Annotated in this window: 53 protein-coding genes and 1 tRNA gene (2 of these 54 running past the window's edge); 20 read left to right on the top strand and 34 right to left on the bottom strand. The window is 70.5% G+C overall.

Annotation, left to right across the window (positions count from 1 at the left end; translation table 11 throughout):
* The 7 genes from DEJ14_RS01095 to DEJ14_RS01065 form a co-directional block, all read right to left on the bottom strand.
* Positions 1-949, bottom strand: the 5' portion of a protein-coding gene (locus tag DEJ14_RS01095) for an ABC transporter permease (protein WP_111086468.1). Its footprint begins 113 nt before the window's first position; only the first 949 of its 1,062 coding nucleotides appear in the window; its start codon is at positions 947-949; its stop codon lies beyond the left edge, outside the window.
* Between the two features lie 113 nt (positions 950-1,062).
* Complete coding sequence (locus DEJ14_RS01090) at positions 1,063-2,643, bottom strand: ABC transporter substrate-binding protein (protein ID WP_181437633.1); 1,581 nt, start codon at positions 2,641-2,643, stop codon at positions 1,063-1,065.
* Positions 2,644-2,753: 110 nt separating this feature from the next.
* On the bottom strand, positions 2,754-4,082 hold the full coding sequence (locus tag DEJ14_RS01085; RefSeq protein WP_146249820.1) for an amidohydrolase: 1,329 nt from the start codon (positions 4,080-4,082) through the stop codon (positions 2,754-2,756).
* A 55-nt stretch (positions 4,083-4,137) separates the two neighbouring features.
* Positions 4,138-4,743 carry a cysteine hydrolase family protein gene (locus DEJ14_RS01080; protein WP_111086471.1) on the bottom strand — a complete coding sequence of 202 codons (606 nt, stop codon included), beginning with the start codon at positions 4,741-4,743 and terminating at the stop codon, positions 4,138-4,140.
* 113 nt (positions 4,744-4,856) lie between these two features.
* Positions 4,857-5,399: a cytidine/deoxycytidylate deaminase family protein gene (locus tag DEJ14_RS01075; protein WP_220036455.1), complete on the bottom strand. Its 543-nt coding sequence runs from the start codon at positions 5,397-5,399 to the stop codon at positions 4,857-4,859.
* On the bottom strand, positions 5,396-6,205 hold the full coding sequence (locus tag DEJ14_RS01070) for an amidohydrolase family protein (protein ID WP_207901098.1): 810 nt from the start codon (positions 6,203-6,205) through the stop codon (positions 5,396-5,398). The genes DEJ14_RS01075 and DEJ14_RS01070 overlap by 4 nt, the downstream gene beginning before the upstream one ends.
* Positions 6,206-6,298: 93 nt before the next feature.
* The gene (locus DEJ14_RS01065) at positions 6,299-6,799 is read right to left on the bottom strand and encodes a hypothetical protein (RefSeq protein WP_111086474.1); all 501 of its coding nucleotides are present in this window, start codon (positions 6,797-6,799) and stop codon (positions 6,299-6,301) included.
* A 110-nt stretch (positions 6,800-6,909) separates the two neighbouring features.
* On the opposite strand from DEJ14_RS01065, the gene DEJ14_RS01060 reads away from it, so the two are divergent.
* A complete protein-coding gene (locus DEJ14_RS01060) occupies positions 6,910-7,605 on the top strand; it encodes a GntR family transcriptional regulator (RefSeq protein WP_200849186.1) in 696 nt (231 codons plus the stop codon).
* 102 nt (positions 7,606-7,707) lie between these two features.
* Here DEJ14_RS01060 and DEJ14_RS01055 read toward each other — a convergent pair whose 3' ends face one another.
* From DEJ14_RS01055 to DEJ14_RS01035, 5 genes are read right to left on the bottom strand one after another with little or no spacing between them, the layout of a single operon-like run.
* The gene (locus DEJ14_RS01055) at positions 7,708-9,141 is read right to left on the bottom strand and encodes an amidase (RefSeq protein WP_111086475.1); all 1,434 of its coding nucleotides are present in this window, start codon (positions 9,139-9,141) and stop codon (positions 7,708-7,710) included.
* A complete protein-coding gene (locus DEJ14_RS01050; protein WP_111086476.1) occupies positions 9,141-11,156 on the bottom strand; it encodes a primary-amine oxidase in 2,016 nt (671 codons plus the stop codon). Before DEJ14_RS01050 ends, DEJ14_RS01055 begins: the two co-directional genes overlap by 1 nt.
* Before the next feature lie 28 nt (positions 11,157-11,184).
* On the bottom strand, positions 11,185-12,741 hold the full coding sequence (locus tag DEJ14_RS01045; RefSeq protein ID WP_111086477.1) for a gamma-glutamyltransferase: 1,557 nt from the start codon (positions 12,739-12,741) through the stop codon (positions 11,185-11,187).
* Positions 12,738-13,832 (bottom strand): FAD-dependent oxidoreductase, encoded by a 1,095-nt coding sequence (locus tag DEJ14_RS01040; RefSeq protein ID WP_111086478.1) that lies wholly within the window; start codon positions 13,830-13,832, stop codon positions 12,738-12,740. Before DEJ14_RS01040 ends, DEJ14_RS01045 begins: the two co-directional genes overlap by 4 nt.
* Entirely contained in the window at positions 13,829-15,070 is a 1,242-nt protein-coding gene (locus DEJ14_RS01035; protein WP_111086479.1) for an aminotransferase class V-fold PLP-dependent enzyme, read from the bottom strand. Before DEJ14_RS01035 ends, DEJ14_RS01040 begins: the two co-directional genes overlap by 4 nt.
* 100 nt (positions 15,071-15,170) lie before the next feature.
* Between DEJ14_RS01035 and DEJ14_RS01030 the strand changes: the two genes are divergently transcribed.
* Both DEJ14_RS01030 and DEJ14_RS01025 read left to right on the top strand, forming a co-directional pair.
* Positions 15,171-15,677, top strand: a complete 507-nt coding sequence (locus tag DEJ14_RS01030; RefSeq protein WP_111086480.1) for a RidA family protein — start codon at positions 15,171-15,173, stop codon at positions 15,675-15,677.
* On the top strand, positions 15,674-16,876 hold the full coding sequence (locus DEJ14_RS01025) for an MFS transporter (RefSeq protein ID WP_159572869.1): 1,203 nt from the start codon (positions 15,674-15,676) through the stop codon (positions 16,874-16,876). The genes DEJ14_RS01030 and DEJ14_RS01025 overlap by 4 nt, the downstream gene beginning before the upstream one ends.
* Here the strand turns inward: DEJ14_RS01025 and DEJ14_RS01020 are convergent.
* Together DEJ14_RS01020 and DEJ14_RS01015 are read right to left on the bottom strand one after the other, a co-directional pair.
* Entirely contained in the window at positions 16,863-18,317 is a 1,455-nt protein-coding gene (locus DEJ14_RS01020) for an aldehyde dehydrogenase family protein (RefSeq protein ID WP_111086482.1), read from the bottom strand. The genes DEJ14_RS01025 and DEJ14_RS01020 overlap by 14 nt on opposite strands.
* A 46-nt stretch (positions 18,318-18,363) precedes the next feature.
* On the bottom strand, positions 18,364-19,383 hold the full coding sequence (locus DEJ14_RS01015) for a phosphotriesterase family protein (RefSeq protein ID WP_111086483.1): 1,020 nt from the start codon (positions 19,381-19,383) through the stop codon (positions 18,364-18,366).
* Positions 19,384-19,607: 224 nt separating this feature from the next.
* On the opposite strand from DEJ14_RS01015, the gene DEJ14_RS01010 reads away from it, so the two are divergent.
* The 10 genes from DEJ14_RS01010 (at position 19,608) to DEJ14_RS00965 (ending at position 31,750) form a co-directional block, all read left to right on the top strand.
* Positions 19,608-21,242, top strand: coding sequence for an APC family permease (locus DEJ14_RS01010; protein WP_111086484.1), 1,635 nt, complete (start codon positions 19,608-19,610; stop codon positions 21,240-21,242).
* Positions 21,243-21,255: 13 nt separating this feature from the next.
* A complete protein-coding gene (locus DEJ14_RS01005) occupies positions 21,256-22,095 on the top strand; it encodes an urea amidolyase associated protein UAAP1 (protein ID WP_111086485.1) in 840 nt (279 codons plus the stop codon).
* Positions 22,095-22,799, top strand: a complete 705-nt coding sequence (locus DEJ14_RS01000; protein ID WP_111086486.1) for an urea amidolyase associated protein UAAP2 — start codon at positions 22,095-22,097, stop codon at positions 22,797-22,799. The genes DEJ14_RS01005 and DEJ14_RS01000 overlap by 1 nt, the downstream gene beginning before the upstream one ends.
* A 26-nt stretch (positions 22,800-22,825) precedes the next feature.
* The gene (gene uca / locus DEJ14_RS00995) at positions 22,826-26,491 is read left to right on the top strand and encodes an urea carboxylase (RefSeq protein WP_111086499.1); all 3,666 of its coding nucleotides are present in this window, start codon (positions 22,826-22,828) and stop codon (positions 26,489-26,491) included.
* Positions 26,488-28,269: an allophanate hydrolase gene (gene atzF, locus DEJ14_RS00990; RefSeq protein WP_111086487.1), complete on the top strand. Its 1,782-nt coding sequence runs from the start codon at positions 26,488-26,490 to the stop codon at positions 28,267-28,269. The genes uca and atzF overlap by 4 nt, the downstream gene beginning before the upstream one ends.
* Before the next feature lie 23 nt (positions 28,270-28,292).
* Complete coding sequence (locus DEJ14_RS00985; protein WP_111086488.1) at positions 28,293-28,985, top strand: TetR/AcrR family transcriptional regulator; 693 nt, start codon at positions 28,293-28,295, stop codon at positions 28,983-28,985.
* 45 nt (positions 28,986-29,030) lie between these two features.
* Positions 29,031-29,639 carry a biotin transporter BioY gene (locus DEJ14_RS00980; protein ID WP_111086489.1) on the top strand — a complete coding sequence of 203 codons (609 nt, stop codon included), beginning with the start codon at positions 29,031-29,033 and terminating at the stop codon, positions 29,637-29,639.
* A 71-nt stretch (positions 29,640-29,710) separates the two neighbouring features.
* Positions 29,711-30,160, top strand: coding sequence for a hypothetical protein (locus DEJ14_RS00975; RefSeq protein WP_111086490.1), 450 nt, complete (start codon positions 29,711-29,713; stop codon positions 30,158-30,160).
* Positions 30,160-30,579, top strand: coding sequence for a DoxX family protein (locus DEJ14_RS00970; protein ID WP_111086491.1), 420 nt, complete (start codon positions 30,160-30,162; stop codon positions 30,577-30,579). Before DEJ14_RS00975 ends, DEJ14_RS00970 begins: the two co-directional genes overlap by 1 nt.
* Before the next feature lie 562 nt (positions 30,580-31,141).
* The gene (locus DEJ14_RS00965; protein ID WP_146249821.1) at positions 31,142-31,750 is read left to right on the top strand and encodes a DUF8453 domain-containing protein; all 609 of its coding nucleotides are present in this window, start codon (positions 31,142-31,144) and stop codon (positions 31,748-31,750) included.
* Between the two features lie 282 nt (positions 31,751-32,032).
* Here DEJ14_RS00965 and DEJ14_RS00960 read toward each other — a convergent pair whose 3' ends face one another.
* Entirely contained in the window at positions 32,033-33,070 is a 1,038-nt protein-coding gene (locus tag DEJ14_RS00960) for a hypothetical protein (protein ID WP_146249822.1), read from the bottom strand.
* Between the two features lie 671 nt (positions 33,071-33,741).
* On the opposite strand from DEJ14_RS00960, the gene DEJ14_RS00955 reads away from it, so the two are divergent.
* The gene (locus DEJ14_RS00955; protein ID WP_284179978.1) at positions 33,742-34,764 is read left to right on the top strand and encodes an IS481 family transposase; all 1,023 of its coding nucleotides are present in this window, start codon (positions 33,742-33,744) and stop codon (positions 34,762-34,764) included.
* On the opposite strand, the gene DEJ14_RS00950 is transcribed toward DEJ14_RS00955, so the two are convergent.
* Entirely contained in the window at positions 34,745-35,011 is a 267-nt protein-coding gene (locus tag DEJ14_RS00950) for a hypothetical protein (RefSeq protein ID WP_146249859.1), read from the bottom strand. The two genes, DEJ14_RS00955 and DEJ14_RS00950, sit on opposite strands and share 20 nt — an antisense overlap.
* Before the next feature lie 1,100 nt (positions 35,012-36,111).
* Here DEJ14_RS00950 and DEJ14_RS00945 point away from each other — a divergent pair.
* Entirely contained in the window at positions 36,112-36,279 is a 168-nt protein-coding gene (locus tag DEJ14_RS00945; RefSeq protein ID WP_181437674.1) for a hypothetical protein, read from the top strand.
* 129 nt (positions 36,280-36,408) lie between these two features.
* Here DEJ14_RS00945 and DEJ14_RS00940 read toward each other — a convergent pair whose 3' ends face one another.
* Positions 36,409-37,254 carry a hypothetical protein gene (locus DEJ14_RS00940; protein ID WP_146249858.1) on the bottom strand — a complete coding sequence of 282 codons (846 nt, stop codon included), beginning with the start codon at positions 37,252-37,254 and terminating at the stop codon, positions 36,409-36,411.
* Positions 37,255-38,248: 994 nt separating this feature from the next.
* Positions 38,249-38,338 (bottom strand) — tRNA-Ser (locus DEJ14_RS00935).
* Positions 38,339-38,481: 143 nt separating this feature from the next.
* Between DEJ14_RS00935 and DEJ14_RS00930 the strand changes: the two genes are divergently transcribed.
* On the top strand, positions 38,482-39,447 hold the full coding sequence (locus tag DEJ14_RS00930) for an SGNH/GDSL hydrolase family protein (protein ID WP_111086951.1): 966 nt from the start codon (positions 38,482-38,484) through the stop codon (positions 39,445-39,447).
* 10 nt (positions 39,448-39,457) lie between these two features.
* Positions 39,458-40,819, top strand: a complete 1,362-nt coding sequence (gene radA / locus DEJ14_RS00925; protein WP_181437673.1) for a DNA repair protein RadA — start codon at positions 39,458-39,460, stop codon at positions 40,817-40,819.
* 4 nt (positions 40,820-40,823) lie between these two features.
* Here radA and DEJ14_RS00920 read toward each other — a convergent pair whose 3' ends face one another.
* On the bottom strand, positions 40,824-41,207 hold the full coding sequence (locus tag DEJ14_RS00920; RefSeq protein ID WP_111086950.1) for an SseB family protein: 384 nt from the start codon (positions 41,205-41,207) through the stop codon (positions 40,824-40,826).
* A gap of 281 nt (positions 41,208-41,488) precedes the next feature.
* Here DEJ14_RS00920 and cspE point away from each other — a divergent pair, with 281 nt between their 5' ends.
* A complete protein-coding gene (cspE, locus tag DEJ14_RS00915) occupies positions 41,489-41,698 on the top strand; it encodes a transcription antiterminator/RNA stability regulator CspE (protein WP_017887662.1) in 210 nt (69 codons plus the stop codon).
* Between the two features lie 131 nt (positions 41,699-41,829).
* Here the strand turns inward: cspE and DEJ14_RS00910 are convergent, their stop codons facing one another.
* Both DEJ14_RS00910 and DEJ14_RS00905 read right to left on the bottom strand, forming a co-directional pair.
* The gene (locus tag DEJ14_RS00910) at positions 41,830-42,498 is read right to left on the bottom strand and encodes a hypothetical protein (protein ID WP_146249857.1); all 669 of its coding nucleotides are present in this window, start codon (positions 42,496-42,498) and stop codon (positions 41,830-41,832) included.
* Between the two features lie 64 nt (positions 42,499-42,562).
* Positions 42,563-43,105, bottom strand: coding sequence for an amino-acid N-acetyltransferase (locus tag DEJ14_RS00905; protein ID WP_181437672.1), 543 nt, complete (start codon positions 43,103-43,105; stop codon positions 42,563-42,565).
* Between the two features lie 98 nt (positions 43,106-43,203).
* Between DEJ14_RS00905 and DEJ14_RS00900 the strand changes: the two genes are divergently transcribed.
* Positions 43,204-43,656 carry an SRPBCC family protein gene (locus DEJ14_RS00900; RefSeq protein ID WP_111086947.1) on the top strand — a complete coding sequence of 151 codons (453 nt, stop codon included), beginning with the start codon at positions 43,204-43,206 and terminating at the stop codon, positions 43,654-43,656.
* Positions 43,657-43,740: 84 nt separating this feature from the next.
* On the opposite strand, the gene DEJ14_RS00895 is transcribed toward DEJ14_RS00900, so the two are convergent.
* Both DEJ14_RS00895 and DEJ14_RS00890 read right to left on the bottom strand, forming a co-directional pair.
* Complete coding sequence (locus DEJ14_RS00895) at positions 43,741-46,260, bottom strand: ATP-dependent Clp protease ATP-binding subunit (protein WP_111086946.1); 2,520 nt, start codon at positions 46,258-46,260, stop codon at positions 43,741-43,743.
* A 222-nt stretch (positions 46,261-46,482) separates the two neighbouring features.
* Entirely contained in the window at positions 46,483-46,959 is a 477-nt protein-coding gene (locus tag DEJ14_RS00890; RefSeq protein WP_181437671.1) for a Clp protease N-terminal domain-containing protein, read from the bottom strand.
* A 70-nt stretch (positions 46,960-47,029) separates the two neighbouring features.
* Between DEJ14_RS00890 and DEJ14_RS00885 the strand changes: the two genes are divergently transcribed.
* A complete protein-coding gene (locus DEJ14_RS00885; protein WP_111086944.1) occupies positions 47,030-47,962 on the top strand; it encodes an NAD(+)/NADH kinase in 933 nt (310 codons plus the stop codon).
* Positions 47,963-48,112: 150 nt separating this feature from the next.
* On the opposite strand, the gene DEJ14_RS00880 is transcribed toward DEJ14_RS00885, so the two are convergent.
* From DEJ14_RS00880 to folP, 11 genes are all read right to left on the bottom strand, one after another.
* Positions 48,113-49,171 (bottom strand): sigma-70 family RNA polymerase sigma factor, encoded by a 1,059-nt coding sequence (locus DEJ14_RS00880; protein WP_111086943.1) that lies wholly within the window; start codon positions 49,169-49,171, stop codon positions 48,113-48,115.
* Positions 49,172-49,549: 378 nt separating this feature from the next.
* A complete protein-coding gene (locus DEJ14_RS00875) occupies positions 49,550-49,681 on the bottom strand; it encodes a hypothetical protein (RefSeq protein ID WP_258373406.1) in 132 nt (43 codons plus the stop codon).
* Between the two features lie 148 nt (positions 49,682-49,829).
* Positions 49,830-50,033, bottom strand: coding sequence for a hypothetical protein (locus tag DEJ14_RS00870; protein WP_111086942.1), 204 nt, complete (start codon positions 50,031-50,033; stop codon positions 49,830-49,832).
* A 29-nt stretch (positions 50,034-50,062) separates the two neighbouring features.
* A complete protein-coding gene (gene lysS, locus DEJ14_RS00865) occupies positions 50,063-51,589 on the bottom strand; it encodes a lysine--tRNA ligase (protein WP_111086941.1) in 1,527 nt (508 codons plus the stop codon).
* Positions 51,590-51,806: 217 nt separating this feature from the next.
* Positions 51,807-52,499 (bottom strand): Rossmann-like and DUF2520 domain-containing protein, encoded by a 693-nt coding sequence (locus DEJ14_RS00860; RefSeq protein ID WP_181437670.1) that lies wholly within the window; start codon positions 52,497-52,499, stop codon positions 51,807-51,809.
* Entirely contained in the window at positions 52,496-54,253 is a 1,758-nt protein-coding gene (locus DEJ14_RS00855; protein ID WP_111086939.1) for a PH domain-containing protein, read from the bottom strand. The genes DEJ14_RS00860 and DEJ14_RS00855 overlap by 4 nt, the downstream gene beginning before the upstream one ends.
* A 9-nt stretch (positions 54,254-54,262) precedes the next feature.
* Entirely contained in the window at positions 54,263-54,784 is a 522-nt protein-coding gene (locus tag DEJ14_RS00850) for a PH domain-containing protein (RefSeq protein WP_111086938.1), read from the bottom strand.
* A gap of 58 nt (positions 54,785-54,842) precedes the next feature.
* The gene (locus tag DEJ14_RS00845) at positions 54,843-55,331 is read right to left on the bottom strand and encodes a DUF3180 domain-containing protein (protein WP_111086937.1); all 489 of its coding nucleotides are present in this window, start codon (positions 55,329-55,331) and stop codon (positions 54,843-54,845) included.
* Positions 55,328-55,885: a 2-amino-4-hydroxy-6-hydroxymethyldihydropteridine diphosphokinase gene (gene folK, locus DEJ14_RS00840; protein WP_111086936.1), complete on the bottom strand. Its 558-nt coding sequence runs from the start codon at positions 55,883-55,885 to the stop codon at positions 55,328-55,330. The genes DEJ14_RS00845 and folK overlap by 4 nt, the downstream gene beginning before the upstream one ends.
* Positions 55,882-56,271 (bottom strand): dihydroneopterin aldolase, encoded by a 390-nt coding sequence (gene folB / locus DEJ14_RS00835; protein ID WP_111086935.1) that lies wholly within the window; start codon positions 56,269-56,271, stop codon positions 55,882-55,884. Before folB ends, folK begins: the two co-directional genes overlap by 4 nt.
* Positions 56,268-56,721, bottom strand: partial view of a dihydropteroate synthase gene (folP, locus tag DEJ14_RS00830; RefSeq protein WP_181437669.1) — the 3' portion only. Its footprint extends 413 nt past the window's final position; only the last 454 of its 867 coding nucleotides appear in the window; its start codon lies off the right edge, out of view; its stop codon occupies positions 56,268-56,270. The genes folB and folP overlap by 4 nt, the downstream gene beginning before the upstream one ends.

The following is a 56,721-nucleotide window of genomic DNA, read 5'->3' as shown; positions in this document are numbered from 1 at the left end:
CGGGGTAGTCCTTGTCCACCGCGATCGCCTGCACGATGACGCCGCCCAGGCCCGGCCACGCGAAGACCGCCTCGGTGATGAGTGCCGAGCCGAGCAGGGCCGTCAGGATGATCCCGGACAGCGTCAGTGCGGTGGTGAGCAGGTTCGGCAGCATGTGCTTGGCGTAGATCGACAGCGCCGGCAGCCGCCACCCGCGGGCGGTGCGCATGTAGTCCTGCTCGAGGATGACGGCGGTCTCACGGCGGACGATACGGGCCACCGAGCACGTGCCGCCCACGGTGAGCGAGGCGATCGGCAGGACCGCCGCCGCGCCGAAGTCGTAGGCCGGCGAGTACGCGGGCGGCAGCACGTGCAGCAGGACCGCGAAGACGACGACGAACCCGGTGGCGAGCACGTACGTGGGGATCGACGAGATCAGGCCGGTGACCGCCGAGAACGAGACGTCGAGCCACCGGTGCCGGTCGCCGCGGGTGAGGACGCCGACGGTCATGCCGAGTGCGAGTCCGAGGACGAGCAGCAGCAGGACCGCGGCGATCGTGATCGTCAGCGTGTACGGCACGGCCGTCATGACGATGTCCATCGCCGGCGCGCGGTACTTGTACGAGTCACCGAAGTCGCCCTGCACGACGCCGGCGACGTAGTGCCACAGCTGGACGGGGATCGGCTGGTCGAGACCGAGTTGGTGCCGGACGAGCTCGACCTGGGCGAGCGTCGCGGTGTCGCCGGCGATGGCCGTTGCCGGGTCGCCGGGGATGAGCTGCACGATGAGGAACGTCACGAGGACGAGCAGCGCCAGGTTGATGACGAGTCCGACGGCACGGCGGAGCAGGAAGCGGCGCCATGCGCCACCGAGGCTCGCGGCCCGGGGTGCGGCGGCGGTCGGGGTTCCCGGAGACCCGGGGGTGCCCGGACCGGGCACGGGGAGATGGTCGACGGTGGTGGTGCTCATCGCGGGTCCTCCTGGTGCTCCGGTCCGGGCTGGGTGGTGCGGTGGTGCGCGTTGCGCGTTGCGCGTTGCGCGTTGCGCGTTGCGCGTTGCGTGGCGCTCGTTCGGTCAGGCGATCAGGAGACGATCCGCATCGCGGAGACGTCCCAGTAGCCCGAGAACACGTGGGTCTCGAAGCCCTTGCGGGCGACGTACCGGTGCGTGTCCGTGATGAGCGGGGTCATGTCGACACGCTTGAGGATCGACTTCTGCGCGGTGGCGAAGTCCTCGCACTGCTGGTCGGCGTCCGACGTGGCCATCGCCGCCTGGTAGGCCGCGAGTCCCTCGGGGTTGTCGCTCGAGGACACGTTCGTGCCGCCCTCGGCGTAGGTCGGTCCGACGTAGCGCGCGATCGAGGTGTTGATCAGCCCGGTCTGCGCGTCCTCGGCCGCCACGGCGACGTCCCAGGTCTTGGGCTCGGTGCGCATCTGCTTGGTCCAGTCGGCAGGGTCCGGTGCCGAGACCTTCACGGTCGCACCGGCGTTCCGCAGCGACTCCGCCAGGAAGTCGGCGGCGGGGTCCCAGTTCGACATGATGAGCAGGCGGATCGTCTTGCCCGTGAGCTCCTTCGTCGCGGCCTTCGCGTCGTAGGACTGCACGAGCGACGAGTCGTCCACCGCGCAGCGGTAGCTCGCCGCGTTCACCGTGTTCTGCTCGACCCCGAGTCCGTCGAGACCGGCGTTGTTGAACCCCTTCGTGTCGATCGCCTGGGCGACCGCGGCACGGAGCGGCTGGTCGTCGGCGAACACCGAGCCGGAGCCCTCTGCCTCGTTGAACACGAGGTTGTAGGCCGAGCTGGCGAACTTCACGGTGGAGTAGTCGTCGCCGCTGAAGCGCTCGGCGTTCGAGTCGTAGAAGCGTGCGACGTCGACACCGCCGGACTGCAGCAGGTTGGCGCTCGTGTTCGAGTCGCCCTGCACGGTCAGGTTGATCGTCTTGGCCGGCTCACCGGTGACGGTCTTCCACGCCGGCCAGGCGTCGTAGTCGGACCGCAGCGCGTAGGAGACGCTCTTGCCGGCCGAGGACTTCGCGAGCGTGTACGGGCCGGACCAGGCGCCGTCGACGGTGCCGGCCGCGAGGCCCTTCGTGTCGGCGAGACCGGCCGGGCAGATGATCCCGGTACCGGGGCGGGTCAGGCCGCCGAGCAGCTGCGAGTACGGCTCGCTGAGCGAGATCGTCAGCGTGCCGGCGGCGTCGTCGGCGGTGAACTTCGGGTCACCCGAGCCGAAGGCCTGGTTCTTCCAGGTCTGCGCACCCGAGTCGTCGAGGCCGACCAGGTACTCGAAGGACTTCTCGACGACCGTCGGCGTGATCTCGGTGCCGTCGGAGCACGTGGCGCCGTCGCGGATCGTGAACTCGTACTTCGACGCCGACTCGGCGTCCCACTTCGTCGCGAGCCCGCCGATGTAGCCGCCGTCGTCGCCCTCGCCCTGCCGGAGCAGGGTGTCGAAGCCGAGTCGTGCGACCTCGACGTCCGAGCTGGCCGAGGCCTTCGCGGGGTCGAAGGTGGCCGGGGCGTACCAGAGCTCTGCGTTGATCGTGTCGGTGCTCGACGAGCTGTCGCCGCCGTCAGCGGAGCCGGACGCGGTGCACGCGCTCAGGGAGAGTCCGACGGCGGTCGCCAACGCGACGCCGACGAGGATGCGCTTCCTCACCATGGTGCTGTCCTCCAGTGGGATTCGGGGTGATGCCAGGGAGTCAGTCCCAGGGTCGGGTCCAACTTGGATCCAATTTAGAACAATCCGCATCCAACTATGTTTCGAGTGGATTACATCTGCCCGGGACGAACCGCGGCGTCGAAGACCGTCACGTCGCCGACGTCGGTGCGCAGGACCCGCGCCGCGGCGAACTCGTCGACCGTGCACGCAGCCGGGTCCACATCGAGCAGCACCCAGTCCGCCAGGGCGCCGGCGCGCAGCACGCCGCGGCGATCCTCGGCGAAGGACGCGTGTGCGGCACCGCGCGTGTAGGCCTCGACCGCCTCGAGCACCGAGAGTGCCTGTGCCGGGCCGATCGGCTCGTCGAGGCCGCGCATCCGACGGCCCGCGGCGACGGGGACCACCTCACGCGGGTCGAAGGGGAAGTACGGCGCGTCCGAGCCCATGGCGACCGTGGCACCGGCGTCGGCCCAGGTCCGCATCGGGTTGACCTCGTCGACACGGCTGCCGAGCCGGCGCTGCAGCCCGGCGGCGTTCTTCCAGGCGATCGAGGGCTGCAGCGACGCCACGACACCGAGGCGTGCCGCACGGTCGGCGCTCGCGACGCTCGGCTCGAGGTACGCGTGGATGAGCTGGCAGCGGAGTCCGGCGACCGATCGTCCCGTGTCCCGTTCCGCTGCCTCGAGCCCGTCGAGCACCTCGGCGACCGCACGACTGCCCACCGCGTGGACGCCGAGTCCCCACCCCGCGGCCACGCACGACGCTGCAAGGCGTGCGAAGTCAGCCGCCGAGATCCGCTGCACGCCGTGGTCGTCGCCGGTCCAGGGCCGTTCGAGCAGCGCCTGCCCCTTCATGCCCTCGCCGTCGTAGTAGACCTTGACCGGGCCGAGCCGGAGGCGGTCGTCGCCGTCACCGGTCACGCCGTCGATCGAGTCGAGCACCGCCAGGGCCGCATCGACGTCGGGGACCGCTGCACTGCCGAGCTCGGGGTAGGGCATCGCGACCACGCGCAGGGTCAGGAGTCCCTGCCGGTGCGCCTCCCGGTACCCCTCGAGCTCGGGCAGCGTGACGGCCGGGTCGACGACACCGGTGAACCCCATCGCGTGCAGCAGCGGCTGGATGCGGCGGATCGCGGCGAGCCGGTCCCCGAGTGTCGGCGGTGCGTCCCCGATCCAGTCCGGGGCGTCCGGGTCCGCGTCGCCGTCGGCGAGCATCGCGGCCGAGAACGTCGCTGCGTCGGCGTCGCCGTCCACGAGCTGCAGCGCTTTGAGTCCGGCGCGCTGCGCGTGCGCGTGGGCGTCGGTGAGCCCCGGCAGGACGGTGCCCTCGACGTGGTCCTCGGCCGTGCCCTCCGGAGCCGCCGCCCGCACGTCGTCGAGCGTCCCGATGGCCGCGATCCGGTCGCCGACCACGAGCAGGGCCTCGGCAGTCGCTTGCACCGGGTCCATCGTCCGGACGTGCCCGACGACGATCCGCGCGGACCGCCCGGCCGCCTCACACACCGACGGGCTCCCGCTCGTCGAGCCAGGTGCGCACGTCCGCGGCGGTCACGAGGGCGTCCCGCTGCAGGTACCCGATCGCCTCCAGTGCCGCGTCGTGCGCGCGTTCGCTCGACCCGGCGACGCAGTCGGTCAGGACCCGGACGGCGTAGTCGTGCTGGTGGGCGTCGGCCGCCGTGTAGTGGATGCAGACGTCGGTGAGTCCGCCGACGAGCAGGACGGTGCCGGCCTTGTACGCCTTGAGCACGATCTCGAGCTCGGTGCCGAAGAACGCCGAGTAGCGCCGCTTGCGGATGACGAACTCCTCGGGCCGAGGGTCGATCCACGAGGCCAGCTCGGTCTGCTCCTCGCCCTCGATGCAGTGCGGACCCTCGGCGCCGTCGAGCTCACGGCCGATGTCGACGAGGTCCGGCTTGTGGACCTCCTGGATGAAGACGACGGGCACACCCGAGGAGCGGCAGTGCTCGATGAGGTCACGCACTCGCGGTGCGCGCTCGGCACGGCCACCCATCACGGGGATGCCGGGCGTGGGCATCGTCGAGGCGGCTCCGCCCTGGATGTCGACGACGATCAGGACGGGGTTGCCGGAGACGGCGAGCATGCTGGTGGTTCCTTCCGGGACGGATCGTGCAGCGGGTGGGGACCGGTGCGCGCCGTCGCCGTCATCCTCTGACGGGATCCGACACCGCACGGGTCCGGGGTGTTTCGGGGGCGTTAAACCTCAGGTGTCGCCGAACCGAACGGCGTCGCCGAGCCGGACAGCGTCGCCGAACCGAACGGCGTCGCCGCCGCTCCAGCCGCCGCCCGCGCGCTCCGCCGCCGCCGGAAGGGAAGCAGCTCGGCGACCCCGACCGGCCCGAACCCGTCCCCGACCGCGACCCACACCCGGGCGTCGGGCGCGTGGTCACCGAGCAGCTCCGCGCAGACCCCGCACGGCTCGATCAGGTGCATCGTCCCGCCCGGCCTGCGGAGCACACCCACGACCGACACCACCGGCGACCCGGCGACGACGGCCGCACTCAGCGCAGCGGACTCGGCGCAGACCGACGCGCGACCGGCCGATGCCTCGACGTGCAGCCCGGTGACCACACTGCCGTCGGCGAGCCGGAGTGCTGCGGCGACCTCGTGCACCCCCGTGCGGTACCGCCGGTCGAGCACGTCGGTCGCGATCCGGAGCAGCTCCTGGTCCGCGGCGCCCATCCCGGACGGCGGGCCGGCGAGCACCGGTCGGTCAGACGCGGGCGAGCCGCTGCTCACGACCAGCCCAGGATCCGCGCCATGTTGCCACCCTCGACCAGGGCCCGGTCGGCCTCGTCCGGGATCGCCTTCGCGATCTTCATGCGCTCGAGGTCGAAGTCGCTGCCCGGCCACTCCGATCCGAGCAGGATCTTCTCCGCGCCGAGGCGCGCGTACGCCCGCTTGACGTCGGACATCAGGGTGGCCGAGGTCTCGAGGTAGACGTGCGGGTTCCGCTCGGCGACGATGATCGCCTCGGGCACGTTCCACACCGCACCCATGTGGGCGATGATCGTCGGCACCGTCGGGAAGTTCTTCGCGATCTCCTCGATGGAGAACGGTGCACAGAACGCGTCGTCGAGTGCGTTGATCAGCACGGGCAGGCCGAGCTCGGCGCAGACCTCGAACAGCGGGTCGAGCAGGCCGTGGTCCGCGACGTGGTAGCCGTGCAGGCTGGGGTGCAGCTTCAGGCCGACCAGCCCGCCCTCGGCGAAGCGACGGATCTCGTCGGTCGCGTTCTCCCACTGCGGCATGACCTGGCCGAAGCCGAACAGCCGGTCCGGGTGCGCGGCGACCAGGTCCATCAGGAAGTCGTTCTCGATCCCCTGCGCGAGCGAGCAGACCATGGCGCGGTCGACCCCCGCGGCGTCCATGCGGTCGAGGATCCGGTTCGCGTCGAACGGCGTGTACGCCGGCGGCTCCTCGCCCGGGCGCACGCCGCTCAGGTAGTCACTGCGGCCGCGGCGGTCCTGGGTGGTGTTGTAGGCGTCGATGATCATCGTGGGCGTCTCCTCGTCGGCGGCTCGTGGGGCGGAACTCCCGCACATGTGATCCGATACTGCCAGAATTGGATCCAATTTGGTAGCGCTGGGTTGTGAGTACCCCCGCCTGGAGGCGCGACGCACCCCCGCCGCGCCGGCTCAGTGCACGACGACCATCGCGCCCATGGCCAGCACGCTCACCAGTGACGCCGCCCGGCGCACGGACTCGACCCGCGGCACCCGGCCGCCGACGACGTTCCACAGCACCACACCGGCGTGCACCGCGACCGCCACCCCGACCGGCAGCAGCACCGCACCGTGGGAGTGCCCCGCGCCGGCACCAGCACCGGCATGGCCACCTGCGAGCAGCACGAACACCGCGCCGAGCAGCATCCCGAGCGCGTGCAGGTGGTCGCCACCGGGCCGACTCCGGCGACGCCACCGGTCCACCGCAGCCGTGCCCATCGCGCAGCCACCGAGCAGGAGTGCCCAGAACGGCGCCGGCACCACGTGGAGTGCCGGCACGTGGACGTCGAGCATCGCGACGAGCATCACCGCCTCGGCGACGAGTGCGACCGGCCCGACCCGTCGCCCGCCAGCGATGCCGAGCCCGAGCGCACCGACGGCTGCGACGAGCATGACGACGAGCAACACGGACATGATTGGATCCAATCACGAGCGAGTCGGATACGGCAACGGGATCCAACACCTGGCAGGATTGGATCCGCAGCGGGGGTTCGCTGTGACGACGTACCGAGGGAGACCACGACGTGACCACCAGCGACGGCAATGCACTCGTCGACGACCTCGCCGCCCGGATCCGCGCGAAGATCATGTCCGGCGAGATCCCCATCGGCGCACCGCTCCGCCAGGCCGACCTCGCGGCGCAGTTCGGCATCAGCCGCACCCCGGTCCGCGAAGCGCTCCGGCAGCTGCAGACCGGCGGCCTCATCGAGGTCGTGCCGAACCGTGGCGCCGTGGTCCGGGTGCCGGTGCCGTGGGAGGTCCGCGAGGCGTACGAGGTCCGCGCCGAGCTCGAGTCGCTCGCAGCCCGTCGCGCCGTCGACCGGCTCGACGACGCCACGATCGCGCAGCTCCGCTCGGTGAACCAGGCGATGTACGAGCGCTCCCTGGCGGCGGCCGAGGGCGAGCAGCCGAAGCAGCGCGAGGGCAGCGACAACGACCAGTTCCACGGGCTCATCTACCAGGCCTCCGGCAACACCCGGTTGACCCGGATGCTCGTCGAGATCAACGACGCCTTCCCCCGGAACGTCTCGGCCCTGGTGCTCCGCGAGAACTCCCGGCACCGCGAGGAGAACTTCCGCGAGCACGAGGAGCTCATCGAGGCGTTCGTCGCCGGGGACCGCGAGCGCGCCGCCGAGCTCATGCGCGACCACGTCCTGCGCGCCGGCGAGCACCTGGCGCACTGGTACGAGCGCCGCTCGTCCACCGTCTTCACCGGCTGACCCGGCGCGACCAGCGGAAGCGGCGCGCGAGACCGGACCGCGCGGTCCCGCACCGACGAGGCGGGGTCGACCCGCGCCTCCCGACCGGACCGCGCCGGCCGTCTACAGGACCGGCACCCGCCGGATCCAGCCGGTGGCCTCCTCGATCGCGCGCGTCACCGCGAGCAGCTGGGCCTCGCGGCCGTACCGCCCGACGACCTGCACGCCGACCGGCAGCCCCTCGGGCGTGAACCCGGCCGCGGTCACCACGACCGGGTGCGCCGTCAACGTCAGCCGGTTCGCGAGCATCTGCCACGTGAAGTAGCGGTCGAAGCGGTGGCCGTCGACCTCGTCGACCCACTCGACCTCGGCCGGCGGCGCGACCACCGGCGTCGCCGGCAGCACGAGCACGTCGTGCCGGTCGAGCACCGCAGCCGTGTCCCGGTACATCCGGGTCCGACGCTCGTACGCATCGGCGAGCTGCGCCGCCGTGGTGGCGCGCCCCTGCTCGACGTTCCGGACGTAGTCGGGACGGAACCCGCTGGCACCGGCGTCGACGGCGTGCCGCCCGCCCAGGAAGAACTCGAACGTCTCGATGGTCTCCCACGCCTCGTCCGCACCCGCGAAGTCGGGCTCGTCGACCTCGACGACCGCGCCGAGCCCGGCGAGCTGCTCGCCGAACGCGCGGTGCACGGCACGCACGGCCGGGTCGATCGGCAGGCCGCCGGCGTCCTCGCTCCACGCGACGCGCAGGCCGTCGAGCGCAACCGGCCGGACCGGGTGCTGCGTCATGGCAGACATCGGCCAGACGGTCTTCTCGACGGCCAGGGCTTCCATGAAGCGTGCCGCATCGGCGGAGTCACGCGCCATCGGGCCGGTGACGCCGTGCGGCGTCCAGGCGTTGCCGGTCCGGCCGCTCGGCACCCGGCCCGGGCTCGGCCGGACGCCGACGACGTTGCAGAACGCGGCCGGGTAGCGCAGGCTCCCGCCGCTGTCGGAGCCGTCGGCGATCGGCAGGATCCGCCCGGCGAGCGCCGATGCGGCACCACCGCTGGACCCACCCGCGTGCCGCGAGGTGTCCCAGGGGTTCACGGTCGTGCCGAACACGGGGTTGAAGGTCAGGACGCCCTGGCCCATCTCCGGCGTGTTCGTCTTGCCGATGATGATCGCGCCGGCGTCGCGGAGCAGCGTCGCGAGGACGCTGTCCTGTTCGGCGGGGCGCGCGTCGGCGAACGCCGCCGACCCGTTCGTGGTCGGCAGGCCGGCGACGTCCATCAGGTCCTTCACCGCGGTGGGCAGGCCGTGCAGGAGCGGGAGCGGTTCGCCCGCGGCGCGTGCCGCGGCGGTGCGGCGGTCCGCCGCTTCTGCCGCGGCCAACGAGACCGAGTCGGGCTGCTGGGAGACGACGGCCTGGAGGCGCGGGTTGCGTTCCTCGATCCGGTCCAGATGGGCGCGCATCACCTCCACCGCCGACACCTCGCGGTTCGCGACGGCGTCGGCCAGGCGGACGGCGGACCAGTCGGCGAGGTGCTCCGGGGTGTGCTCGGGCCCGGGCATCAGCGGCCGCCCTCGTGGTCGTGCTGCTGCTCGGCGTGGACGTGCCCGTCGTGCGCGGCGTCGGTGTGGTGGTCGTGCGCCGCGTGGTCGTGCGCCGCGTGGTCGTGGTCGTGGCCGGAACCCGGCGCGCAGTGGTCGGTCGCCGACGGCGGGACGTCGAGCGAGGGGTTCCGGTCGAAGAAGCCGTCCGGTTCGAGCCGGAAGCCGATCGTGTCGACGGGCATGATCGGCCACTGCTCGGGCCGCGGGAAGTGGTGCACGCCGAGGACGGGCCACAGCACGAGGCGCTCGTTCTCGAGGGACCGGTCCGCCTGCTGCCAGACGTGCACCCCGTCGTCGCCGAGCTCGCCCTGGTTCGGGTACTCGCCGGCGATGAAGCGCTCCTCGGGGTCGAAGGCGCTCGCCCAGAGGTGCTTCGCGACGAACGGCGCCTTCCGCTCGACGATGCTGCCCGGGCGGACGTGCAGCTGCGCGGTGTTCTGGACCGCCAGGCGGTAGGCCGTGCTCTCGCCGTAGCGGTTCTGCGCGGACTCGCTCTCGATGCGCCAGTGCAGCGCGCGGGCCGGGTCGGTCATCCGGGCGCCGTCGGCCTCGGAACCGATCGGCGTCTCGACCGCGATGCAGGCGTTGCCGTAGGGGTTCAGGGCCGCGTCGGGCTCGGGCTCGGCGTGCACCTCGACCAACCGGTTCAACGGCCCGTCGACGGCGGTGTCGAGCCGGACGGCGAAGTAGTGCTGGTGCGTCGGGGCCTGCACGTTCGGTGCGACCATCCGGCCGTACCGCGGGGTCTCGCCGTCGGCGATGCCGGACACCGACATCAGGCCGGTGAGCTTCACCTCGAGCTCGACGGAGCCGTCCTGGTACAGCGACCAGTAGAAGCCGTAGTCGTAGTTCGCCACGGTCGCGAAGCTCGAGATCACGAGTCGGCGGCTGCGACGGACCTCGGCGCTGCCGGTGCGGGTGTTGACGTGCTTCCAGAGGATCGAGTCGTCCTCCTCGTGCAGGCAGATGCCGTTGACGATGGTCTGCGGTTCGCCGTGGCCGTCCAGGAAGTCGACGTCGAAGTAGCGGATCTCCCCCAGGCAGTCGCAACCGAGCTCGAGGCTCGCGGTCAGCGGGCCGGCGCCGTACTCGCCCCAGTCGAAGAAGTTCTTCCGGTACGCGGTCGGGTCGCTGTCCAGGTACGGCACGTACATCTCGTTGACGGCCGCACGGTGCAGCACCGGGCGCTCGACGTCGCCGTCACGGTAGGACAGGTCGTGGAGCACGAGCCCCTCGCGGTGCGAGAAGCCGACACGGAACGTCCAGTTCTGCCAGCGGACCTCGTGCCCGTCGATCGTGAAGCCGGGACCGTTCGGCTGGACGATGTCGAGCGCGGAGACCTCGCGGTCGGGACCCCAGGTGCCGGAGGTGTAGACGCCGGTCTCGCTCGCCATCGGGATGACGCCGTGGTCCTCGATCCGGATGACCTCGAGGGTGTCGAGGTCGAGGATCGGGACGAGCCCGGCGACGGGTCGTGCGTAACCGTTGTCCTCGGGGAACTCGCGGTACCAGACCGTGCCCCAGCTCAGGCGGCGGTCGGCGAGGTCCTCGGGCACGAAGCCCGTGATCGACTCCGGGTCGACCCAGACGAGCGACGTGTCGGTGATCCCGCGCTTCGCGAGCGCCTCGATGATGAGCGGCGACTTCCGTGCGGCCTGCGCGATGAGCCGTGCTTCGTCACTCGAGACGCCGGGGCGACGGTGGTCCACGTCGGTCCACAGCTCGACGATCGCGGGCGAGTCCGGGCCGGCGGTCCACCCGCGCACCTCCCACGCGGCGTGGGCGTCCGGGTCCATCACGACGATCCGCACCGGACGGGCGCCACCGGCGGTCGTGCCCCTGGCCTTCTCCTCGTCGAGCGCGATCCCCCAGAAGCGCGGCCGGGCCCCGATGCGCCCGGAGGCACGGACGGCGGTGACGAAGGAGGCGATCTCGACGGAGGTCAGCGGATCGAGGACGTGGGTGCTGCTCATGGGCTTCCTTCTCGGGTGGATCGTGCGGTCAGTGGGCGTCGAGGACGACGGCGCGGCCGTCCGCGCGGGGGTCGCTCGCGGCGTCGAGGTGTCCGTCCGCGTGCAGCCGGACGGTCTGCACGTGCCCGGCCTCGTCGACGGGGCCGTCGGTGCGGGCGACCGGCAGGCCGAGGGCGTCGGCCGCAGCGATCGCGTCCTCGGAACCGGGTTCGGCGACGAGCGTCATCACCTCGTGCCCGAGGTCGCGCGCACCGATCACGAACCGCGGTCGGCCGAGGACCTCGTCGGGGTCGCTGCCCGCGGCGACCAGGTCACGGGCGAGCTGGGCGAGGATCCACGGCTGGGCGCTGCCGCCCTGGCAGCCGAGGCCGAGCACCAGGTCGTCCGTCTCGGCGATCACCGGCAACAGGGTGTGCGGCGGTCGCAGGCCCGGTCCGACGTGGGCGGGGTGCGCGGGGTCGGTGCTGAAGGCGGAGCCGCGGTTGTGCAGGACCACGCCCGTCCCCGGGTCGAGGATGCCGGAGCCGAAGAGCTGGTAGACGCTCTGGATGAGCGTGACGACGGTGCCGTCGCTGTCCGCAGCGGTCACCGCGACCGTGTCGCCGAGGGCACGGCCGGCGCGGGGCAGTGCGCCGACCCGACCGGAGTCGCGTGGGTCGAGCATGGCCGCGACGTCGATGGAGCCGCCGCGGGGGTCGCCGAGTTCGGCCTGGCGGACGAGCGCGGCACGGTGCACGGCGTCGACGAGGTCGGCGGCCGCGGAGGTCGCGGTGCCGTGCTCACTGCCGCCAGCGAGTGCTTCCGGCAGGATCCCGAGCAGCACGACACCCTGCGTGGGTGGCGGCGCGACCCACCATCGGGCACCGCCGATCGTCGTGCCGCGGGGCTCGACGAGCTCGGCGTCGTGCGCGGCGAAGTCGGCCTCGGTGTGTGCACCACCGAGCTCCCGCAGCCGAGCGGTGATCGAGGCGGCGATCCGTCCCCGGTACATCGCGCCCGGGTCGGCAGCGAGTTCGGTCAGGGTCGCGGCGAGTGCCGGCTGCACGAGCGGGTCGCCTTCGGCCAGGAGCGCCCCGGTGTCGTCGGTGAAGACCTCGCGCATCCCGGGGTCGGCGTGGAGCTCGTCGGTCCGGACCGCGATCGCACGCCCGAGTCCGGCGGAGACGGGGACCCCGTCGGCAGCGAGTCGTGCCGCGCGGGTCAACGGGTCGCCGAGCCCGAGCCGGCCGCCGAGTGCGTCGATCGCCTGCCACCCGGCGACGACGCCGGGGACCGTGACGGTCTGGGCACCCTGCCGGGGCATCCGGTCGTGCTGCGCGAGCGCCGCGACGTCGGTGCCGGCCGGTGCGGCGCCGGCGGAGACCACGGCGACGACGGGCCGTCCTGGCCGACGGACGAGGGCGACGAGGTCCCCGCCGATGCTGCACTGGTGCGGGTAGACGACGGTCAGTGCGGTGGCCGCCGCGAGCGCGGCGTCGATGGCGTCCCCGCCGGCCGCGACCGCCTCGGCGGCGGCGTCGAGGGCGGCCGGGTGCGGTGCGGCGACGGCGACGCGCCGGGTGGAGGGTGCTGCTGGGGCGGTCATGCGGTGGTCACCATCCGTGCGGGGCTGAGGAACGCGAGGTCGGGGCGGTCGATGCCCTGCACCAGGTCGGCGACGGCCGCACCGATCGCCGGCCCGAACTTGAAGCCGTGGCCGGAGCAGGCTGCGGCGAGGAGCACCTCGGGCTGCTCGGGCAGGGCGCCGACGACGAACCGCTTGTCCGGGGTCATCGTGTACAGGCACGCGACGGCCTGGGCACCGGCGGTGACGATGCCGGGGACGAACCCTTCGAGGAGCTCGGCCAGGTGCGCGACCTCGGCATCGGTCGGCGGTGCGACGGGCACGTCCGGGTCCCACACGGGTCCGGCGTCGATGCCGATCTTCGCGCCGGATCCGGCGGTCTCCGGGAGCCCGAAGACGAGCCCCTCCGGCAGGTCGACCGAGAAGCACCCGAGCGCGGGCGTCTGCGCCACGGTCTGCCCCGTCGGCGCGGTGAGCGTGACGATGCGCCAGACCTCGAAGAACGCGGCGGCCTCGGGTACCAGGTGCGACGCCCAGGCGCCGCCGGCGAGCACGAGCCGTCGCGCGCGGACACTGCCGGCGTCGGTCCGGACGGTGACGACGCCGTCGTCGACCTGCCAGTCGAGCACGGTCTCGCCGTACCGCAGGTCGGCGCCGGCCGCCGCGGCGGCGGACTGCGCGAACGCGAGTGCCCGCGCGGCCTCGAGCACACCGGCGTCGGGGTCGTGGACCGCGCCGTACGTCTCGGGCGGACGCAGCGAGGGCGCGAGCGTCGGCCAGGCTGCGCGGTCGACCGGGAGGCTCGCCCCACCCTGCATCGTCGGCTCGCCCCGGTGCGCGTACAGTCCACCGGTCCGGTGCAGGAAGGGCGCGCCGGCTGCGGTCCCCCAGCGGTCCCACCCGCGGTACGCACGGTCGACGAGGTCGTTCCACACCGGGTGCGGGTAGGCGCGGCGGATCATCCGGGTGGCGCCGTGCGACGAGCCGCGCTCGTGCCCCGGTGCGAAGCGCTCCACCGCGACGACGTCGAGGCCGCGGCGCGCGAGCTCGTACGTGGCGGCGGATCCGTGGATGCCGAGTCCGAGTACGACGACGTCGTGCACGGCCGTCACGCGCGGACCTCGGCGACGACGTCCGCGACGCCCTCGAGCAGGACCCGGACGTCCTCGTCGTCGTTGTACACGTGCGGCGAGACGCGGACGACGCTCGGCAGGCCACGGGCGCCCAGGTCCCACTGCGCGTGGCTCGCGGGGACGGAGATCGAGTCGATGCGGCGCTGCCGGAGCCGGGCCGAGACCTCCTTGCCGGCGACGCCGTCGACCGTGAAGGTGACGATCGCGGACGCTGACGCGGACGGGTCCGCCACGGTGACGCCGTCCACGGCGTCGAGCGCGGTGCGCAGGTGGGCGCCGAGGCCGACCAGGTGCGCCTCGGTCGCCGCCGGCCCGCGGTCGAGGGCCTCGCGCAGCGCCACTCCGAGGCCGAGCCGTGCGGCGACGGAGCACTCCCACGTCTCGAGCTGTCGCGCGGTGCCGTCCATCGTCCACTCATCCTCGCCGGTCCAGACGGCTCCGCGGACATCCGGCGCCCACGCACCGACGCCCTCGAGCATCCCGCGGCGCAGGTAGACGATCCCGGTGCCGCGCGGCCCACGCAGGAACTTCCGGCCGGTGGTGACGAGGGCGTCGCAGTCGACGGCGCGCACGTCGATGTCGATCTGGCCGACGGACTGCGTGGCGTCGACGACGGTCAGGGCGCCGTGGCGACGGGCGACGGCGCTGATCTCCGCGATCGGTTCGACGAGGCCGGACGAGGTCGGCACGTGCACCGCGCTCACGACGACACGGCCGCTCGCTCCGGCGACGGCGCGGTCCAGGGCCTCGAGGTCCATGGCACCGGTGGCGTTGCTCGGCACGACCTCGAGCCGCACGTCGTCGTGCCGCTGCATGGCCAACAACCGGAGCGCCTGGCTGACGTAGCTGGAGCGGGGTGCGACGACGGTGTCCCCGGCACCGAGCCGCAGCGCGTCGAAGACACCGCGCAGGCCGCTCGTGGCGCTGTCGAACAGGGCGATCTCGTCCGGCGCCGACCCGAGCAGGGTGGCGGCCGCGGTGTAGACGCCGGCGACCTCGTCGGCGACCTGGTTGGCGGCTTCGTACCCACCCACCCGCTGTTCCCGGCGCAGGTGGGCGACCACTGCCTCCAGGACGCCGTCGCTGACCAGGCCCGCGCCGGCCGCGTTGAAGTAGTGGCGCCCTGCGGTGCCGGCGGTGCGGGACCGCTCGGCGGCCACGTCGATCGCCGTCACTGTCTGGGCGGCCATCGTGCCGTCCTCGAGACCGATCGTCATGTCGCGGGTCCTCCCTCGTGCGCGCCACCCCCGGACGCTGAATGGATCCCATCATAAACAGGTTGTATCCATTACCGCCACTGCCGGATACTGTTGAGCCATGGAGCACTCCGCTGAAGCCCGCGCGCAGGAACTCGGACTCGTCATCCCGGACTACGCGAACCCGCCCTACGGTGGCCGGTACGGCAGCTCGCTCCGCGCGTTCCACCGCACCGGGGACCTGCTGGAGCTGAGCGGCATGACCCCGGAGTCACGGGACGGCACGATGCTGCACCCGGGGTCGGTCGGGGTCGACATCACCCTCGAGCAGGCTCGTGAAGCGGCCCGCTACACCGCGGTCAACGCCCTCGGCATGATCCGCTACGCCCTCGGCTCGCTCGACGAGGTCGCCGCACTGTCCCGCGGGCTGTGCTTCGTCCTCTGCCCGCCCGGGTTCGAGCAGCTCAACCAGGTGTCGAACGCGGCCAGCGACCTGCTGTTCGACGTCTTCGGACCGGACGTCGGTCGGATGGGCCGCGCGACGATCGGTGCGACCGCCCTGTCACGGAGCGCCTGCTTCGAGCTCTGGCTCAGCCTGGAGTGCCGCCCCCGCCGAGCCGGGGAGTGAGACCGCTCGCCGAGACCGGCACGCGGGGGACCGCGTTCTGGCTCCTCGTCGTGGCGTCGACCGCCGGCTACGTCGTCAACGGTGCGAGCACCCCGGTGGTGCCACGGGTGGCGACGGACCAGCTCGGCGCCGACCCCGCCGTCGGTGGGCTGCTCGTGTCGCTCGCGGGGTTCGTGGCGATCGGCGCGATGCCACTCGCCGGAATTCTGAGCGACCGGCTCGGTCCACGACGTGTCCTCCTCGGTGCCGGGTTGCTGGCGGCGGCCGGACTCGGCATCGTGCTCGTCGCGCTGAGCGTCCCGAGCCTCGCGGTCAGCCGGCTCGTCTTCGGCGCCGGCAACGCGGCCACCGCCACCGCCCTGACTGCCTGGGTCGTCGCCGAGGTGCCGGTGACCCAGCGGAGCCGCGCACTCGGCCTGTTCGGGCTCGCCGTCTGGATCGGTCTCGCCCTGGGGCCCGTGGTCGGCGAGAACCTGTACCAGTCGGCCGGACACCGCACCGTGTGGGTCGTCGCGATCGGCATCCAGCTCGCCGGGCTCGGAGTGGCACTGCTCACGCGGGGCGGGTCGGCTCCGGTGCACCGCAGCCCGGCACGGCCGGCCGGTGCGGGTCTGGCGGCGGTGCTGCGGGCCGTCGTACGACCGGGCGCGGCGGGACTCGTGGCCTGGGCGGCCGAGGGCTTCATGATCGCGTTCCTCATCCAGCACCTGGTCGGGCAGGGCGTCGGCGCGCAGGGACTGACCGGGGCCGCGAACGTCTTCACGGTCTTCGCAGCGAGCGTCGTCGGGGTGCGACTGCTCCTCGGCGGACTGCCGGACCGGATCGGGCCCGTCCGCACCGCACGAGGAGCCCTGGTCGTCCTCGCCGCAGGGCTGGTCGTCCTCGCGGTCGCACACGACTTCCCGACCGCGGCCGCCGGTGCCGTCCTGGTCGGTGCCGGGTACTCGCCGCTGTTCCCGACGCTCACGATCCTGAGCACCCGGACGCTCGACGACCGCACCCGGGCCACCGGCGTCGGCGTCTTCTCGGCCGTCACCAGCGCGGGCTACGCCGTCGGCTCACTCGTGGGCGGGGTCCTGGTGTCGGCGGTCGGTTCCGGGTGGGCGCTCGTCGTCCTCGCCGCCTTGCAGCTCGCCGCGGTGCCCGCACTCGGCAGGCACGACGGCGGCGGCACCGGTCGCGACCTCAGAGCGCGATGACGACGCTCTTCGACTCGCAGAACGCGCGCAGGGCCTCTTCGCCGAGGTCGCGGCCGAGGCCGGACTCGCCGACCCCGCCGAAGGACAGCGCCGGGTCGAACAGGTTGTAGGTGTTCACCCACACGGTGCCGGCGTGCAGCCGCTGGCCCATCCGGTGGGCGCGGGACAGGTCGCGGGTCCAGACCCCGGCGGCGAGGCCGTACGTCTGGTCGTTCGCGATGGCGATCGCCTCGTCCTCGTCGTCGAACGGGATGACACCGACGACGGGCCCGAAGATCTCCTCGCGCGCGATGGTCATCGTGTTCGAGACGCCGGTGAAGAGCGTCGGCTCGACGTAGTAGCCCGGGCGCTCGGGCACGCCGCCGCCGACCGCGACCGTCGCCCCCTCGGCCTTGCCCTGCTCGATGTACCCGAGCACCTGCTGCCGCTGCTCCTCGGACACGAGCGGTCCGACGGTGATCCCGCCGTCGAGCCCGTCGCCGACGGGGACCTTCCGGACGGCGGCGACCAGGCGCTCGGTGACCTCGTCGAGGACCGACCGCTGCACGAGCAGGCGGCTGCCCGCGGTGCACATCTGGCCGGAGTGCCCGAACGACGCACGCATGGCGGTGAGGACGACGGCGTCGAGGTCGGCGTCCTCGAACACGATGTTCGGGCTCTTGCCGCCGAGCTCGAGGGTCAGGCGCTTGAAGTCCGCACTCGCGGCGGTCATCACCTTGCGGCCGACCTCGGTGCTGCCGGTGAACGAGACCTTGTCGACACCGGGGTGCGCGGTGAGCGCGGCACCGACCCGGCCGTCGCCGGTCAGGACGTTGACGACGCCGGCGGGCACACCGGCTTCCTCGCAGATCGCGGCGACCCGGAGCATCGTGAGCGGGGTCTGCTCGGCCGGCTTGACGACCACCGTGCAGCCCGCGGCGAGCGCCGGTGCGAGCTTGAACGCGCCGGTCATGATCGGGAAGTTCCAGGGCAGGATGAGCGCCGCGACGCCGACCGGTTCGAGGGTCGTGTACACGTGGTGCGCTCCGCCGTCGACGGGGACGACCGTGCCGGTCAGGCGCGAGGGAGCGCCGGCGTAGTAGCGGAACACCCGGGCCGAGGTCGCGGTGTCGGCGCGGGAGCGCTCGATCGGCTTGCCGTTGTCGCGGGTCTCGAGCACGGCGAGTTCTTCGAGCCGCTCCTCGATCAGGTCCGCGACGCGGTTCAGGATGCGGCTGCGGTCGTGCGGGCTCATCCCGCTCCACCGGCGGTCCTCGTGTGCCCGGCGCGCGGCGGCCACGGCGGCGTCGACGTCGGCGGGACCGGCCTGCGGCACCCGGGTGAGCAGCACCTCGGTGGCGGGGTCGAGCACGTCGAGGAGTTCGGCGCCGTCGGGTGCGGTCCAGGTGCCGTCGACGAGGAACGGCTCGAGCGGGGCCAGGGGTGCGAGCGTGTCTCTCATGACGGTTCCTCCGTGGGACGTGGGTGCGGTGGGTCGGGGTGCTCGGTCAGGGACGGTCGAGCAGTCGAGCGGGCTCATCGACCGTGATCCGGGTGAGGACCTCGTCGGGTACGCCGAGTGCGCGGAGGCCGGGGACGACCCGGGCGGTCAGGTGGTCGAGGCCGTGTCCGCCGTACCGACGGAGCTGGCCCTTCGTCCAGGTGGCGTGGCCGAAGACCCAGCGGGTGTCGGGGGCGTTCTCGCGCAGGGCCAGGAAGGCGTCGAGCCGTTGCGGATCGCTGGCGTTGCGGATGCGACCGACGTGCGAGCCCTCGTTGCCGAAGCAGAGTTCGAGCACGGCTCCTGCCTGGCCGAGGTCGCGCAGGTAGGGCAGGTCGAGGAACTCGTCGACGGTCGAGAACACGACCCGGCTCGGGTCGACCCCCTCGGCCACGACGTGCGCGAGCACCTCGAGGCCGTTCCGGGCGTCGGCGGCCAGCCGGACGACGACGGCCGCGCCGGTGATCGCCGCCGCTCGTGCAGCCGCCGTGAGACTGCGGCGTTCCTCGAGTCCGTCGGCGGTCGCGAACGCCGTCGTCGTCCCCATCAGGCCGAGCAGCCCGGCGCGGTACGTCGTCCCGGGGACCGCCTCGGTCAGGACCGTCTCGAACAGCTGCTGCCGCGCATCGGTGCCCAGGTCGAGGTACCACTCGGGCAGCAGTCGTGGCAGGTAGGCCCCGTATCCGGCGACGATCCCGACGCCGCTCGCCCGTGACAGCTCGGGCAGCCGGGCGTGGTCGGGGCCGAAGCCGAGGGAGCTCAGGTCGACGGCGAGCCCGAGGCCGCTGTTCCGCGCGGTGCGGAGTTCGTCGGCGAGCAGGTCGACGTCGTCGAGGCGCAGGTTGTCCGCGAGTGCGAGCTGGCTCCACCGCAGGGCGGCAGCCAGGTCCGCGGTGACCGCGAGGCTCGGTTCCAGCGCTTCGACACCGGGTCGCTGCAGGGCACTCGCGTCGGTCAGCAGGTGCTCGTGCATCGACACCGCACCGATCCCGGACGACTCGACGGGGCCGAGGACGGTCTGGATCACGACGTGCCTTTCGCGGTGGCGGACTTGACGGATCCAATCTACATCGGTTTGGATCCCTCTTGTCCACACGTGTCGCCGAGCTCCTCGCTCGACTCCGAACGTTTACACGCGGCCCCCTTCCGTCACGTGCCCGAAACAGCCGGGCAACGACGGCGACACGGGTCCGCACGACACTGGTCGCACTACCTGTCGCCCGACAGGTACTCCGCGAAAGGTCTGCAGCCATGCGCTCTCCAGAGTCACCGCTCCACGCACCGCGCGCCACGTCCAGCGTCGACCCCGTCGACACCCAGGGCTCCGCCCGACTCGGCTACGAGCAGGAACTCCACCGCGGGGTCGGCTCGTTCTCGTCGTTCGCGGCCGGGTTCTCGTTCGTCTCGATCTTGACCACCGTCTTCCAGCTGTTCGGCCTCGGGTTCGGACTCGGCGGTGCCGCGTTCTTCTGGGCCTGGCCACTCGTCTTCGGCGGCCAGCTGCTCGTCGCGCTGAACTTCGCGCAGCTCGCCGCCCGGTGGCCGATCTCGGGCGCGATCTTCCAGTGGTCCAGTCGTCTGGCGGGCGCGCGCTTCGGGTGGTTCACCGGGTGGACGATGATCATCGGGCAGATCCTCACCGTGGCCGTCGCGGCCATCGCGGTGCAGGCCGTGCTCCCTGCGATCTGGAACGGGTTCCAGGTCGTCGGCGGCCCCGGAGCCGACCCCTCCCTCGCCTCGTCGACCGGTGCTGCGAACGCGGTGGTGCTCGGCATCGTGATGCTCGTCGTGACGACCCTGGTGAACATCACGAGCGTCCGGCTGATGGCGCGGGTCACGAGCTTCGGCGTGCTGATCGAGATCATCGGCGTCGTCGTGCTCATCGGCGCCCTCTTCCTGCTGCCGCACCGCAGCCCTGCGGTGGTGTTCACGACCGCCGGCTCGACGAGCACCGAACCCTACGTCTGGGCGTTCCTGGCATCGTCCCTGATGGCTGCCTACGTGATGGTCGGCTTCGACTCCGCCGGTGAGCTCGCCGAGGAGACGCACAACCCCCGCCGGACCACCCCGAAGACCATCGTCCGCGCGCTCACCGTCTCCGGCCTCGGCGGTGGGCTGCTCATCATCGGTGCCCTGGTCGCCGCCCCGAGCCTGACCGACGGCAAGCTGGCGACGCAGGGACTCGCCTGGGTGATCACCTCGACGCTCGGCGACGTCTTCGGCCGGCTGCTGCTCTGCACCGTCGCGGTCGCCGTGTTCGCCTGCACCCTCGCCGTGCAGACCGCCGGGGCGCGCATGGTCTACTCGATGGCCCGCGAGAAGGCCCTGCCCTTCCACCGCACGCTCGCTCGGGTCTCACCCCGGACCGGGACGCCGATCGCCGCGTCGATCGTCGTCGGTGTCGGTGCCGGCCTCGCACTCGCCGTGAACATCGGTCAGTCCGCGATCTTCACCGCCCTGTCCAGCCTGTGCATCGCGATGCTCTACCTGGCCTACCTCGGCGTCACCGGCCCCCTGCTGGTCCAACGCATCCGGCTCCGACGGTCCGGCTTCCCCGCCGGCGTGGACGAGGACGGCAAGCCGCTGTTCACACTCGGCCGGTGGGGCATCCCGCTCAACGCCCTCGCCGTCGCCTTCCAGATCGGCATGGCGGTCAACCTCATCTGGCCGCGCCCGGAGATCTACGACCTGACCGGGAACTCGTGGTGGCTGCAGTACAGCGCACTGCTGTTCATCGGCGCCGTCCTGCTCGTGGGTTGGGCGTGGTCGGCCCGGCGGCACCGTGCGCACGGACCGATCACCCTCGCAGAGGTCCCGTCCACCGCCTCGGTCCCCGCCGTCCAGGCACCCGCCTCCGCGACCGCGACCGCGACCGTCGAAGCCTGACCGAAGGAACCCCATGCGCGACCTCCACCAGACCGACAGCGTGCTCGCCTCGCGTTCCGATGCGCGCGCCCAGGCCGGGACGCAGTCCGAGTACATGCCGTACCTGCCGGCCTCGACGTCACCGTTCGCCCCCGACGGCGTGGACCGCGCACAGCTCGTCTGGGCAGAGACGGTGGCCCCCGGCGGGTACACGCACAAGGTCCTGGCCAGGGGCTCGCGGCTACGCTTCGACGACCCGACGGGGCAGGCCTGCGCCAACCTCCTGGTGTTCAACGCGCTCGAACCGTGGGAGCGGTTGAACGTCGCCGACACGCAGAAGATCCCGTGGCAGGCCTACCTCGGCGTCGGCACGCCGCTGCTCAGCGGGGACGGCCGTGCCCTGGCGACGGTGGTCGAGGACACCTCGGGGCACCACGACGCCTTCTGCGGCACGTCGACCGACGCCTGGAACGAGCGGAAGTACGGCGGTGCGGCACCCGAGGGGCCCAGCCCGAGCGGCCGGTCGCTCCTCGTGAAGGCCGCCGCCAAGCACGGGCTGACGAGGCGTGACCTGCCGCCGAGCGTCTCGTTCTTCCGGGGCGTCCGGATCGACGACGAGGGGGCGATGACCTTCACGGGGTCGGCCGGAGCCGGGCACCACGTCACCCTCGTCGCCGAGCTGCCGCTGCTCGTGCTCGTCGCGAACGTCGCGCACCCCATCGACCCCCGGCCGGAGTACGCCGTCGGCCCGCTCCGGGTGCACGCCTGGCGTGGGGCACCGACGACCGACGCGGACGAGCGGTTCACGGCGACGCCGGAACTCACCCGCGCCTACCTGAACGCCATCGACTACGCGGAAGCACGAGGCCTCTGATGCCCGACACGACGACGCACACCCGCACCTCCACCGTCCCGGTCGGCGCCGTCCACGCCCCCGACGTCGCCCTGGACTGGAGCGAGTCCCTCGTGCCCGGCGACGTCGTCCGCGACGACCGGGTCGCCCCGCTCGCACCCTGGTCCGCCGTCGTGCGCGCCGGCCAGGTGCTCACCATCGTCGACGTCGGCGGCAACCAGAGCGCCGACTGCCTGGTCTACGACGCGCACGACCCCGACGAGCGCTACAGCGTCCCGGACACCCTCGCGGCCCAGGGGAACGCCTACGTCCGCACCGGCACCGTGCTGATGTCGAACGAAGGGCACCCGCTCATGACGGTCGTCGCCAACGAGATCGACCGGCAGGACACCATCGGCGGCGCGTGCTCGAAGGAGTCCAACACCCTGCGGTACGGCCACCACACCCAGTACCAGCACGGCTGCCGCGAGAACTTCCTGGCCGAGGCCGGCCGGCACGGCCTCGGCGCCCGCGACATCGTCTCGAACCTCAACTGGTTCATGAACGTCCCGGTCGAGGCCGACGGCGCCCTCGGGATCGTCGACGGCATGAGCGCACCGGGCAAGCGCGTCGCCGTCCGGGCCGAACGCGACGTGCTCGTCATCGTGTCGAACTGCCCCCAGATGAACAACCCGTGCAACGACTTCTCCTGCACCCCGCTGCGCATGATCGTGGTCCAGCCGTGATCGCCGCCCCCGACACGGAGGACACCGTGCCCCAGCCACCCGCGCTCTCCACCGACACCGTCCTCGTCGCCAACCGCGGCGAGATCGCCCGCCGGGTGATCCGCTCCGCCAAGGCCCTCGGCATGCGCACCGTCGCCGTCTACTCGGACGCCGACCGGGCCGCGCCGCACGTCCGCGAAGCCGACGTCGCCGTCCGCCTCGGCCCGGCCCCAGCACGCGACTCCTACCTGCGCATCGACGCCGTGGTGCAGGCAGCGAAGGACACCGGCGCCGGCTTGGTCCACCCCGGCTACGGGTTCCTGTCGGAGAACACGGACTTCGCCCGCGCCTGCGAGGACGCCGGCATCCGGTTCGTCGGGCCGACCGCCGACCAGATCGTCCGCTTCGGCGCGAAGCACACCGCTCGCGAGCTCGCCGCCGCAGCCGGGGTCCCGATGCTCGCCGGCACCGGCCTGCTCGAGAGCGTCGACGACGCCGTGACCGAGGCCGAGCGCATCGGACTGCCGGTGATGCTCAAGGCCACCGGTGGCGGCGGCGGCATCGGCATGCAGGCGTGCGCGACCCTCGACGAGGTCCGCGCGGCGTACACGAGCGTCACCCGCACGGCCACCGCGGCCTTCGGGTCCGCCGGCATCTTCCTCGAACGCCTGGTGCGACCGGCCCGGCACGTCGAGGTCCAGCTCTTCGGCGACGGCCAGGGGCGCGTCGCGGTGATCGGCGACCGGGACTGCTCGTTGCAGCGTCGGAACCAGAAGGTCATCGAGGAGGCCCCGGCGCCCGCGCTGCCCGAGCACGTCCGCAGCGAGCTGCACGAGTCCGCCCGTCGCCTGGCCGCGAGCGTCGGGTACCGCAGCGCCGGCACCGTCGAGTTCGTCTACGACCCGGTGCGCGAAGAAGCGTCGTTCCTCGAGGTGAACACCCGCCTGCAGGTCGAGCACCCGGTGACCGAGGAGGTGTTCGGAGTCGACCTCGTCGACCTCATGCTCCGCCTGGCCCGTGACGGCGCCGACGGCATCGGCGACGACGTCTTCCACCGCACCTGGACCCCGAACGGCCACGCCGTCGAGGCCCGCGTCTACGCCGAGGACCCGGCGAAGGGTTCGTTGCCCTCCAGCGGCCTCGTCACCCAGGCGGTGTTCCCGAGCGCGACCACCGAGTCCGGCGACCCGAGCGGACTCCGCGTCGACGGCTGGGTCGAGACCGGCTCCGAGGTCTCGGCGTTCTACGATCCGATGCTCGCGAAGGTCATCGCCACCGGCGAGACCCGCGACGACGCCCTCGACCGGCTGCGCGACGGCCTCGCCGCCACGCGGATCGACGGCATCGTGACGAACACCGGGCTGCTCCGTGCCCTGACCGACGACCTCGAGCTCCGCACCGCCACGCACTCCACCTCGACGCTCGACGAGACCGACGACCCGGACCCGCGCATCGACGTCATCGCACCGGGCACCATGACGATGATCCAGGACCTGCCCGGCCGGGTCGGGTACTGGCAGGTGGGCGTCCCGCCGAGCGGCCCGTTCGACGCCGCGTCGTTCGCCGAGGCGAACCGCGCCGTGGGCAACCCCGACGGCGCTCCCGCGCTCGAGATCACGGCGACGGGTCCGACGCTGCGCTTCTCGACCGCCGCCGTCGTCGCGCTCACCGGCGCACCGGCGCCCGCGACCCTCGACGGCGACCCCGTCCCGCTCTGGGAGCCGATCGACGTCGGCGCCGGACAGACCCTGGCCGTCGGGACGGCGCCCGGGCCCGGCTTGCGCACCTACCTGGCCGTCCGCGGCGGCTTCGACGTCCCCACGTACCTCGGCTCCACCGCCACGTTCACGCTCGGCGGCTTCGGCGGCCACGCCGGTCGCGCGCTGCTCGCCGGCGACGTCCTGCGCCCGGGCTCCCCGGACTCCGACGCGGCGCACCCCGCCTTCCCCGGGGGCGCCCGACTGGGCCTGGTCGGCGGCCCGACCCCGGCCGAGCACCGCACGGCACTCACCGACGCGTGGGAGATCGCCGTGACCGAGGGGCCGCACGCCGCCCCGGACTTCTTCACCCGCGCGGACCTGGACGTCTTCTACGCCACGGACTACGGCGTGCACCACAACTCGGCGCGCACCGGCATCCGGCTCATCGGGCCCCGACCCGAGTGGGCGCGGACGGACGGCGGCGAGGCCGGTCTGCACCCCTCGAACATCCACGACACCCCGTACGCGGTCGGTGCGATCGACTTCACCGGCGACACCCCGATCATCCTGGGTCCGGACGGGCCCTCGCTCGGCGGCTTCGTCTGCCCCGCCGTGGTCGCCAGCGGCGACCTGTGGAAGCTGGGCCAGCTCCGACCAGGTGACACGGTCCGGTTCGTCCCCGTCCGCGAAGCCGACGCCGCCGCGCTCGAGGCGAACCGGGCCTCCCGGACCGTCCCCCGCACCGGGGGCGACGGCGACGACGGCGTGATCACCCGCCTGGAGGCGACCGACGTCCGTCCGAGCGTCGCCTACCGACGCGACGGCGACGACAACGTGCTCGTCGAGTACGGCGACATGACGCTCGACATCGCGCTGCGCATGCGCGTGCACGCGCTCATGACGAAGCTGCAGCAGGAGGCGCCGAAGGGCGTCCTCGACATCACCCCGGGCATCCGCTCGCTGCAGGTGCACACCGACGCGTCGGTCCTGAAGGCCCGTGACGTGGCCGGGCTCCTCCGCGAACTCGAGGACGAGATCCCGCCCACCGACCAGCTCGTCGTGCCGTCGCGCACCGTCAAGCTCCCGTTGTCGTGGGACGACCCCGCCACACGCCTCGCCATCGAGCGCTACATGAACGGCGTGCGGAACGACGCACCGTGGACCCCCTGGAACATCGAGTTCATCCGGCGCATCAACGGTCTGGAGAGCGTCGACGACGTCTTCCGCACCGTCTTCGACGCGAGCTACCTCGTGCTCGGCCTGGGCGACGTCTACCTCGGCGCCCCGGTCGCGACGCCGCTCGACCCCCGGCACCGTCTCGTCACGACGAAGTACAACCCGGCCCGCACCTGGACCGCCGAGAACTCCGTCGGCATCGGTGGTGCGTACCTCTGCATCTACGGCATGGAGGGGCCGGGCGGCTACCAGTTCGTCGGGCGCACCGTGCAGATCTGGAACCGGTTCCGCCGCGGCGGGCTGTTCCAGGAGCACCCGTGGGCGCTGCGCTTCTTCGATCGCATCGAGTGGTACCCGGTCGGTGCCGACGAGCTGCTCGAGCTGCGGGCCGAGACCGACGCCGGACGGGGCTCGTTCGAGACCGTCGACGGCGAGTTCTCGATCGCGTCGTACAACCGCTTCCTCGAGGCGAACGCGGGCTCGATCGCGGACTTCCGGGCGCAGCAAGCGCGAGCGTTCGGCGAGGAGAAGGAGCGGTGGCGAGCCTCCGGCGAGTTCGACGTGCGCGACGAACCGGCCGCCGTCGTGGCGGACGAGGTCGTCCTGCCCGCCGGGGCGACGGCCGTGACCGCGCCCTTCACCTCGACGGTGTGGCAGGTGGACGTGCGACCGGGCGACCGGGTGGACGAGGGACAGAAGTTGTTGGCAGTGGAGGCGATGAAGATGGAGTCGATGGTGCACGCACCGGTGGAAGGCCACGTGTTGGAGGTCTACATCAAGCCGGGCGACCAGGTCGCACCGGGGCAGGTCCTGGCCGCGATCGGAGCGGGAGCGTGAGCGGGACCAACCGCACGGCGAGCGCCCGCGCAGGCGGGGCGGCGGGTGCCGCCACCGCCGCTGCGGACCGCGTCCGCGACGCCTTCGACCGCATCGACGCCGTCGACCGGCCCGAGGTCTGGATCACCCTGCGCGACCGCGCCGCGGTCCTGCAGGAGGCCGAGGCCGTCGACCCGACGCTCCCCCTCGCCGGCCTGCTGTTCGCCGTGAAGGACAACATCGACGTCGCCGGCCTGCCCACGACCGCAGCCGCCCGCTCCTACGCGTACGAGCCCGACGGCGACGCGACCGCCGTCGCCCGCCTGCGCGCCGCCGGCGCGGTCGTCGTCGGCAAGACGAACCTCGACCAGTTCGCCACCGGTCTGGTCGGCACCCGATCACCCTTCGGCGCGGTCCGGAACGCGTGGGACCCGACGCGGATCTCCGGCGGCTCGTCGAGCGGCTCCGCCACAGCCGTCGCGCTCGGCATCGTCGACTTCGCACTCGGCACGGACACCGCGGGCTCCGGCCGCGTGCCGGCGGCGCTCGGCAACCTGGTCGGTGTGAAGCCGACCAAGGGCCTGGTGCCGAACACCGGTGTCGTGCCGGCCTGTCGCTCGCAGGACTGCGTCACGGTCTTCGCCCGATCGCTCGACCTCGCCCGCACGGCGGCGGAGCTGATGGCCGGGCCGGACGACACCGACCCGCTCGCCCGAATCGACGTCGCCCTCGCCGACGTGCCCGCCGTCCCGCGGATCGCGATCCCGCTGCCCTCGCAGCTCGAGGGCCTCGCGCCGGGCTGGGCAGAGGCCTTCGCCGCCGCCGTCGAGCGCTTCCGCGCACTCGGCCACCAGGTGGTCGAGGTCGACATCGCACCCCTGCTCGACGCAGCGTCGCTGCTCTACGACGGCGCGTTCGTCGCCGAGCGGTACGCCGCCGTCGGCGCGCACGTCGAGGCGCACCGCGACCTGGTCGGCGACGACCTGGACCCGTCGGTCGCCACGATCGTCCTGGGTGGCGCCCGCCCCACGGCAGCGGACCTGTTCGCGGACCAGGAACGCCTCGACGTGCTCGGCGCCGCGGGACGCGCCGCCCTCGCCGGCACCACCGCGCTCCTCACGCCCACCACGACGTGGCACCCCACCCTCGACGAGGTCGCGGCCGATCCGATCGGCGCGAACAGCCGGATGGGTCGGTACACGAACTTCGCCAACCTGCTCGACATGGCCTCGCTCGCCGTCCCTGCCGGGTTCGTCGACGGCCTGCCGTTCGGGGTCATGCTGACCGGTCCCGCGTTCACCGACCGACGGCTCGCGGCGCTCGGCGCCGCGTTCCTCGCGCCCACCGTCGACCTGCTGGTGGTCGGAGCGCACCTCCGTGACCAGCCGCTGAACGGCCAGCTGGTCGCGTCCGGCGGATCGTTCGTCCGGGAGGCCCGCACCGCGTCCGACTACCGGCTCTACGCCCTCGACACGGTGCCACCCAAGCCCGGGCTGGTCCGCGTGGGTCCGGTCGCGTCCGGCGCTTTCGCGCCGGGGTCGGGGACGGCTTCGGGCTCGGGGTCGGCTTCGGGCTCGGGCTCGGGCTCGGGCTCGGGCATCGCCGGTGAGGTCTGGCGGCTGCCCGCCGCCGGGTTCGGCACCTTCCTGGCGTCCCTGCCCGCGCCGATGGCCATCGGCACCGTGGCACTCGAGGACGGCACCGACGTCACCGGGTTCCTGGTCGAGCCGTTCGCCGTCGAGGGCGCCGCGGACATCACGGCGTTCGGCGGCTGGCGGGCCTACCGCGAGCAGGCATGACGCCGCGCTGGGAGGATGGCTCCATGCCCTCCGACGACCGACCGGCCAGGCCCGGTCGCCCGAGGGCCGTCCCGAACGCCGACTCGGCGCGCAGTCCCCGCGACCAGATCCTCGACGCCGCCGCCGCACTGTTCGTCGAGAACGGCATCAGCGCGACCTCGACCCGAGCCATCGCGGAGCGGGTCGGCATCCGCCAGGCGTCGCTGTACTACCACTTCGCCGGCAAGGACGACATGCTCGTCGAGCTCCTGACGACCTCGGTCCGGCCGAGTCTCGAGATCGTCCGCGAGCTCGAACAGCGGGTCCCGGCGTCCGCCACCGCAGCCGGCGCACTGGCCGCGCTCGTCCTGATCGACGTCGAGACCCTCGCCCGCACCCCCCACAACATCGGCACGCTGTACCTGCTGCCCGAGGTGCAGGGGGAGCGCTACGACGGGTTCCGCGCCGAGCGGATCGAGCTGCGGGACACCTACGGGCGCCTCGGGTCGCTCGCCGCCGACTCCGACGTCACCGTCGCGATCTCGCCGGCGCGGCTCGGTGGGATCCTCATCCAGCTCGCCGAGACCGTCATCCAGCTCCGCCGCGTCGGCGGTGTCGAGGACGCCGACCGCGACGCCATCGTCGCGACCTGCCTGCGGGCGTGCGGGCTCGACACCGCTGCCGTGGCGGATGCCCGCCGCGAGGCCGAGTCACTGCTCGCCGCCGTCACCGTCTGACCAGCTCTTCCGTTCGTCTCCGTTGCCCCATCTGGAGGTTCTGCCATGACCGCGCTCTCCCCCGCCGCACACCGTCCACTCGCCGACGCTCTGCTCCCCCGCAACGCGGTCGTGAGCACGGCACTCGTCCTCGGCGGTGCGCTGCTCACCGCCGGCGCCGCACAGGTGTCCGTCCCGCTCTGGCCCGTCCCGATCACCGGGCAGACGCTCGCCGTCCTGCTGGTCGGCAGTGCCCTCGGCGCGCGCCGCGGTGCCCTGTCGATGCTCGTCTACGCGCTGCTCGGAGTCATCGGGCTGCCGGTCTTCGCGGGCGGCTCGGCCGGGTTCGGCGTGCTCGTCGGTCCCTCCGGCGGGTACATCGTCGGCTTCGTCGCGGCCGCTGCCCTCGTCGGGTGGATCGCCGAACGCTTCGGCGACCGCCCGCTGCAGAACTCGGTGCTGTCCTTCGCGCTCGGCACCGTCGTGACGTTCGCCATCGGCATGGGCTGGCTCGCGGTGTCGCTCGGGCTGGACCTGCAGCAGACGCTCGAGTTCGGGCTGTACCCGTTCGTCATCGGCGGCGCGGTGAAGGCGGCGCTCGGTGCCGGGATCATGTCGCTCGGGTGGACGGCGGCGGTCCGGCGTCGCGTCGGTGGTCGAGACGTCGGGCGCTGAAGCGTCGCTCGCTGGGGTGTGCGACGTCGGGCGTCGTGTTAGGTTGTGCACAACATGATCGAGCACAACCGATGACCCGGACCGCCGGGATCCTCCTCGCCCTGCACGGAGCGGGCACGTCGACGACGCGACCCCTGCGCGTCCGGGCGCACCGGATGGTGGAGCGTGGCTTCACCCCCGGCCTCCCGCACGCCGCGCTGGTGCCGCTGCTCGAGATCGCAGCCGGCGCAACCCTCGCGCGGGGCGCACGTCCGTGGACCACGGCTGCCGCTGCCGCAGCGACGGCACTCGGAGCGGTGCGCACCGGCATCGACCTGGAGGACCGCACCGTCACGGTCGGAACCGTCGCCGCCGCAGCACTGGCCGTCTCCGGCGCGACGGCGGTGGCCCGCGCGCATCGCGTCGGCCTCCTCGCGGCGACCGGTGCAGTGATCGTGTTCGAACTCACCCGCCGGCGTCGCATCCGCAGCGTCGGTCGACGCACCGCTCCACCATCCCCTGTGAAAGGCACGTGCCCCTGATGACCTCCCGCCGCCGCACTTCCCGCTCGACCAAGCCCCGCACCGTCGTCCGCATCCTGCTGGGAGCCGCCATGACCTGGGCCGGCGTCAGCCACCTCACCGTCGCACGTCAGGAGTTCCGGGCCCAGGTGCCGGAGTTCGTCCCCCTGGACCCGGACGTCACGGTCCTGGCCTCGGGCATCGCCGAGATCTCCCTCGGTGCCGCACTGATGCTGCTGGTCCGCCGGCAGGCCACCGTCGGGTGGGTCGCAGCGGTGTTCTTCACCGCGATCTTCCCCGGCAACATCGCGCAGTGGATGCACCACCGTGACGGCTTCGGCCTGGACACCGACACCAAGCGGTTCGTCCGGCTCCTGTTCCAGCCCGTGCTGATCGCCGTCGCACTCTGGGCCACGAACGCGCTGCGCAAGCGCCGCTGAGGCGGCGGCAGAGCGCCCCGGTCGCTCACGTCCTCGAGGGCGATCGTTGCCGCATCTGGAGATGCAGAAAACCCCCGCGCGAACGGGGGTTTTCTGAGAAGTGGCGGTACCGGTGGGATTTGAACCCACCGCTCCGTGTTCGTGCCTGCACGGGCGCGCCCCCGAAGGCCGGATTCAAGGGGAAGTCGCCGACGGGCCGGGCCAGTCGGAGCCGTTCCCGGCCAGGTGGTGGTGCACCAAAGTGCACCACAGCACTGCTTGGGGACGCCCGATCCAGAGAGCCGCGCGGAGGCGAAGCACCCGCCCCCGATGGGCGTTCGGATAGCCCCCCATCGCGACTTTCTGCGGACCAGCTATCTGAGACAGGTGGTGAGAGCTGCGTGCGACCGCGATGGCCCGTACGCCGGAGGACCGGCTATCGCGACCGCAAGCCCGGAGGTTCCTCGCTGCGTGAGCTGTTTCCCTGGGCCAGGAAGAGATCGTCCGGCTACCGGTTTGGCTGATGGTCACGGCGGTGTTCCATCAGAAGACCACTGTCTGACCTCTCGGATATTCTCGTCACATGAGCGCAATCTTGCTAACGGCGGCAGCCTTCTTAGGGCTCGGCGCGACGGCCTGGACAGCGATTGGGGCGCTCGCCACGGCGGGCACCTTCCTGATTGCATTGGCTGCGGCGTGGATCGCTCTACGTCAAGTCAAGCAGGCCCGTGAACTGGCTGAAGAGCAGGCGCGGCCGTATGTCGTGGCCTATATCGAGGAACGTCCGGAGTCGTCCAAGATGCTCAGCCTCGTCCTACGCAACATCGGCCACACAGCGGCCCGCAAACTTCAGGTCAGCGTCGATCCCCCGTTCGTTCGTGCGCGTGAAGACGTTGGAGGCCATCACTTCATGGACGCAGTTTTCCTTCAAGAGACAACAGATGTGCTTGCTCCCCAAGCCGAACTCTCAAACTTCCTCGACTCGGGACCGGAGCGATATGCAACTGACCTGCCGGGCGCTTTCTCCGTAAAGCTGCGATATGAGGACCGTGCAGGTGCTGAACTAACTGATGAATACAAGTTGGACTTCACGGCCGGTCGGGGCGATTTGAGGCCAGAAATCCACGGATTGCATCACATTGCCAAGACACTGCGCGCCATTGCAAAAAAGCAGGGCATCACGCACTTCTGATCGCCCGGACTGAAACACCAGGCAAGGTGAGTCGCTGGTTATATGCTATGCATGTCGGAATCGCCGGGGCCAGAGTTTACATTGGGACCGTCTTCGGATGTAGGTGACAGCCGACCATCCCGACCGGCCTGCTGGGCGGCAACCCAGCGTTCAACGAGCTCGTCGACCTGCTCAATGGCCGCCAGCGCAGCCTGAGCGTGCTCGTCGCCCTATCACCGGTCGACCTGCGCGGCGGCGTCGCTCGGCCCCTGACCGGTCCAGCCGATCCCGGTCTGTCGGCGGTCAGGGCGTGCGTACGAAAAGCACTCCCTCCTGAGTCATCAACAGCCCGTGATGTGGGTCGACTGCTAGTGGATTCCGCTCGCGCTCCTGATCGTAAACCTGAGGGTTGGCGCGGTCGACGATGATCACGTAATGGCGTTCGGACGCGAGCTGATTGAACATGCCGATCACTGCCGCGGCCAACTCTCGGAGGTCACGTCGCCGCGAAACCAGGCCCGCCTCGGCCGCGGCTCGAAGTAAACCATCGACGTCGCCGATCGCGGAATCGCGCGAGCGAACTAGGCATAGCGTGACCAGAACGTTCGAAAGATCGTCGTCACGGTGGAGGCCTCGGAGCAGCTTCCGATCATGTTGAAACTGCGACACGATCGAGTACGCGTCCTCATACTGAGCAGTGAACGTTGCGATTCTCCAGAGCTCGTTGTCAGACTCTCTGAGGGAGCTTCGGAGATCCTCGAACTCCGATGGGTCATACTTCCAGCCGTCAAGCATCTCGAGTCCGGCGCGGACCTCTGCCTCATCGGTGGAGTTCACCTGGAACGCGTCCAGGCGGTTGCACGTCATCCACGTGTCGGCTGGCCTGGCTTCAAGGAACGCAAACTCCGTCTCACCCTGAGCAAAGTAGTCGTAGATGGCGCAAACGATGCGGCGCAATCGTGGCTCATTTATGTTCTGTCTCAGTCCAGGAACAATCGGCTCGAGCGAAGAGCTTAAGCGTTCCAGCCGCTGCAAAGCAACTAGGATATCGTCCGCGGTCGCTGAGATTGGCGTTCCGTGCTTCGCGTCATTGTTAGTTCTACGTATCAGGTGAAGGTCGGGCGCGCCAGTCCAGCCAAGCGCGGCGAGGTCCTCCGTCTGGTTGTAGAGATAAGTGTTCGTCCAGTTGTGGCCGCTCGCGACCAGAGTGGTCTCCCAAAGCGCACTCGCGTCTCGCGCAGCCCGTCCGACGTCCGATGCCAGATAGCCCGACGCGAGCTTCTCCTCGAGATTCCGACGAATGTCGGACGTGCCCAAAGCCAACTTCCCCAGAAGGTTCACGTAGGCACTCTAGCGTGGCGCGTAAGCTTATCCTAAGCGCTACCGACGTTTGCCCACTGCGCGCTTTCGCGCGGTCGCACGTGCGATGGCGGCGATGGCGGCGATGGCGGCGATGGCGGCGATGGGTATCGTCCTCTGCCGCTCCGCAGCGGGACTGCAATGACGTCAAACCCAAGGCTGTTCAACTTGCCGGTGAAGGGGGCCGTCCGGTGCCCGGTTGCTCACCGGACGCGGTAGAGGCGGCACTTGTCCGGTCCGGGGACGCATCGAGTTCAGGGCCGGTCGGGGTACAGCACGGCCAAGCCCGACACCTCAGTCGACAGACTCGACGAAGACGGTGCGCACGCCTGCAGAAGCCTGTTCGAGGTTCGAACTTGCACGATTGGTACGGGTCTCCGGACTGAACCGCATCCACACTCGGACCCAGCCGTCTGTCTGGCGGTCGGACGATGCCGTGAGGTCCGTGCCATGACGCCATTCCGGGCCAACTTGCCGATCTGTCAGCGAGGCGACTGCTCTCGCGCCGTCAACTGGTTCGTGGTGCCACCCGGTGGACACGCTAGGTGTTGTGGGTCATGACGTTGTAGACGTCGGGTGGGTGTGAAGAAGCGGGTCCGTTGTCGGTTGGATGGAAGTGCTGACAACCGTTCCGACCTGCAAGGACCCGCTTCGTGACCCACCGTAACGCCCCGCTGTCCGTCGAGGGCCGCCGCCGCCTCATCGAACGCTGCCGCACCCGCCCCATCAGCCATGTCGCCGCCGAGATGGGCATCTCACGGGCGTGCGCGTCGAAGTGGGTGAACCGGTGGCGGCAGCACGGCGGTCTCGGTCTCGAGGACCGCTCCAGCGCGCCCGGAACGTCACCGACCGCGACGCCCGCGCACGTCGTGTCTCGGATCGAGCAACTCCGCCGTGACGGCAAGCACTCGGCTCGCCGCATCGTGACCGAACTCGCCGCAGACCAGGTGGTCATCTCGGTGCGGACGGTAACCCGGGTTCTGGACCGGCTCGGGTTGAACCGTCGCCGCCACATCGACCCCGACGGGGAGGTAAATCGGACGCCGCGGACGATCACGGCCCGGTATCCGGGGCACATGGTGCACCTGGACGTGAAGAAGGTCGGCCGGATCCCTGACGGCGGCGGCTGGCGCGTCCACGGCCGCGGCTCCGACCAACACCGCGCCACCGGCCGGGCACGCACGAAGGACCGCGCGACAGGTGGGAAACGCCCCGGGTATGTGTTCCTGCACTCCGCGATCGACGGGTACTCGAGGCTGGCCTACACCGAGCACCTGCCGGATGAGACCGCGGCGACCACGATCGGGTTCTTCACCCGCGCGAGAGCGTTCTTCCAAGCGCACGGCATCACCCGGTTGACGAGGGTCGTGACCGACAACGGCTCCAACTACCGCGCCGACCGGTTCCACCGCATCGTGCTCGCACACGCGTCCCGGCACCAACGGACACGGCCCTACACGCCCCGGCATAACGGGAAGGTTGAGCGCTACAACCGGATCCTCGCCGACGAGTTCCTCTACGCCCGCACCTTCACCTCAGAACAGCAGCGCGCGGACGCCCTGAAGGTGTGGAACGTGCACTACAACTACCATCGGCCCCACACCACCGCCGGCAACATGCCACCCGCTACTCGTCTCCGCACCGGCGTCACCAACGTCATGGCCTCATACAGCTAGGCATGAAGCGTTGATCGTTCAAGAGTCTCTCGACAACGCGCGCTGCACGCTCAGAGAGGCGATCAGCGACGAACCAGGGACCTGACGTAGGCCAGTAAACGCGCCACTCCCCTTCAACGCTGACCCCGTAGGTCTCAAGACGTCGGATGAACTGATCGAGCGATTCGTCGTCCGGGCCAACGTTGATCGCCTCGTTCACAAAGCCCTCGTAGGTGATGGCGTGCACTTCTCTGATGTTCTTAGTCATGAACGCAACCTAGGGCAAGGACGTGAGCAGCTCCGCTCGCTGTCGTCCTTTCGCGGCGCTCTGTGTCGTGGGGCGTCCCTAGGGCGATCCTGTATTGGTCCCGATCAGCCGTGAGTGTTCGCTTCGTTCACTCACTCTCGGGCCGGCCCAGCCCGGCCCGGGAAGTGCGAAGCCGAACACGGCGCGCGGCTGACGTGGAAGCACGAGGGCACGACGCAGCGCCCCGTGCCATACAGCGCCCGCGTCACCCTCCACGTCCCGAGCGACTGGGGACCCTGCCCGGTCAGCAATCGGTCATCGTGCAGGTGAGGGACCGTGCTTGCGCAAGTCGCGCTGTCGGCTGTGGGCGACGTTCCCGCCTGCCTAAAGGCCTCGAAGGAAACCAGGGTCATGGGCACCAGCCCAGCCCGCCGCCACCGATCGGGGGCCTGTCGTGCAGCGGCCGTTTGTATACGCTCGACGAATGGCGACGACCGGGCTCCACGCGGCTGAGCAATCCCTCGACAAGGTTTTCTCGGACGACTACAACTTCTCCATCCCCGACTATCAGCGGCCGTACCGCTGGGGCGTGGAGCATGACCCCAGGCCTCGAAACCCACCCTCACCGGCGCCACCAAGTGACCCCATGGTTTGAGCCTGCCCTGACCGGCGTCACTAGATGACCCTCTGCCAGCGTCCCGACGCGTGCCGCAGCGCCAGCGCCCGCCAGCCAACCCGGCGCTCAAGAGAAGTTGGCGGCGTCCTGCTCGCCAGGGCGAACGCCGCCATGTGACCGCACCTCGACCAAGTTCTGTCGCCGCGAGCACACCCACTGAATCGAGCGTTCCCCTCCTGCGCGAAGGACTGCCGAGCGAACCCTCCGTCTACCCACCCCTGTGTCCTCAGTTCCGATAACAGTGATTCTCGGACCACGTTGTCGAGGGGTGAAGTGCCCATGGCCGAGGCAAATGAAGCTCGAGCTAGCAGCCACGTGGACGCGTCGGCGACCTCGACATGACTTACTTGCTCAAGCGATCGCAACGAACGCACCGCCGGCGTCCACGCTCGCTAAGTCGAAAGCATCCGATAACGGGCGCTATGTGTAGAGCGGCAATTGCGACGTGAGTGCCCTGCTCGAGTGCGTCCCGACCGTCGCCGGTGAGGCTGTGCTCGATGCGCCGACCGCGTCCGGCCGTCCGCATGATCAGTCCGCGGCTAACGAGGCGGTTCGCGAGGGTGCCGAAAGCCTGGCCACTCTGGAAGGTCGCTACAGCGAGGAGGTGCGTTGATGCTTGCGGAACTCACGCCCTACGTCGCTCGTGCAGCGAGGTGAGCTCGTCGCGGGGAGCGTAACCGAATGGAACGCGCACGCTTTGATACCAAGGCACCTTATTTATCGCTGCTCTACTGGACTTCCGTTAAACTAACGTCCAGCCTTGTGCCTTTTCGGGCAATGAATCTACCCAGGAAACCGGCAACTGGGGGACATCATCACGCTCAGACTCGTCTAGCTTCAGCACCAGCTCACCCCGAGTGATCTCTAAGGTGTCCGGCTGCGCGTGACCGAATGCTTGCAAAATAAGCAAAATTCCACGTGGAGTCATCCGGAGGACGACCCCGGTCTCAGGGAACTCGCGCCGATACTTCTGCCCCAAGTAATTCACCGGCCCCCAAGCTTGAGTATTGAGTAAGTTCTCTGCATTTAGCAGATGGAGCGCCTCCTCCAATAACGTTCCGTCCGTACGATCTCCAATCACGTTCATCGCAGCATCGCCTGAGACATACAGGTCACGATCGATGATTTGATTGAGTGTGCTTATCTCTTGCCCCGCAACTAAGGCATGGATCGCGGAGTATATTGCGTAGTGCATTTTGATGGCCGAGGTCGACATCCGGCCGACTAGCGCAGTCCACGCAACTGCGCTGTCATCCCGACCCTCTGGGGTTCGTGCCGCAGCCAGCACTCCGCTCAGGTATTCGGTCACAAACTCCTCTTCAGCCCACTGCGCCGCATCGAAAACGGCGGCCGCGACGCGGGCAGGCACCGCGCCATTATCAGCTAACGCAACTTTCGACGCGGCCCTTTCCACAACTTTTTGCACGTTGCCCATCCGGTATTTTTCGGCGAGACGCGCGCCCATCTCGTCTGCCAAAGGACCTAGAAGCCGCGTGAACAAGTTGCCCGCAACTTTCACACTCTCGGCCGAGGTCGCATCAACAGCCTTGGCGGCCGACGCGACAGAAACAACCAACGGATCCACCATACACACCCCTACATCATTGTTTGAAGCCCGCCGTGAGACGGAAGTCGATTGGAATCGCTCCGCGTTCTGATGTTCACAGGTCCCGAGCATCGCGGACCATCGAAACCAGTAAAGCGATAGTTGGCATCTCATGCAAGGAACCGTCGCGTCGACGCGCTCTATTCTTGGGCCGTTAGGCAGCGCAGTCGCTCAGCCTTATGAGCATGGCGATGCCGCCACGATGGGGATCACCATAGTCCCGGTGCCATGAGCGGTACCGGACTACGCGCCGCCCTGTCTACGCGAGAAGCTCACACACGCGCGTACGCGGCACTTCGGCACATTGCGCGCTGATAATGTATCTTATGCCAGTTCGGGTTGAGGCGGTCAACCGGATTTCACCCCTACAGCGGCTCGCAAGCTCTCGAAGTAAGCGAAGTTCCCTCCGCCGCAGGTGGCAGAAGAGCAGGACGCTGGCTGCTCAAGCGGGCTTCAAGAGTTCGCGCAGCGGGCCGTGACCTGTGTCTCGTTGTGAGCGGAGGACATGGCTGGCGTACTCGGCGAGGTCGGGGGGCAACGTCTTGCCGTCAATCATGCGTTGGAGCGCGGTCCGTCCATCGCCGCGCTGCATGCACGTTCGCATCGAGGTTTCAGCAAGAATCCGGGTGCTCGCCCCGCCCGTTCGCCTTCGAGAACTCCACCGCTTCCGTCTGCGTAGCCGTGACGCGGAAACCGTGTACTCGAAGGAACGGGACGGTCGAGAACCACCCGGTCCGCTTGTTCGCGTCGGCGCACGCCTGCTTGCGCGCCATCGGTGGCATCGAGGAGCGCTGCAACCGGCGACCAGAGCGTACGGTGCACTAGCTGATCGCCGGAGCCCGCCCTAGGACGAGCGACAGCGCACTCCAGGTAGGAGGCAGCCGCGGCACGGAGTGGAGCGCTCAGGAGCGCACCATGTCTGCACCAAAGCCACTCCCTGAACGAAGAAAACCCCCGCTTGAACGGGGGTTTTCTGTGGCGGTACCGGTGGGATTTGAACCCACGGTGGAGTTGCCCCCACACATGTTTTCGAGACATGATCCTTCGGCCGCTCGGACACGGTACCGGGAAAGATCTTACACGATCCGGGAGGCCCGTCACGCCACCCGACATCGGCCTGCCCTCCACAGGCGGTCACCCCCAGGGCTCTTCCCACACCCACAGGCCGCCCACGTCGTCGACTCGGCCTGCGGGCGTACCGTCCACGGCATGAAGACCCGCACGCTCATCGCACTCCTGACGTCCGTCCTCGGTGGGGCCGGTGTCCTCGGCGCCGCAGCCGTCGGAGCACGGGCCGGCGTCAAGGGCCAACGGGCGGCTGCGCAACGGGTGGTCGACATGCTGCCGATCCACGCCGACTGGTGGCACGAGCGACAGCAGCACGACGGACGGCTGCTCTATGTGGCGATCGGCGACTCGGCGGCGCAGGGCGTCGGTGCGACCGTTCCGTCGCGCGGGTACGTGGGGCTGCTGGCGCGGCGGATCCGGCACCGTTCCCACGAGTCGGTGCGGGTCGTGAACCTCAGCGTCTCGGGGTCGACGACGTGGGGCGCCAAACGCGACCAGTTGCCGAAGCTCCGGCAGTACACGCCCGACATCTGCACGGTGTCGATCGGGGCGAACGACATCGCAGACTTCGACCCGGACAAGTTCGAGCGGAACATCCGGGCGATCTACGGCGCAGTGCCGTCGCATGCCGTGGTGGCCGAGCTGCCGTGCATGTTCGTGCCGGACCGTGAGCGCAAGGTGGCGGTGGCGAACGAGATCGTGCACCGGGTGGCCGCGGAGTTCGGGCTCACGGTGGCGCCGCTGCACACCATCACGAAGCGGGTCGGGGTCCGCCGCACGTTCTTCAACAGCTACGGCGACCTGTTCCACCCGAACGACCGGGGGTACGAGGTCTGGGCGAGCGCGTTCGAGCCCGCGGTCGACGCCCGGGTCGACACGGTCGCGGCGATCCGGCACTACCTGTCGGCGCGGGAAGCGGAGACCCTCGGGCGTGAGGCCGGGGCCGTCGCGAACGCCCGGGCCGAGCAGGACACCGACGGCGCCGAGGCACTCGACCACGCCAACCGACCGAGTCCCGTCGAACGGATCCGCAACCGGATGACGGGTTCGATCGCCCTGCCCGACGAGCCGGTGCACCGCTCCGGTGATGTCGGCGGCACGGCCTAGCCTCGACGACATGGCGCGCCCGCAGTCCCTCTACCGATGCACCGAGTGCGGCTGGACCAGTGTCAAGTGGGTCGGCCGGTGCGGCGAATGTCAGACCTGGGGCACGGTCGAGGACTCCTCGGCGGTCTCGGCGGGCACCAGGGGCACGGCGGCCGTCGCCGTCACCGGGGCCCGCGCGGCCCGCCCCATCACCGAAGCCCGCGGCACGACGGTGCAGCGCTGGCAGACCGGCATCGGCGAGTTCGACCGCGTGCTCGGCGGCGGGGTCGTCCCCGGCGCTGCGGTCCTGCTGTCCGGCGAACCCGGCGTGGGCAAGTCCACGCTGCTGCTCGAAGTCGCGTCGCGCGCGGCGGCGTCCGGCAAACGCGTCCTCTACGTCAGTGCGGAAGAGTCCGTCGACCAGGTTCGGCTCCGCGCCGAACGCACCGGGGCGATGCACGACGACCTCTACCTGGCGAGCGAGGTCGACCTCGGCGTCATCATCGGCCAGATCGACCAGGTCAAGCCGGATCTGCTCATCGCCGACTCCGTGCAGACCATCTCGTCGAGCTCGATCGACGGCATCGCAGGTGGGACGTCGCAGGTGCGCGAGGTCGCCTCGACCCTGATCCGGATCGCGAAGGACCGCGCCCTCCCGGTCCTGATCGTCGGCCACGTCACGAAGGACGGCACCATCGCCGGGCCACGCCTGCTCGAGCACCTGGTCGACGTCGTCTGCCACTTCGAGGGCGACCGGCAGACCGCGCTCCGCTTCGTCCGTGCACTGAAGAACCGCTTCGGCCCCACGGACGAGGTCGGGTGCTTCGACATGGGCGGGGACGGCATCCACGAGGTCCCGGACCCGAGCGGCCTCTTCATGTCGAAGAACGCGACTCCGGTCTCCGGCACGTGCGTGACCGTCGCGCTCGAGGGGCGCCGGGCGCTCCCGGTCGAGGTCCAGGCGCTCATCGTCCCGAGCTCGGCTCCGCAGCCCCGCCGGGTCGTGAACGGCGTCGATGCGTCACGCGTGGCGATGCTGCTCGCGGTGCTCGAACGCCGAGCCGGTCTCAAGCTCTCCGATGCCGACGTCTACGTCTCGACGGTGGGCGGCATGAAGCTCACCGAACCCGGAGCCGACCTGGCGATCGCTCTTGCGCTGGCGAGTGCAGCACGGGACCGCCCGTACCCGCACACGCTCGCGGCCGTGGGCGAGATCAGTCTGGCGGGCGAGATCCGTCCGGCCACGGGGACCAAGCAACGGGTGAACGAAGCGAGCCGACTCGGCTTCACCACCGTTCTCGGCGCCGACTCCGGGCATCTGCGCGAAGCACTGCGTGTGGCGTTCTCGATGACGCAGTCAGCTCGCGAGCGCGAGCTCGACCGCGCGTTCTGATCGACTAAGCGCGCAATGCGGCCAGCAGGTCCTCCGGGGTCGCCTGCATGGTGTTCGGCCCGGCGATGTCGAAGAACACGCCCTCGAGCATGTCGAGGTGGGCGGCCAGGAACTCCTCGAGCCGAGGCCCGTCGTAGACCATGACCTGCCGGATCTTCTCGTCCGGCACCATCGCTGTGTAGGCGTCAGCCGACGAGAACAGCAGCAGGATGCGCTTCTCGGAGCCTTCGCGCCCGAACACCCGCACCTGCATGTCCTTCTTGCCGGTCACGAGCCGGGGGACGATCACGATGTCGTTGCGCAGCGCGAACGCCACCGCAGCGACGTCCTGCTTCGCGAGGGCTTCCTCGAGCTGCTCGCTCCGGAAGCGCTGTTCCTTGTCTGCCATCTGATCAATTCCACCAGATTTTCGCCGTTCCGTGACGCACGGGTAGCCAGTCGGCCCTGAGCACGCTAGCCTGATGGAACCGCTTCGGCGGCGCTCAACGTTCGAGCGAGGTGGTTTGCCCCTCAACTCGGACTACCAGGGTCACTGGCCGTCAGGCCTGACCCCGAACCCGTCCCGCCGGCACCTGCCCGCGTGGCGCATCACCCCCGTCGACGTACGTCGGGGCTCCGCAGGTGCGATCGCACCATGGCGGAACGCAAGAAAGCTAAGGAAACGCCATCATGGCATCTACCGGTACCGTCAAGTGGTTCAACAACGAAAAGGGCTTCGGCTTCATCGCCCCGGACGACGGAAGCGCTGACGTCTTCGCGCACTTCTCCGCGATCGCCGGCAACGGCTACAAGTCGCTGGAGGAGAACCAGAAGGTGGAGTTCGACATCACCGAGGGCCGCAAGGGCCCGCAGGCGGAGAACATCACCGTCCTCGGCTGATCACATCAGCTTCGAACGGCCCCGTCGTCCTCTGGACGGCGGGGCCGTTTGCTGTCCCCGGGGTCGCCGAGCGCTCTTCACCGTCGCACAACCAAAGGCACCTCGAACCACCACAACGCGCGGCGCCAGAGCTACTGCAGGATGAACTGCACCGATGCCTTCGACTTCAGGTTCCCGACCGCGACCTGCAGGTGGTAGCTGGCCCCGTCGCCCGAGACCGCCGGGCGGGACGCATCGCACGTCGTGGTGGACGACCGGGTGCGGTCCCACGCGATCGCGGGCGTGGTCAGGGTCTGGCCGGACTTGATCGTGACGTCCTGGTTCGTGCCGCCGGTCTGGCAGTCCTTCGACGACCAGTACTGCTCCTCGCCCGAGCTGATCGTCAGTACCTGCTGCGCTGACCCGAGGTCGAGGTGGCACGAGTTCGTGCCGGTGTTCTTGATCGACATGGCGATCTTCGGGTCCTCGGTGGGGCCGTACGCCTCCTTGTCGAGCACCGGCGTGAGGACGACCTGGTCCTTGCTGCACGTCGACCCGTCGGCAGCGCCGGACCCAGACGCCGCCGCAGATGCTGACGCCGAGCGTGACGGGGCAGCGGACGACGCACCACCGGCCGAAGCCGAAGCCGAGGCGGACGGCGAGGACGTGGGCGCTGCCGTCGGGGTCGACGCGCTCCCCCGCCCGACGACGATGAGCACGACCACCACGACGATGATCACGAGCGCGCCGAGCACGGCTGCGCGACGGCGCCAGTACACGACCGGCTTCTCGGGCCCGACGGGGTGACGCAACGACGACATGCGCACAGGGTAGACAACCCCGGATGCCCGGTGCGGGACCCCCGCCGGGTGCCGCGCGAAAGCGTCAGAGGATCTTCAGCATGCGGGTGTTGCCGAGGGTGTTCGGCTTGACCCGGGCGAGGTCGAGGAACTCCGCGACCCCTTCGTCCGACGACCGGACCAGCTCGGCGTAGACCGCGGGTTCGACGACCTGCTCGCCGATCTCGAGGTACCCGTGCTTCGCGAAGAAGTCGACCTCGAACGTCAGGCAGAAGATCCGTGCGACGCCGAGTTCGCGGGCGTCGTGCTCGAGCGCCTCGAGCATGCGATGTCCGACGCGCTTGTGGATCCAGTCGGCGTCGAGGGCGAGCGTGCGGACCTCGGCGATGTCGTCCCAGAAGACGGCGAGGGCGCCGCAGCCGATCGGTACCCCGTCGGGCCCTTCGGCGATCCGGAACTGCTGGATCGAGCCGTAGAGCGCGACGTTCTCCTTGCCGAGCAGGATGCGTCGGTCGACGTAGGGGGCGATGAGCCGCTGGATGTGCGGGACGTCGGAGGCGAGCGCCGGTCGCACGAGGATCCCGTGCTCGTCACGGACGTCGAACGCGTGCTTCCCGTGCTCTGTCATCCCCACAACCATAGCCGCGCCCGGACGAACGGCAGCAGACCTTCCCGGGGGACACCCCGCTGGACGGTGCACAGGCGCAGCCGCCTACCGTCCACACCATGCCTCAGATCATCGAAACCGTCGACGTCAACGTCCCCGTCTCCGCAGCGTACGGTCAGTGGACCCGCTTCGAGGAGTTCCCGCACTTCCTCGACGAGGTCGAGAAGATCGTCCAGGTCGACGACAAGACCACCGACTGGACCGTGAAGGTCGCCGGCCAGGAGCGCGAGTTCCGTGCCGTCATCACCGAGCAGCACCCCGACGAGCGGGTGGCATGGACCGTCAAGGACGGCGAGACCGACCATGCCGGTGTCGTCACCTTCCACAAGCTGTCCGACACCGAGACGCGCGTCACCGCGCAGATCGACTGGGAGCCGTCCGGCTTCCTCGAGAAGCTCGGCGCAGCGGTCGGCGTCGGTGGCCACGCCATCAAGAAGGACCTGCAGAACTACAAGGAGCGCGTCGAGTCCGCCCCGACCGACACGGGCTGGCGCGGCGACGTGCAGGCGTGATCATCGCCTGAGACGTCCGCACACGGACAGACGGGAGGCCCGGTGCCAGCTGGCACCGGGCCTCCCGTCTGTCTGGTGTCGGGTCTAGGACTCGATCTCACCCTGGGGCGCGTCGGTCGCGGTCTCGACCGCGGCTGCGCCGGCGAGGACCTCTTCGCGGCCCGGCTGACGTCCGGTCTCGAAGTGGAACGCACCGTCGACGAAGTCGACCTTCACGTGGTCACCGGCGTTGAGCTCACCCTGCAGGATGTGCTCGGACAGCTGGTCCTCGACCTCGTGCTGCATCGCGCGACGCAGCGGGCGAGCGCCGAGGGACGGGTCGAACCCGACCTTGATGAGCTGCTCCTTGGCGGGGAGGGTGAGCTCCACCGTCATGTCGCGGTCGAGCAGACGGTCCGCCAGACGCTTCACGAACAGGTCCACGATCTGCAGCAGCTCGGGCTGCGACAGCTGCGGGAACACGATCGTGTCGTCGACGCGGTTCAGGAACTCGGGCTTGAAGTGCTTCTTGAGCTCCTCGTTGACCTTGCCGCGCATGCGGTCGTAGCCGACGGCCGAGTCACCCTCGACCTGGAAGCCCACCGGGCCACCGGCGATGCCCTGCGAACCGAGGTTCGTGGTCATGATGATGACGGTGTTCTTGAAGTCGACCACACGGCCCTGACCGTCGGTGAGACGGCCTTCCTCGAGCACCTGCAGCAGCGAGTTGAAGATGTCCGGGTGGGCCTTCTCGATCTCATCGAACAGGACCACGGAGAACGGCTTGCGGCGCACCTTCTCGGTGAGCTGGCCGCCCTCTTCGAAGCCGACGAACCCGGGAGGGGCACCGAACAGACGCGAGACGGTGTGCTTCTCACCGAACTCCGACATGTCGAGGGAGATCAGTGCGCCCTCGTCGTCGAACAGGAACTCGGCGAGCGCCTTGGCGAGCTCGGTCTTGCCGACGCCCGTGGGCCCGGCGAAGATGAACGAGCCCGAGGGGCGGTTCGGGTCCTTCAGACCGGCACGGGTCCGGCGGATGGTCTTGGACAGCGCCGAGATGGCTTCTTCCTGTCCGATGACCCGCTGGTGCAGCGCCTTCTCCATGAAGACGAGACGCGAGGTCTCCTCTTCGGTGAGCTTGAACACCGGGATGCCCGTGGCCTGCGCCAGGACCTCGGCGATGATGCCCTCGTCGACGGTGCCGGACGCGGCGACGTCACCGGCACGCCACTGCTTCTCGAGGCGGAGACGCTCACCCAGGAGCTTCTTCTCCTCGTCACGCAGCGAGGCGGCCTTCTCGAAGTCCTGCTCCTCGATGGCGGCTTCCTTCTGCCCGCGGACCGTCGAGATCTTCTCGTCGAACTCGCGGAGCTCCGGGGGCGCCGACAGGATCGACAGCCGCAGGCGAGCGCCGGCCTCGTCGATCAGGTCGATGGCCTTGTCCGGCAGGAAGCGGTCCTGCACGTAGCGGTCCGCCAGGTTGGCGGCCGAGACGATCGCACCGTCGGTGATGGACACCTTGTGGAACGCCTCGTACTTGTCGCGCAGACCCTTGAGGATGTTGATCGTGTGCGGTAGCGACGGCTCGTTGACCTGCACCGACTGGAAGCGACGCTCGAGTGCTGCGTCCTTCTCGAAGTGCTTGCGGTACTCGTCGAGCGTGGTGGCACCGATGGTCTGGAGCTCACCGCGGGCGAGGAGGGGCTTGAGGATCGACGCGGCGTCGATAGCACCTTCGGCAGCACCGGCACCGACGAGCGTGTGGATCTCGTCGATGAAGACGATGATGTCGCCGCGGGTGCGGATCTCCTTCGTGACCTTCTTCAGGCGCTCCTCGAAGTCACCGCGGTAGCGGGACCCGGCGATGAGCGACCCGAGGTCGAGCGAGTAGAGCTGCTTGTCCTTCAGCGTCTCGGGCACGTCGCCCTTGACGATCGCCTGGGCGAGGCCCTCGACGACGGCGGTCTTGCCGACGCCGGGCTCACCGATCAGGACGGGGTTGTTCTTGGAGCGGCGGGAGAGGATCTGCATGACCCGCTCCATCTCCTTCTCGCGCCCGATGACGGGGTCGAGCTTGCCGTCGCGCGCGGCCTGGGTGAGGTTGCGACCGAACTGATCGAGGACCTGCGAACCCTGCTGCGCGTTCTGCTGCTGCTCGCCGCCGACGGCGACCGCTTCCTTGCCCTGGTAGCCGGACAGGAGCTGGATGACCTGCTGGCGGACCCGGTTGAGGTCGGCGCCGAGCTTCACGAGGACCTGGGCTGCGACGCCCTCGCCCTCGCGGATCAGGCCGAGCAGGATGTGCTCGGTACCGATGTAGTTGTGGCCGAGCTGCAGCGCCTCGCGCAGGGACAGCTCGAGCACCTTCTTGGCACGCGGCGTGAAGGGGATGTGCCCGGTCGGCTGCTGCTGACCCTGGCCGATGATGTCCTGGACCTGCTCGCGCACGGCGTCGAGCGAGATGCCGAGCGACTCCAGCGCCTTGGCAGCAACGCCCTCGCCCTCGTGGATCAGGCCGAGGAGGATGTGCTCGGTGCCGATGTAGTTGTGGTTGAGCATCTTCGCTTCTTCTTGAGCGAGGACGACAACACGACGGGCTCGGTCGGTGAATCTCTCGAACATGTGCTCTCCCTTGGCCCTTTCTGACGGAGCCGACAGCTGGTCCGGTCTCGTCTGAGTCCGGTCACGTACTCCGAGAGTAACCAGCGCTCCCCGTGCGGGCTGCCCCTGTTCGCCGTGGGCGTGACCTCACTGCGCGATGTGCGCAGTGAGCGAACGGAACAGACGACGGGAGGCCCGTGGCGGCGTCCGCCACGGGCCTCCCGTCCGTCATCTCATCGCGTCTCAGGCGCGGCGCCCTGCCCGGCGCAGGGCACGCCGGAAGCGGCGCGGCTCGACACCCAGGGCGTCGAGGACGTCGTGCGCCGAGCCCATGAACGGGTCGTCGACGCCGTCGAGGACGGCCAGCACGACGTGCACCGGGCGGACGCGCTCGGCCGGACCGGCGAGGACGGCTGCTCGTGCGAGGACCCTGGCGGCCGCCGGGGTGCAGGCGACCCGGTCGTGCTCGTCGGGGCACGCGGCCCGCGCACCGACGAAGACGCTGATCTCGGAGCGGACGGCTTCGGGGCTGACCCCGTGCGCCTCGAGGACCGGGCGGAACCGGGGCATCCCGTTGCAGAGCGTGACGGCGGCGAGCAGGAGGTGCTCCGCGTCGACGAAGCCGAAGCCCGTCTCGTGGGACTCGAGGTCGGCGAGCAGCACGATCTCGCGACCCTGCCGGACGGTGGGGAGGGCGACGGACAGCTGAGCGATCTGCATGTATTCAGAATATCGCATGCGATGGCAATTGAACAGCCCTCGGTTCAGCGCGGCTCGGTACCATTCGGTCATGGATCAGCCCGTCGTCGGCCTCGTCGTCCACCCGACCAAGAACGTGCAGGAGTCCGTCACGACCCTGCAGCGATGGAACGCGTCCGGCCGGGGCGAGCTCGTCGCCCGCCGAGCCGACGCACAGCGGATCGGCGGGGGCATCACCGCGGTGGAGGACGACGACTTCACCGCACGCGTCGACCTCGTCGTGGCCCTCGGCGGCGACGGCACCATGCTCGGCGCCATGCGACTCGTGGCGAAGCGCCCGGTCCCGGTGCTCGGCGTGAACTACGGCAACGTCGGCTTCCTGGTGGAGATCGAACCGCCCGAACTCGAGGCAGCGCTCGACCGACTGTCGGCCGGCGAGTACCAGCTCGAGCCGCACCACGCGCTCGAGGCCCGGCTGTCCTGGAGCGGCGCACGCACGGACTACCTCGCGTTCAACGACCTGACCATCGTGCGGCGCCCCGGTTCCGGCCAGGTGTCGGCCGACCTCAGCGTCGGCGGGCTCGGCTACGGGTACTACCGCGCCGACGCCATCGTCGCCGCGACCCCGGCTGGCTCCACCGCGTACAACTACGCCGCGGGCGGTCCGGTGCTGTCCCCCGCACTCTCCGGGTCCGTCGTGACCCCGGTTGCACCGATGGCGGGGATCGACCGTGCCGTGGTGCTCGCCGCCCGCGAGCGCTACCGGTTCGACATCGCCGAGGGCACCAGGAGCGCCGCACTCGAGGTCGACGGGCTCGTCGTCGGCGAGGTCGCCACCGGAGCGCAGATCGACGTCCGACTCCGCAAGGACGCCGGCAGCGTCGTGCGGCTCGACGCCGAGCGGCACGGACGCACCGGGCGGGTGAAGCTCAGCCTGCTCGACCTGCCGGTCCGCCCCGACCAGCTCATCGAGCTGATCCCGAGCGACCTGCGGCAGAAGCTCGGGCGCGAACTCGACCAGTAGCGATCCGGGCTGGCATCAGGCGCCCACGAACGTGAATGGCCCGCTCGAGCAGTGCTCGAGCGGGCCTTCCCATCACCCCACCGGATCGTCTTCCCACAGACCGACCCGGGTTCCCCTGCCGACGCGAGCGCCGGCCGAAGCCTGCTGACCTCAGTCGGTCAGGTACAGCTGCATGTCCTGCGAGACCGCCTTGGCGAACAGGCGCAGCTTGGCGCGCGACTCCACCCGGCTGACGGCCTGGCGGGTCGTGTGCACGATCTTCGAGATCTCGTCGAGCGTCATCGGCTTGTCGTCGTCGAGGCCGTAGCGCATGCGGATCACGTTGGCTTCCTCGCTCGGCAGCTCGGCGACGATCGAACGGATGTCGCGGTGCAGCAGCGTGGTCTCGGTGAGCTCGTTCGGGGACGCAGCGTCCTCGTCCTCGATGAAGTCACCGAGCTCGCTGTCGTCCGAGTCGCCGACCACGGTGTGGATCGAGACCGGCTCGTGCGAACGGCCCTTGAGGTCCACGAGCTCTTCGACCGACATGCTCAGCTCGGCGGCGACCTCGTCGGGCATCGGCGCGCGGCCGAGGTCGACGGTCAGGTCGCGCTCGGTGCGGGAGATCTTGTTGATCAGCTCGACGGTGTGGACCGGGATGCGGATCGTGCGGGCCTTGTCGGCGAGACCACGCGAGATCGCCTGGCGGATCCACCAGGTGGCGTAGGTCGAGAACTTGTAGCCCTGCGTGAAGTCGAACTTCTCGACCGCACGGACCAGGCCGAGGTTGCCCTCCTGGATGACGTCCATGAACGGCAGGCCACGCTGCGAGTAGCGCTTCGCGATGCTGACGACCAGACGGAGGTTCGACGTGATCATGCGCTCCTTGGCGCGCTCACCGTCGCGGACGAGCCAGCGGAGTTCGCGCTGCAGGGTCTTCGCGAGGCCCTTCTCGGTCGCGAGCTTCTCTTCCGCGAAGAGACCGACCTCGATGCGACGGGCGATCTGCGCTTCTTCCTCGGCGGTGAGGAGCGAGAGGCGACCGATGTGGCGCAGGTAGTCGCCGACCTGGTCGACGGAGGCGCCGCGGACACCGGCGAGCTGCTCGTCGGCCTCGACCTCGGTGTCGAGGGAGGTCGTCGTGGACTCGGCGGCCTGGGTCTTCGATGCCGCTGCCTTCTTCGTGGTGGCGCGGCGGGTGGTGCTCGGTGCAGCCGGTGCGATCGTCATGGTGTTGCTCCCTGCGTTCGGCGGTGATGGCTTCGTGCGGTGGTGCTGGGGGTGGTGCTTCTGGGTGCTGCTTGGGGTGATCACGAGTAAAGCGGTCCGGAGGTGTACCCCACAAACCGATCGGAATGATTCTCAGGCTTCTCCGTGCTTCGTCATCGAAACCGTCCCCCGTGGGGTACAGCGATGCTGCCAGTGTGGCCCCCCGAACCGCCGCGGATCAAGGGTGTGACGTGATGTTTCCGGCGTTGCAGGCGTGTTTCTCACGCGTTTCCGATCCTGTACCCCGCACGACCGCGCCTTCCGGACATGCAAAAGGGGTACGTCCGGCCGGATCGATGCGATCCGGTGGTCGTACCCCGAAAACCGAGTGGGTGGGGGTCACCAGGAGGGTTCGAGCCACCCGTCCCGGCGCTTGGACGCCTCGAGGTCGGCGTCTCGGTCGAACTCGTCGTACTCGCTCTCGATGTCACCGACGAGGCTGCGACCCGTGAAGGGGTGTGTGGTTGCCATGCGGACGATGCTCACCCCGGCGCGCGACGGCGAGGTGAACGGTGCGTGACCGGTCGAGGGCGCACGGACGTCGAAGGGGCACAGACGTCGAAGGCCGCCGTCCGCAGTGCGGACGACGGCCTTCGGATGGTACGGAGGTCGCGCAGCGCTACTCGGCCGAGGCCGGTGCCGGCGCGGGGACGCCGTGCTCGCGCTCGAACCGGGCACGCTCCTCGGCCTCGACCTTGGCGTACGCGGCACGCTCGGTGCGGTCGGCCCGCATGATGGCACGCATCACGAACCAGAAGATGAGGCCGACGACGATGGTCGGCGTCAGGGCGAAGATGATCCCGGTCACGACTCCATGCGGCACCCGAGCATCGTACCCCGGGGAACCGGGGGCTACTTGACCAGCGGGAAGAGGATCGTCTCGCGGATCCCGAGGCCGGTGATCGCCATGAGCAGGCGGTCGACGCCCATGCCCATGCCACCCGACGGGGGCATCGCGTGCTCGAGTGCCCGCAGGAACTCCTCGTCGACCCGCATCGCCTCGGGGTCGCCGCCGGCTGCGAGCTTCGCCTGCTCGACGAAGCGCTCCCGCTGCACGACCGGGTCGACGAGCTCGGAGTACGCCGTCGCGAGCTCGAACCCGCGGACGTACAGGTCCCACTTCTCGACGATGCCCGGACGGGTGCGGTGCTCGCGGGTGAGCGGCGAGGTGTCGACCGGGAAGTTCATCACGAACGTCGGGCGGTCGAGCGAGTCGATGACGAAGTGCTCCCAGAGCTCCTCGACGTACTTGCCGTGCGTGGCGTGCGCGACCTCGACGCCCTCGGCAGCGGCGAGCTCCTGCAGCTCGGACAGCGGAGTCTCCGGGGTGATCTCACGACCGGCCGCCTCGGACAGCGAGCCGTACATGTCGATGCGCGGCCACTCGCCGCCGAGGTCGTACGTGCTGCCGTCGGGCAGGGTGACCTCGAGCGAGCCTCCGGTCACGGCCCGCGCAGCGTTCTGCACGAGCTCCTGCGTCAGGTCGGCCATCTGCTCGTAGTTGCCGTACGCCTGGTACGCCTCGACCATCGCGAACTCGGGCGAGTGCGACGAGTCGGCGCCCTCGTTGCGGAAGTTCCGGTTGATCTCGAACACCCGGTCGATGCCGCCGACGACCGCGCGCTTCAGGAAGAGCTCGGGCGCGATGCGCAGGAAGAGCTCGGTGTCGAACGCGTTGGAGTGGGTCACGAACGGACGAGCCGAGGCGCCACCGTGCTGGGTCTGCAGCATCGGCGTCTCGACCTCGAGGTACTCGTGCTCGGTGAAGGTCTGGCGGAGCGAGGACATCACGGCGGCGCGGGCGCGGACGGTGGCGCGGGCTTCGTCGCGGACGATGAGGTCGAGGTAGCGCTGGCGGACCCGCGTCTCCTCGTTCAGTTCGTTGTGCAGGTTCGGCAGCGGCAGGATCGCCTTCGCCGCGATCGCCCACTCGTCGACCATGATCGACAGCTCACCGCGGCGCGAGGAGATCACGCGGCCGTGCACGAACACGTGGTCGCCGAGGTCGACGAACTCCTTCCAGCGCGCGAGGGACTCGTCACCGACCTCGGCGAGGGACACCATCGCCTGGATGCGGGACCCGTCGCCGGACTGCAACGACGCGAAGCAGAGCTTGCCGGTGTTGCGCGAGAACACGATGCGGCCGGCGACACCGACGACGTCCTGCGTCTCCTCACCCGTCTCGAGGTGCGCGTACTGCTCGCGGACCGCCGGGATCGTCGTCGTGATCGGGAGCTCGGCGGGGTACGCCTCGATGCCGGACTCGAGCAGCTTCGCGCGCTTGTCGAGCCGGACCTGTCGCTGCTCGCTGGTCTCCTGCTCGGCCAGTGCGGCGGCGTCGGCGATCGCGGTGTCGGTGGTGGCGGTCTCGTCGGTCATGCGGGTGCGGCTCCGATGGTCGTGGGGGTCGGGGGAAATGCTACCCGCGCCGCGCTCCCGCCCCCGAACCGTGCCCGGACGGGTCCCCTCGACTGGTCACGACTCCCCGCCGGCGCGGCGCCGACCGGTCAGGTTCCGTCGGCCGGAGCGCCGCGGGCCGACGGCTCGTGACCACTCGGCGGAACTGAGCGGGGAGTCGTGACCGGCCGCCACGCCCCTACAGCGTGGACTGCCCGTCGGCCGCCGTCAGTGCGTTGTCGACGGCGGAGCGGACGAGCGCACCGAGCACCCGGCCGGGGTGGTCCACACCGATGCCGGAGAGCGTGCCCGCCGACTGGTCCACGATCGCGGTCGAGAAGCTCACGGCGGCGCGGACGGCGTCGGCGTACGCGGGCCGGTCCCCCTCGGCGATGACGAACGGCTCGGCACCCATCTCGACCACCAGGGCCTGCGCGATGGGCAGCACGGGCGACGGGGCGGTGACCGCGCAGTAGGCGTCACGGAGCCGCGACAGATCGACGCTGGTGCCGGTGAACGCCATCGCGGGGTGGATGGCGAGCGGGATCGCACCAGCCGCCATCGCGGGGGCGAGGATGCCGACGCCGTGGTCCGGGCTGGTGTGCACGACGAGCTGCCCGGGCTGCCAGATGCCGGCGTCCGCCAGGCCCTGCACGAGCGAGGCCAGCTGGTCGTCCGGCACCGCGAGCAGGACGAGTTCGCTCCGCTCGACCAGGTCCGGCGTCGCGAGCACGGGAGCGCCGGGCAGCATCGCCTCGGCGCGGTCACGGCTCTCGGCGGACACGGCGGTCACGCCGACGACCGCGTGCTCCGCGTTCGCGAGCGCGGCGCCGAGCACGGGTCCGACCCGTCCGGCCCCGACGATGCCGACACCGAGGCGCCCGGCCCTCATCGGACCGCTCCGGTCGGCGGCACGTCGCTCCACCCCGGGCCGGGAGGCACGGTGCCGGGCCGGTGGTCGGCGTCGGGTCCGGCAGGGGCTCCGGTCCCGGGCCACGGCACGTCCGCAGCGTGCCTGGCGGACTCGGGACGGGCCTCCCGTTCGCGCCACCGGTGGGATGTGTCGACCGCAGCGGCCTCGACGGCGCGCTGGGTGGTCTCGGACCACAGACGTTGCGCGTCCCGCGCGTCGAGCGCACCGACGCGGGCCGAGACCGGCCCTGCGACGGTGTGCACGTGGACGGCGGCGAGCCGCAGGACACGCTCGAGCGGACCCTGTTCGACCTTGACGCTCTGCACCCGGGGCAGCGGCACGATGACGAGCGACCGCCAGACGGCGCCGAGCCGGAGCAGCACCGCGCCCTGCACGAACCGGTACCCGTTGCGCCGGAACGCGAACGGGCGGAGCCACGCGCCGCGGCGCGGGGAGTGCACGAAGCCGCCCTGGTCGCCGCTCGTGGTCAGGCTGTCGTCGACGACGCTCACGGCCTCGGCGGAGCCTTCCCGCAGGGCCTCCGGCGAGGCCTCGGGGCCCGCGACGACGGTGCCGACCAGGCCGGGCAGGATGATGTCGAGGACCTCGCGGACGTCGGCCGCGGTGCCGACGGGCAGCACGATGGCGGAGGCCTGCTGGTTGCTCGACGCACCGTTGCCGGCGGTCGTCGCCCGGTTGATCCGGATGTCCCACCAGCCGAACGGACGCCAGAGCAGTGGCTGCGCGACGCTGACGGCGTGGATGCGGCCGGGGGGCAGCGTCTCGTTCGAGGTCGAGACGAGCCCGAACCCGATCCGGATGCCGTCGCGGGTCTCGGCGATCGTGTACTGCAGTGACCGCGAGAACTTGCGGACGTAGTAGCTGCCCGCACCGATCACGGCGGGGAACAGGCCGAACAGGATCCCGTACTCGCCGGTGAGCACGACGCTGACGATCATCGCCGCCACGGCCAGCAGGATGAAGACGGTGGTGCCGGAGAGCAGCATCGACGCGATCAGCCGACCGGGCTTCACCTTGACGATCCGGGTGGCCTGCACCGCGGCGGGGTCGAGCTCGGGCGAGAACATCTCGTCGACGCGGTCCTGCAGCACACCGTTCGACGCGCGCGCCGGACCACTGCCACGGTCGTCGTCCTTCGCACCAGAGGCGAGCACGAGGATGCGCAGCCGCAGGTCGTCGGCGGCCTTCACCCCGAGGTACGCGAGCTGCACGTTGGCGTCGTTGCCGGCCTGGGCGATCTCGAGCTTCGCCGTGCCGAACACCCGCGGGATGAGCGGACGCGAGATGTTGATGCCCTGGATCCGGTCGAGCCGGGCCTTGCGGTGGTTCCGGAACAGCACGCCGGAGCGGACCTCGACGATCTCGCCGGTGACCCGGAACTCGTGCATCCGCCAGGACAGGTAGAAGAGCCCGATCAGCACGAGCAGGAACACCGCGACGCCGAGCAGCACCCAGCCGACGACGCCGTGCTCGTAGACGTAACGGACGGGGTCGCCGTCCTGCTGCTCGCCGCCGGGGATGAAGAACTCGACGAGCTGGTCACGCAGGCTGTTCAGCACGTAGCCGAGGATGACGATCAGGAAGATCCCGCCCTTGAGCAGCGGGGTCAGCGGGTGCAGGCGGTGCCACTCGCCGTCGGTCAGGGGCGCTGCGGCAGCGGCGTTCCCGCGCGTGGGCGGGGCGGGCGGCGGCGGGCCGGGTCGGAAGGTCACCGCGACCCCCTACAGCCCGGCGCGGCGGGACTCGGCGAGCTCGACGAGCCGGTCGCGCAGTTCGTCGGCGTCCGTCGCGGGGATGCCGGGGATGCGGACGTTCGTGGCGGCCGCGGCCGTCACGAACTTCAGCTCGCTCATGCCGAGCGCCCGGTCGAGCGGACCACGTGCCACGTCGACGAGCTGCATGCGCCCGTACGGCACCGCCGTGAAGCGCTGCCACATCAGGCCGCGGCGGACCACCAGGTCGTCGTCGCGCAGGGCGTAGCCGATCGCACGGACCCGGCGGGGCGTCAGCGCAGCGGTGACGAGCGTGATGACCAGCACCACGATGCCGATGAGCAACCAGACCGTGCCGGCGCCCGAGCCGAAGCCGTCGTTGACGATCCCGATCAGGACCAGGCCGGCGGTCACCACCAGGCCGATCACCAGGGTCGTGATGAGTTCGGTCCACACGAGCTTCGCGGACACCCTGGTCCAGTCGATGCCGGTCAGGCCAAGGCCCGGCTCGTCGAGTCGTTCACGCGCCATCGCGGGCCTCCTGGTGGTGTGCTCGGGTCAGTTCGCCGTCGTGCGGGGTGCGCTCGGGTCAGTTCGCCGTCGTGCCGTTCCGGGGATCGCCCGGTTCGTCGTCGTCGCCCGGAGGGGCGATGCACATGCGCTCTGCCACGAGTGCGCAGACCGTCAGCACGATCCCGCCCCCGACGGCGACCACGTTCGGCAGGGTCGAGCCTAGCGAAGGCGTCACCGAGCGGGTCAGGAGGTACACGACCAGCCCGATCGCGAAGCCGCCGAACAGGACGCCGCAGATGCTCGAGGCCTTCGCCAGCACCACCACGCGCGTAGCGTAGAGCGGGTCGACCGGGCGCTGCCGGCCGGCGCCCTCGCGGGCGTGTCGGCGGACAGGACGCGCCATGAGCACGACGGCGACGCCGATGAACGCGAGCGTGATGCCGAGCGGCACGGCGAGCAGCAGCGTCGGCGACTGTCGCGAGGCGAGCACCGCGTCGAACGCGAAGCCCGCCACCGCGGTCACGACGGCGATGCTGAGCAGGGTGGAGGGACGGGTCGGCTTCACGGCTGGGTCACGTTCCCTTCGGCGGTGGCCCGGGAGGCACCGAGCACGTCCGCGAACAGGCGCGGCTCGTCGACGCGCTCGGTGTCGTCCCCCACGGCGGCGAGCAGGTCGGCCACCGGTCCGGCGCCGGGCAGGACGGCCGCGGGGTCGGCGTCGAGCCACGGTGCGAGCACGAACGCCCGCTCGGCGGCACGGGGGTGCGGGACGGTGAGCGTGGCGGTGTCGATGCGCAGGTCGTCGACGGCGACGACGTCGAGGTCGAGGGTCCGGTCGCCCCAGCGGACGTCGCGGGTGCGGCCGTGCTCGTCCTCGATGCCGTGCAGCGCGTCGAGGAACGCCTGCGGCTCGAGGTCGGTGTCGACGACCACGACGGCGTTGCGGTACCGCGGCTTGGTGTCGTCGCGGCCGTCCAGGGTGACGGCGACCGACTCGACCTCGTGGCTCGACGCCACCGGGTGGACCCCGGGCAGCGCGGCGACCGCTCGGGCGGCGGCGCGGAGAGTGCTCCCCCGGTCGCCGAGGTTGGCGCCGAGCGCGACGACGACGCGGCTCACTCTTCTTCCTCGTCCGGCACGGTCGCCCCGCGGGCACGGCGGATGGTGATCGAGACGTCGGTGAACGGCACGGTGATGGGTGCCTGCGGCTTGTGCACGGTGACCTCGGTCGCCAGGGCCGCACGGTGGGTGAGCACCGCGGACGCGATGCGTTCGGCGAGGGTCTCGATCAGGTCCACCGGGTCGCGTTCGATCTCGGCGACGACCTGCTCGGCGAGCACGCCGTAGTGCACGGTGGCGTCGAGGTCGTCGCTGTCCGAGGCCGCGCGGGCGTCGAGCTCCACGGCGACGTCGACGACGAAGTCCTGACCGTCGGCACGTTCATGGTCGAAGACCCCGTGGTGGCCGCGTGCGCGGACCCCGACGAGGCGGATGGTGTCGTTCACGAGCGAGCTGCCCTCCAGGCGTCCCAGACGTCGAGCACGGCACGGGTCGGTGCCGGGTCGTGCACGCGCACCCCCCACGCGCCGCGTTCGGCGGCGAGCAGGCTGATGGCGGCGGTGGCGAGGTCGCGGTCCTTCGGCGGGGCACCCTCGGGGCTGCCGACGCCGTCCAGGAACCGCTTGCGTGATGCGGCGACGAGCACCGGCAGGCCGATCGAGGCGAACCGTTCGTAGCCGGCCAGGATCTCCCAGTTCTGCACGCCCTGCTTGGCGAAGCCGAGGCCCGGGTCGATCACGACCTGCTCTTGGCGCACCCCGAGGACGATGAGCTCGGCGACCCGCATCTCGACCTCGCGCCGGACCTCGTCGACGGCGTGCACGTACTCGGCGTTGCGGTACATCCGGTCGCTGTGGCCACGCCAGTGCATGACCACGAAGCCGGCCCCGGTCGAC

Source organism: Curtobacterium sp. MCJR17_020 (genome assembly GCF_003234365.2).
Classification (GTDB): domain Bacteria; phylum Actinomycetota; class Actinomycetes; order Actinomycetales; family Microbacteriaceae; genus Curtobacterium.
The sequence above is the reverse complement of the archived record's forward strand: the minus strand, read 5'-3'. Positions and strand labels throughout refer to the sequence as shown.

Excerpts from the sequence above, each read along its gene's own strand:
- DEJ14_RS01090 (WP_181437633.1), bottom strand. The coding sequence starts at position 2,643 with ATGGTGAGGAAGCGCATCCTCGTCGGCGTCGCGTTGGCGACCGCCGTC.
- DEJ14_RS01080 (WP_111086471.1), bottom strand. The coding sequence starts at position 4,743 with ATGCTCGCCGTCTCCGGCAACCCCGTCCTGATCGTCGTCGACATCCAG.
- DEJ14_RS01070 (WP_207901098.1), bottom strand. The coding sequence starts at position 6,205 with ATGTGCGGGAGTTCCGCCCCACGAGCCGCCGACGAGGAGACGCCCACG.
- DEJ14_RS01065 (WP_111086474.1), bottom strand. The coding sequence starts at position 6,799 with ATGTCCGTGTTGCTCGTCGTCATGCTCGTCGCAGCCGTCGGTGCGCTC.
- DEJ14_RS01055 (WP_111086475.1), bottom strand. The coding sequence starts at position 9,141 with ATGCCCGGGCCCGAGCACACCCCGGAGCACCTCGCCGACTGGTCCGCC.
- DEJ14_RS01050 (WP_111086476.1), bottom strand. The coding sequence starts at position 11,156 with ATGAGCAGCACCCACGTCCTCGATCCGCTGACCTCCGTCGAGATCGCC.
- DEJ14_RS01045 (WP_111086477.1), bottom strand. The coding sequence starts at position 12,741 with ATGACCGCCCCAGCAGCACCCTCCACCCGGCGCGTCGCCGTCGCCGCA.
- DEJ14_RS01035 (WP_111086479.1), bottom strand. The coding sequence starts at position 15,070 with ATGACGATCGGTCTCGAGGACGGCACGATGGCCGCCCAGACAGTGACG.
- DEJ14_RS01030 (WP_111086480.1), top strand. The coding sequence starts at position 15,171 with ATGGAGCACTCCGCTGAAGCCCGCGCGCAGGAACTCGGACTCGTCATC.
- DEJ14_RS01020 (WP_111086482.1), bottom strand. The coding sequence starts at position 18,317 with ATGAGAGACACGCTCGCACCCCTGGCCCCGCTCGAGCCGTTCCTCGTC.
- DEJ14_RS01010 (WP_111086484.1), top strand. The coding sequence starts at position 19,608 with ATGCGCTCTCCAGAGTCACCGCTCCACGCACCGCGCGCCACGTCCAGC.
- DEJ14_RS01005 (WP_111086485.1), top strand. The coding sequence starts at position 21,256 with ATGCGCGACCTCCACCAGACCGACAGCGTGCTCGCCTCGCGTTCCGAT.
- DEJ14_RS01000 (WP_111086486.1), top strand. The coding sequence starts at position 22,095 with ATGCCCGACACGACGACGCACACCCGCACCTCCACCGTCCCGGTCGGC.
- DEJ14_RS00985 (WP_111086488.1), top strand. The coding sequence starts at position 28,293 with ATGCCCTCCGACGACCGACCGGCCAGGCCCGGTCGCCCGAGGGCCGTC.
- DEJ14_RS00980 (WP_111086489.1), top strand. The coding sequence starts at position 29,031 with ATGACCGCGCTCTCCCCCGCCGCACACCGTCCACTCGCCGACGCTCTG.
- DEJ14_RS00975 (WP_111086490.1), top strand. The coding sequence starts at position 29,711 with ATGACCCGGACCGCCGGGATCCTCCTCGCCCTGCACGGAGCGGGCACG.
- DEJ14_RS00970 (WP_111086491.1), top strand. The coding sequence starts at position 30,160 with ATGACCTCCCGCCGCCGCACTTCCCGCTCGACCAAGCCCCGCACCGTC.
- DEJ14_RS00965 (WP_146249821.1), top strand. The coding sequence starts at position 31,142 with ATGAGCGCAATCTTGCTAACGGCGGCAGCCTTCTTAGGGCTCGGCGCG.
- DEJ14_RS00950 (WP_146249859.1), bottom strand. The coding sequence starts at position 35,011 with ATGACTAAGAACATCAGAGAAGTGCACGCCATCACCTACGAGGGCTTT.
- DEJ14_RS00940 (WP_146249858.1), bottom strand. The coding sequence starts at position 37,254 with ATGGTGGATCCGTTGGTTGTTTCTGTCGCGTCGGCCGCCAAGGCTGTT.
- DEJ14_RS00930 (WP_111086951.1), top strand. The coding sequence starts at position 38,482 with ATGAAGACCCGCACGCTCATCGCACTCCTGACGTCCGTCCTCGGTGGG.
- radA (WP_181437673.1), top strand. The coding sequence starts at position 39,458 with ATGGCGCGCCCGCAGTCCCTCTACCGATGCACCGAGTGCGGCTGGACC.
- DEJ14_RS00920 (WP_111086950.1), bottom strand. The coding sequence starts at position 41,207 with ATGGCAGACAAGGAACAGCGCTTCCGGAGCGAGCAGCTCGAGGAAGCC.
- cspE (WP_017887662.1), top strand. The coding sequence starts at position 41,489 with ATGGCATCTACCGGTACCGTCAAGTGGTTCAACAACGAAAAGGGCTTC.
- DEJ14_RS00910 (WP_146249857.1), bottom strand. The coding sequence starts at position 42,498 with ATGTCGTCGTTGCGTCACCCCGTCGGGCCCGAGAAGCCGGTCGTGTAC.
- DEJ14_RS00905 (WP_181437672.1), bottom strand. The coding sequence starts at position 43,105 with ATGACAGAGCACGGGAAGCACGCGTTCGACGTCCGTGACGAGCACGGG.
- DEJ14_RS00900 (WP_111086947.1), top strand. The coding sequence starts at position 43,204 with ATGCCTCAGATCATCGAAACCGTCGACGTCAACGTCCCCGTCTCCGCA.
- DEJ14_RS00895 (WP_111086946.1), bottom strand. The coding sequence starts at position 46,260 with ATGTTCGAGAGATTCACCGACCGAGCCCGTCGTGTTGTCGTCCTCGCT.
- DEJ14_RS00890 (WP_181437671.1), bottom strand. The coding sequence starts at position 46,959 with ATGCAGATCGCTCAGCTGTCCGTCGCCCTCCCCACCGTCCGGCAGGGT.
- DEJ14_RS00885 (WP_111086944.1), top strand. The coding sequence starts at position 47,030 with ATGGATCAGCCCGTCGTCGGCCTCGTCGTCCACCCGACCAAGAACGTG.
- DEJ14_RS00880 (WP_111086943.1), bottom strand. The coding sequence starts at position 49,171 with ATGACGATCGCACCGGCTGCACCGAGCACCACCCGCCGCGCCACCACG.
- DEJ14_RS00875 (WP_258373406.1), bottom strand. The coding sequence starts at position 49,681 with ATGGCAACCACACACCCCTTCACGGGTCGCAGCCTCGTCGGTGACATC.
- lysS (WP_111086941.1), bottom strand. The coding sequence starts at position 51,589 with ATGACCGACGAGACCGCCACCACCGACACCGCGATCGCCGACGCCGCC.
- DEJ14_RS00860 (WP_181437670.1), bottom strand. The coding sequence starts at position 52,499 with ATGAGGGCCGGGCGCCTCGGTGTCGGCATCGTCGGGGCCGGACGGGTC.
- DEJ14_RS00850 (WP_111086938.1), bottom strand. The coding sequence starts at position 54,784 with ATGGCGCGTGAACGACTCGACGAGCCGGGCCTTGGCCTGACCGGCATC.